This is a genomic window from Streptomyces sp. NPDC002055, from assembly GCF_040296705.1.
Classification (GTDB): domain Bacteria; phylum Actinomycetota; class Actinomycetes; order Streptomycetales; family Streptomycetaceae; genus Streptomyces.
The window spans coordinates 57,672-115,342 of record NZ_JBEOXS010000016.1 but is presented as its reverse complement, the minus strand read 5'-3'; the positions used below and the strand labels follow the sequence as shown (position 1 = coordinate 115,342).

At 72.3% G+C, this 57,671-nt stretch carries 40 protein-coding genes (2 of these 40 cut by a window edge); 22 read left to right on the top strand and 18 right to left on the bottom strand.

The genetic code is table 11. The features are described 5' to 3' along the window. On the bottom strand, nt 1–134 hold the 5' portion of the coding sequence (locus ABT112_RS12800; protein ID WP_351508637.1) for a TetR/AcrR family transcriptional regulator. It extends 439 nt beyond the left edge of the window; the window shows 134 of its 573 coding nt (coding positions 1–134); it begins with the start codon at nt 132–134; its stop codon lies beyond the left edge, outside the window. 243 nt (nt 135–377) lie between these two features. On the opposite strand from ABT112_RS12800, the gene ABT112_RS12795 reads away from it, so the two are divergent. Then, nucleotides 378–1,115: an SDR family oxidoreductase gene (locus ABT112_RS12795; protein ID WP_351508693.1), complete on the top strand. Its 738-nt coding sequence runs from the start codon at nt 378–380 to the stop codon at nt 1,113–1,115. A gap of 125 nt (nt 1,116–1,240) precedes the next feature. On the opposite strand, the gene ABT112_RS12790 is transcribed toward ABT112_RS12795, so the two are convergent. Both ABT112_RS12790 and ABT112_RS12785 read right to left on the bottom strand, forming a co-directional pair. Next, complete coding sequence (locus tag ABT112_RS12790; RefSeq protein WP_351508635.1) at nt 1,241–2,254, bottom strand: NADP-dependent oxidoreductase; 1,014 nt, start codon at nt 2,252–2,254, stop codon at nt 1,241–1,243. Between the two features lie 433 nt (nt 2,255–2,687). Beyond that, complete coding sequence (locus ABT112_RS12785; protein ID WP_351508633.1) at nt 2,688–2,873, bottom strand: hypothetical protein; 186 nt, start codon at nt 2,871–2,873, stop codon at nt 2,688–2,690. Nucleotides 2,874–3,096: 223 nt separating this feature from the next. Here ABT112_RS12785 and ABT112_RS12780 point away from each other — a divergent pair, with 223 nt between their 5' ends. From ABT112_RS12780 to ABT112_RS12760, 5 genes are all read left to right on the top strand, one after another. Continuing rightward, nucleotides 3,097–4,236 carry a glutathione-independent formaldehyde dehydrogenase gene (locus ABT112_RS12780; protein ID WP_351508632.1) on the top strand — a complete coding sequence of 380 codons (1,140 nt, stop codon included), beginning with the start codon at nt 3,097–3,099 and terminating at the stop codon, nt 4,234–4,236. 384 nt (nt 4,237–4,620) lie between these two features. After that, the gene (locus ABT112_RS12775) at nt 4,621–4,830 is read left to right on the top strand and encodes a DUF5988 family protein (RefSeq protein ID WP_351508631.1); all 210 of its coding nucleotides are present in this window, start codon (nt 4,621–4,623) and stop codon (nt 4,828–4,830) included. A 290-nt stretch (nt 4,831–5,120) separates the two neighbouring features. After that, nucleotides 5,121–6,467, top strand: coding sequence for a beta-ketoacyl synthase N-terminal-like domain-containing protein (locus tag ABT112_RS12770; RefSeq protein ID WP_351508629.1), 1,347 nt, complete (start codon nt 5,121–5,123; stop codon nt 6,465–6,467). A gap of 101 nt (nt 6,468–6,568) precedes the next feature. Next, on the top strand, nt 6,569–13,099 hold the full coding sequence (locus tag ABT112_RS12765) for an SDR family NAD(P)-dependent oxidoreductase (protein ID WP_351508627.1): 6,531 nt from the start codon (nt 6,569–6,571) through the stop codon (nt 13,097–13,099). Between the two features lie 939 nt (nt 13,100–14,038). Next, complete coding sequence (locus ABT112_RS12760) at nt 14,039–14,590, top strand: IPT/TIG domain-containing protein (RefSeq protein WP_351508625.1); 552 nt, start codon at nt 14,039–14,041, stop codon at nt 14,588–14,590. A gap of 225 nt (nt 14,591–14,815) precedes the next feature. On the opposite strand, the gene ABT112_RS12755 is transcribed toward ABT112_RS12760, so the two are convergent. The 4 genes from ABT112_RS12755 to ABT112_RS12740 all read right to left on the bottom strand — a co-directional run bounded on the left by ABT112_RS12755 (nt 14,816) and on the right by ABT112_RS12740 (nt 20,393). After that, a complete protein-coding gene (locus tag ABT112_RS12755) occupies nt 14,816–15,640 on the bottom strand; it encodes an SAM-dependent methyltransferase (protein ID WP_351508623.1) in 825 nt (274 codons plus the stop codon). A gap of 147 nt (nt 15,641–15,787) precedes the next feature. Then, the gene (locus ABT112_RS12750; RefSeq protein ID WP_351508621.1) at nt 15,788–16,810 is read right to left on the bottom strand and encodes a tetratricopeptide repeat protein; all 1,023 of its coding nucleotides are present in this window, start codon (nt 16,808–16,810) and stop codon (nt 15,788–15,790) included. 191 nt (nt 16,811–17,001) lie between these two features. Then, complete coding sequence (locus ABT112_RS12745; protein WP_351508618.1) at nt 17,002–19,353, bottom strand: collagenase; 2,352 nt, start codon at nt 19,351–19,353, stop codon at nt 17,002–17,004. 278 nt (nt 19,354–19,631) lie between these two features. Next, on the bottom strand, nt 19,632–20,393 hold the full coding sequence (locus tag ABT112_RS12740; protein WP_351508616.1) for a GntR family transcriptional regulator: 762 nt from the start codon (nt 20,391–20,393) through the stop codon (nt 19,632–19,634). A gap of 373 nt (nt 20,394–20,766) precedes the next feature. On the opposite strand from ABT112_RS12740, the gene ABT112_RS12735 reads away from it, so the two are divergent. The 4 genes from ABT112_RS12735 to ABT112_RS12720 all read left to right on the top strand — a co-directional run bounded on the left by ABT112_RS12735 (nt 20,767) and on the right by ABT112_RS12720 (nt 25,310). Further along, nucleotides 20,767–22,086 carry an ABC transporter substrate-binding protein gene (locus tag ABT112_RS12735; protein WP_351508614.1) on the top strand — a complete coding sequence of 440 codons (1,320 nt, stop codon included), beginning with the start codon at nt 20,767–20,769 and terminating at the stop codon, nt 22,084–22,086. Between the two features lie 190 nt (nt 22,087–22,276). Further along, the gene (locus ABT112_RS12730) at nt 22,277–23,209 is read left to right on the top strand and encodes a carbohydrate ABC transporter permease (protein ID WP_351508612.1); all 933 of its coding nucleotides are present in this window, start codon (nt 22,277–22,279) and stop codon (nt 23,207–23,209) included. Continuing rightward, a complete protein-coding gene (locus ABT112_RS12725; RefSeq protein ID WP_351508610.1) occupies nt 23,209–24,042 on the top strand; it encodes a carbohydrate ABC transporter permease in 834 nt (277 codons plus the stop codon). Before ABT112_RS12730 ends, ABT112_RS12725 begins: the two co-directional genes overlap by 1 nt. 71 nt (nt 24,043–24,113) lie before the next feature. After that, the gene (locus tag ABT112_RS12720; protein ID WP_351508608.1) at nt 24,114–25,310 is read left to right on the top strand and encodes an ABC transporter ATP-binding protein; all 1,197 of its coding nucleotides are present in this window, start codon (nt 24,114–24,116) and stop codon (nt 25,308–25,310) included. On the opposite strand, the gene ABT112_RS12715 is transcribed toward ABT112_RS12720, so the two are convergent. After that, nucleotides 25,279–26,136: an alpha/beta fold hydrolase gene (locus ABT112_RS12715; RefSeq protein WP_351508606.1), complete on the bottom strand. Its 858-nt coding sequence runs from the start codon at nt 26,134–26,136 to the stop codon at nt 25,279–25,281. The two genes, ABT112_RS12720 and ABT112_RS12715, sit on opposite strands and share 32 nt — an antisense overlap. Nucleotides 26,137–26,569: 433 nt before the next feature. Between ABT112_RS12715 and ABT112_RS12710 the strand changes: the two genes are divergently transcribed. Then, the gene (locus ABT112_RS12710) at nt 26,570–27,649 is read left to right on the top strand and encodes an SCO0930 family lipoprotein (protein ID WP_351508603.1); all 1,080 of its coding nucleotides are present in this window, start codon (nt 26,570–26,572) and stop codon (nt 27,647–27,649) included. A 304-nt stretch (nt 27,650–27,953) separates the two neighbouring features. On the opposite strand, the gene ABT112_RS12705 is transcribed toward ABT112_RS12710, so the two are convergent. Then, nucleotides 27,954–28,445, bottom strand: a complete 492-nt coding sequence (locus ABT112_RS12705) for an Asp23/Gls24 family envelope stress response protein (RefSeq protein ID WP_351508602.1) — start codon at nt 28,443–28,445, stop codon at nt 27,954–27,956. A 282-nt stretch (nt 28,446–28,727) separates the two neighbouring features. Here ABT112_RS12705 and ABT112_RS12700 point away from each other — a divergent pair, with 282 nt between their 5' ends. Continuing rightward, nucleotides 28,728–30,056 carry a PP2C family protein-serine/threonine phosphatase gene (locus tag ABT112_RS12700; protein WP_351508599.1) on the top strand — a complete coding sequence of 443 codons (1,329 nt, stop codon included), beginning with the start codon at nt 28,728–28,730 and terminating at the stop codon, nt 30,054–30,056. Nucleotides 30,057–30,152: 96 nt separating this feature from the next. Here ABT112_RS12700 and ABT112_RS12695 read toward each other — a convergent pair whose 3' ends face one another. The 3 genes from ABT112_RS12695 to ABT112_RS12685 all read right to left on the bottom strand — a co-directional run bounded on the left by ABT112_RS12695 (nt 30,153) and on the right by ABT112_RS12685 (nt 36,082). Next, on the bottom strand, nt 30,153–30,983 hold the full coding sequence (locus ABT112_RS12695) for an RNA polymerase sigma factor SigF (RefSeq protein ID WP_351508691.1): 831 nt from the start codon (nt 30,981–30,983) through the stop codon (nt 30,153–30,155). 192 nt (nt 30,984–31,175) lie between these two features. Further along, on the bottom strand, nt 31,176–31,925 hold the full coding sequence (locus ABT112_RS12690; protein ID WP_351508597.1) for a response regulator: 750 nt from the start codon (nt 31,923–31,925) through the stop codon (nt 31,176–31,178). After that, on the bottom strand, nt 31,922–36,082 hold the full coding sequence (locus tag ABT112_RS12685; RefSeq protein ID WP_502975322.1) for a HAMP domain-containing protein: 4,161 nt from the start codon (nt 36,080–36,082) through the stop codon (nt 31,922–31,924). Before ABT112_RS12685 ends, ABT112_RS12690 begins: the two co-directional genes overlap by 4 nt. Before the next feature lie 241 nt (nt 36,083–36,323). Between ABT112_RS12685 and ABT112_RS12680 the strand changes: the two genes are divergently transcribed. Then, nucleotides 36,324–38,381: a SpoIIE family protein phosphatase gene (locus ABT112_RS12680; RefSeq protein ID WP_351508593.1), complete on the top strand. Its 2,058-nt coding sequence runs from the start codon at nt 36,324–36,326 to the stop codon at nt 38,379–38,381. 202 nt (nt 38,382–38,583) lie between these two features. Here ABT112_RS12680 and ABT112_RS12675 read toward each other — a convergent pair whose 3' ends face one another. After that, nucleotides 38,584–39,801 carry an MFS transporter gene (locus ABT112_RS12675; RefSeq protein ID WP_351508689.1) on the bottom strand — a complete coding sequence of 406 codons (1,218 nt, stop codon included), beginning with the start codon at nt 39,799–39,801 and terminating at the stop codon, nt 38,584–38,586. 336 nt (nt 39,802–40,137) lie between these two features. Here ABT112_RS12675 and ABT112_RS12670 point away from each other — a divergent pair, with 336 nt between their 5' ends. Beyond that, nucleotides 40,138–40,884: an AraC family transcriptional regulator gene (locus tag ABT112_RS12670; protein WP_351508591.1), complete on the top strand. Its 747-nt coding sequence runs from the start codon at nt 40,138–40,140 to the stop codon at nt 40,882–40,884. A gap of 97 nt (nt 40,885–40,981) precedes the next feature. Here the strand turns inward: ABT112_RS12670 and ABT112_RS12665 are convergent, their stop codons facing one another. Then, entirely contained in the window at nt 40,982–41,212 is a 231-nt protein-coding gene (locus ABT112_RS12665) for a hypothetical protein (protein ID WP_351508589.1), read from the bottom strand. Nucleotides 41,213–41,326: 114 nt separating this feature from the next. Here ABT112_RS12665 and ABT112_RS12660 point away from each other — a divergent pair, with 114 nt between their 5' ends. Then, nucleotides 41,327–42,160 (top strand): alpha/beta fold hydrolase, encoded by an 834-nt coding sequence (locus ABT112_RS12660; RefSeq protein ID WP_351508587.1) that lies wholly within the window; start codon nt 41,327–41,329, stop codon nt 42,158–42,160. A 328-nt stretch (nt 42,161–42,488) separates the two neighbouring features. Here the strand turns inward: ABT112_RS12660 and ABT112_RS12655 are convergent, their stop codons facing one another. Beyond that, a complete protein-coding gene (locus ABT112_RS12655) occupies nt 42,489–43,319 on the bottom strand; it encodes a nucleotidyltransferase domain-containing protein (RefSeq protein ID WP_351508585.1) in 831 nt (276 codons plus the stop codon). Between the two features lie 340 nt (nt 43,320–43,659). On the opposite strand from ABT112_RS12655, the gene ABT112_RS12645 reads away from it, so the two are divergent. Further along, nucleotides 43,660–45,663, top strand: a complete 2,004-nt coding sequence (locus ABT112_RS12645; protein WP_351508583.1) for a glycoside hydrolase — start codon at nt 43,660–43,662, stop codon at nt 45,661–45,663. 120 nt (nt 45,664–45,783) lie between these two features. Here the strand turns inward: ABT112_RS12645 and ABT112_RS12640 are convergent, their stop codons facing one another. Continuing rightward, nucleotides 45,784–47,076: a PAS domain-containing protein gene (locus ABT112_RS12640; RefSeq protein ID WP_351508582.1), complete on the bottom strand. Its 1,293-nt coding sequence runs from the start codon at nt 47,074–47,076 to the stop codon at nt 45,784–45,786. A 342-nt stretch (nt 47,077–47,418) separates the two neighbouring features. On the opposite strand from ABT112_RS12640, the gene ABT112_RS12635 reads away from it, so the two are divergent. From ABT112_RS12635 to ABT112_RS12625, 3 genes are read left to right on the top strand one after another with little or no spacing between them, the layout of a single operon-like run. After that, a complete protein-coding gene (locus tag ABT112_RS12635; protein ID WP_351508579.1) occupies nt 47,419–48,807 on the top strand; it encodes an ATP-grasp domain-containing protein in 1,389 nt (462 codons plus the stop codon). Beyond that, the gene (locus ABT112_RS12630) at nt 48,804–50,816 is read left to right on the top strand and encodes a PEP/pyruvate-binding domain-containing protein (RefSeq protein WP_351508577.1); all 2,013 of its coding nucleotides are present in this window, start codon (nt 48,804–48,806) and stop codon (nt 50,814–50,816) included. The genes ABT112_RS12635 and ABT112_RS12630 overlap by 4 nt, the downstream gene beginning before the upstream one ends. Before the next feature lie 8 nt (nt 50,817–50,824). Beyond that, on the top strand, nt 50,825–52,141 hold the full coding sequence (locus tag ABT112_RS12625; protein ID WP_351508576.1) for an MFS transporter: 1,317 nt from the start codon (nt 50,825–50,827) through the stop codon (nt 52,139–52,141). Between the two features lie 174 nt (nt 52,142–52,315). Here the strand turns inward: ABT112_RS12625 and ABT112_RS12620 are convergent, their stop codons facing one another. Next, nucleotides 52,316–53,023 carry a DUF305 domain-containing protein gene (locus tag ABT112_RS12620; RefSeq protein WP_351508687.1) on the bottom strand — a complete coding sequence of 236 codons (708 nt, stop codon included), beginning with the start codon at nt 53,021–53,023 and terminating at the stop codon, nt 52,316–52,318. 213 nt (nt 53,024–53,236) lie between these two features. After that, nucleotides 53,237–53,884 (bottom strand): DUF6153 family protein, encoded by a 648-nt coding sequence (locus ABT112_RS12615; protein WP_351508573.1) that lies wholly within the window; start codon nt 53,882–53,884, stop codon nt 53,237–53,239. A gap of 503 nt (nt 53,885–54,387) precedes the next feature. Here ABT112_RS12615 and ABT112_RS12610 point away from each other — a divergent pair. From ABT112_RS12610 to ABT112_RS12600, 3 genes are all read left to right on the top strand, one after another. After that, a complete protein-coding gene (locus tag ABT112_RS12610) occupies nt 54,388–54,837 on the top strand; it encodes an ANTAR domain-containing response regulator (RefSeq protein WP_351508571.1) in 450 nt (149 codons plus the stop codon). Between the two features lie 397 nt (nt 54,838–55,234). After that, on the top strand, nt 55,235–55,450 hold the full coding sequence (locus ABT112_RS12605; protein WP_351508569.1) for a DUF6480 family protein: 216 nt from the start codon (nt 55,235–55,237) through the stop codon (nt 55,448–55,450). A 577-nt stretch (nt 55,451–56,027) separates the two neighbouring features. After that, on the top strand, nt 56,028–57,671 hold the 5' portion of the coding sequence (locus ABT112_RS12600; RefSeq protein WP_351508566.1) for a family 2 encapsulin nanocompartment cargo protein terpene cyclase. 594 nt of this gene lie beyond the right edge of the window; the window shows 1,644 of its 2,238 coding nt (coding positions 1–1,644); its start codon is at nt 56,028–56,030; the stop codon falls past the right edge of the window.

The window sequence follows — 57,671 nt, the reverse complement described above, 5'->3', positions numbered from 1 at the left end:
CCCGCCTCCTGGGCGATGCGCTCCATCTGCGTGTCCAGCCCCTGCGTCGTGAACACGCGCACCGCGGCGGTGAGGATCTTCTCCCTGTTGCGCCGTGCGTCGGCCCGCAACGGTCGGTGCGCTCCGTCGGTCATCAGTGCTCGTCACCCCTGGTCATCAGTGCTCGCCATCCCCACTCAGGCACCCTTCAACATGCCGCACTCAGACGCCACTTGCTGAACGGAGGCGCCCCCACTTAACCTGAGAGACAAGTGGGGACTCCCCCGCTTTCACTGTAGGTCAACGCACTGCACGTGAACGCACTGCAGGTCAACGGACTGACCGCGTGCGCACCCACCGAAGGAAGCCGCACCCACCGAAGGAAGCTGAAGCTGATCATGTCGGGTATCCAGGGCAAGGTCGTTGCGATCACGGGTGCCAGCAGCGGCATCGGCGAGGCGACCGCGATCCACCTCGCCGAAAGGGGCGCCCGGCTCGTACTCGGTGCCCGCAGGAAGGACCGGCTGAACGCGGTCGTGGAGAGCATCACGGCCAAGGGCGGCACCGCCACCGGCGTCATCGTCGACGTCACGCGCCGTGAGGACCTCCAACGTCTGACGGACGCGGCCGTCGACCGGTTCGGCCGGCTCGATGTCCTCGTCTCCAATGCGGGCACGATGGCCGTCTCGCCCTTCGACGACCTGCGCCAGGACGACTGGGACGCCATGGTCTCCACCCACATCACCGGCCTGCTCAACGGCATCGGGGCGGCGCTGCCCGTCTTCCGCCGGCAGCGCTCCGGCCAGTTCGTCAACGTCGGGTCCACCGCGGCCCACGTCGTCAAGTCCCCCCAGGGCGTCTACGCGGCCACCAAGACGGCGGTGAAGGTGCTCACCGAGGGGCTGCGCCAGGAATCGGGCCCCGACCTGCGGGTGACCCTGGTCTCGCCCGGCTTCACCCATACCGAGGGCGTGGGCAAGGGAGCCGGCCCCGAGGTCGCGGCCGCGATGATCCGGCAGCGCGACGAGATCGCCATGCCGCCCTCCGCCGTCGCCTCCGCCATCGGCTATGCGATCGAGCAGCCCGAGGGCGTCGACGTCAGCGAGATCGTCGTCCGGCCTACCCTCCAGGCCTGACAACGCCGCGGGAGCCGGAGGCGCGCCACGCCCGCCCTGCCGGGCGAACGATCGCCACGGGCGCTCCCCCGGCCCGGCCTGACCGGTTCTCACCGGTCATCGCCGTGCCCATACCGCCCAGGGCCTCACTCGTCCGCGATGGTCAGCACGAGCTTGCCGGTGTTCTCGCCGCGGAACAGCCGGAGCAGCGTCTCGGGGAAGTCGGCCACGGTGCCCTCGACGACGTCCTGCACCGAGGTGAGCCGGCCCTCGGCCTGCCACTCGGCCAGCTGGGCCGCGGCCTCGGCGTACCGGTCGAGGTAGTCGAAGACCACCATGCCGGTCATGGAGGCGCGGTTGACCAGCAGCGACAGGTAGTTGGCCGGTCCCTTCGCCCCGTCGACGCTGTTGTACTGGGAGATCGCGCCGCAGATGACGATCCGGGCGCCGCGCGCCAGCCGGGTCAGCACGGCGTCGAGGATGTCGCCGCCGACGTTGTCGAAGTAGACGTCGACGCCCTCGGGGGCGTGTTCGCGCAGCGCCTGCTTCACGTCCTGGTTCCGGTAGTCGATGGCGGCGTCGAAGCCGAGCTCGTCCACGAGCATCCGGCACTTGCGCTCGCCGCCGGCGATGCCGACGACCCGGCAGCCGAGGATCTTGGCGATCTGCCCCACCACGCTGCCGACCGCGCCGGCCGCACCGGAGACCACGACGGTCTGCCCCGGCTCGGGGCGGCCGATGTCGATCAGGCCGAAGTACGCCGTCATCCCGGTCACCCCCAGGGTCCCCAAGTACCGCGGGAGCGGGGCGAGTCCGGGGTCGGCCTTGGTGACGCCGCGGCCGTCCGACACGCAGTACTCCTGGACGCCGAAGGCGCCCGACACGTAGTCGCCCTCGGCGAACTTCGGGTGCCGCGAGGACATGACCCGGCCCACCGCGGCGGCCCGCATGACCTCACCGATGCCCACCGGAGGGATGTAGGACTTGCCCTCGTTCATCCAGCCGCGCATGGCCGGGTCGAGCGATATGTGGATCACACGCACCAGCAGCTCCCCCTCGCCGGGTTCACCGACGGGCGCCTCGGCGTGCTCCCAGTCGCCGGACCCGGGCAGGCCCACGGGTCGTGCGGCGAGTCGGATCTGCTGCTGGGTGCGGGACATGTGAACGGCTCCTCAGGGTGGCTACCGAAAGATGGCTACGGACGAGGTGGCTACGGGCAAGGTGGCTACGGCGAGGTGGCTACGGCGAGGTGGCTACCGACCGGTCGGTATGACAGGGGGAGGGTAGCTCCGGATCTGCGGCGGGAGCAAGGGCGGAGACGGGCGCCCGAGGGATGGCTGCCCCAGTGGCGGGCGGCCTCGGTGGCGGGCGGCCCTCAGTGGTGGGCGTGGACGACGGCGTGGCCGCGGCCGCGGGCGATCCGGAGCGCCTGCTTCAGGGAGACTCCGGCGCCGAGCATGCCGCGGGTGCGCCGATCTGCTGCCACCGGGGACAACGGGGTACCCCGAGGGGGTATTCCGCTGGAACGGTATACCCGGGAGCGGGACATCCGGGAGCGGGACGCCCGAGAGCGGGACGTCCGGTCGCCCGGAGTCAGCCGTCGGCGCCCTCGGTGATCCCCTCACTGAACTCCCACCAGGCCAGCGGCAGCCAGTCGCCGTCGATGAAGGCGTCCACGGACGCCCCGCGGCCGTTGATGGCCACCTCGGTGCCGGGCGGATATGTGGTGCCGGACAGGCCGGGCACGGGGACGAGCAGTGTCCCGAGGCGTTGCGCCACGCTTCCCGCCCTCCTTTCTCAGGCTATGCGGAACCGGACATTTAGAGCCAGATTAGCGGGGTTGTCTCAAACCACCCAGAGGAGGAGCATGAGAAATAGGTCACGTGAGGCGAATACGCCCGTGACCGCATCGCGTCCGGACGCGTTCGAGGCCGCATTCCGACGAGAGCGTATTCGCCTCCCGGCAGCAGAACATTCCTCGCCGATCGGAGGTGGACCGGACATGAAGGCCGTCGTCTACAAGGGACCGTTCGAAGTGGCGGTCGAAGAGGTCACGAAGCCGAAGGTGCAGCACCCCAACGATGTGATCGTACGGGTCACCTCCACCGCGATATGCGGCTCCGACCTGCACATGTACGAGGGGCGCACCGCGGCGGAGCCCGGGATCGTCTTCGGCCACGAGAACATGGGCATCGTCGAGGACACGGGCGAAGGGGTCACCTCGCTGAAGCGCGGGGACCGCGTCGTCATGCCGTTCAACGTCGCCTGCGGATTCTGCAAGAACTGCGTCGCCGACTTCACGGGATTCTGCCTGACGGTGAACCCCGGATTCGCCGGGGGCGCCTACGGCTATGTGGCCATGGGGCCGTGGACCGGAGGCCAGGCCGAATACCTGCGGGTCCCGTACGCCGACTTCAACTGCCTGAAACTCCCCGAAGGAAAGGAGCACGAGAGCGACTTCATCCTGCTCGCCGACATCTTCCCCACCGGATACCACGGCTGCGAACTCGCGCAGGTCACGCCGGGCGACAGCGTCGCCGTCTACGGCGGCGGGCCGGTCGGCCTGATGGCGGCCTACTCCGCCCTGCTGCGCGGCGCCAAGAAGGTGTTCGTGGTGGACCGGGTGCTCGAACGCCTGCAGAAGGCCCAGGAGATCGGCGCCGTCCCGATCAACTTCGCCGAGGGCAACCCGGTGGAGCAGATCAAGGAACAGACCGACGGCGAGGGCACCGACAAGGGCGTCGATGCCGTCGGCTACCAGGCGCACACTCCCTCCGCGGACCGCGAGGAGCCGGCGACGGTGCTCAACTCGCTGGTCGGGACCGTCCGGCCCACCGGCATGCTCGGCATCCCCGGCCTCTACGTCCCGGCGGACCCCGGCGGGCCCGACGAGAACTCCCAGCGCGGCATGCTGCTCGTCTCCATCGGCAAGCTCTTCGAGAAGGGCCTGCGACTGGGCACCGGACAGTGCAATGTGAAGCGCTACAACCGGCAGCTGCGCGACATGATCATCGAAGGCCGCGCCCGGCCCAGCTTCGTGGTCTCCCACGAACTCCCCCTGGACCAGGCCCCGTCGGCGTACGACAAGTTCGACAAGCGCGTCGAGGGCTACACCAAGGTGGTGCTGCACCCGCAGTCCTGACCCCTGCCCGTCCCCGCTCGGAGTCCCGGCCGCGCGGCCGGGGCTCCGGCACATACGGGGGCGCGGTGCGACTTCCGCTTCCGGTGCCGCCGGAGGCCGCCGCTTTCCTGCCTCATGGATCCCCGCCAGGAAATGACAATAGTACTATTCCATGAAGGCAGCGGAATCCCGGGGTTGTGCGCCGGGAGTACTGGCGGGGCATCAGAAACGAGGCGCCCACTCCCCTCCTGAACGCGCATCAGAATGCGCTTGATTTCGCTCCCATTCGCCCCGCCCGCACCTACCCGACGCGATTTTTCGCGGGTATACCTTAACTGATGCAGCGGCAGCTTCGACGGCCCTGCGAGCATTCCCCCCTTCCCGATGCGCTGGGAGGCGAGTGCCATGCCCAAGCAGGTTCTTGTGCTCCTCCGGGGCGGCCCGAGCGATATTCCCGAGATCTGGGAACTACCGCCCGGTGGAACCGATGGGCAGGTGAAGATTCCCCGTGGCAGCGGTTACGAGCATTTCGAATTCGCCCAGGAATACGCCAGGATCGGCGATGAGTTGATGCCCGTGTACCGCTGGTGCTATCGCACCTTCATCGCGGAGTAGGGCTGTTCGCACCCGTCTTCCCTGCCGGACGGTCCCAGCCAGCCGCGCCGGAACAACCGGCGACCGAGGCTCGTCCGGCCCGTCGCTCCTTCTCGCCCGGTGCCCACGGAGCACCCCGGCCGGTGACGCCGCAGTCCCCGGACCGGACCCTGATCCGCCGGCACCGGGACCAACCGTGGTTTTCAGCGTCGCCCCCTCACCGACAGCACCCGCCGGCGCGGCGGGCGCTTCGGCGACCGACTTTCCGGAGGAATCACCATGTCGACCCTGCTCCGTCACGGATGTGCCTCATGAGCGGCGCCGCGTCCCCGACCGGCGGCCGGAACGCCCGGGACGCCGTCGTCACCGGCCTCGGCTTCTGTCTGCCCGGCGGCAGCAGACCCGTCTTCAGCGCCGTCGACCTGTGGGACGTCGCCTCCCAGGGGCGCTCCTGCCTCGCCCGGGACAGCGTCTACTACGGCTCCGTCGGCCTCACCCCCGCGATGTTCGACGAACGGCTCCCGGACGTGCCGGGGTTCTTCTCCCGGCACTTCACCAACGCGCACCGGTTCGGCCTGGTCTCCCTGGTCGAGGCCTGCGCCGACGCCCAACTCGACTTTCGTGCGGGCGACTTGACCGAGGCGGCCATGCTCGCCGGGCGCGGCGGGGTGGACGCCAACATCGACAGCTATCTCTCGGTGCTGGAGGCCGACCCCGACACCACGCCGCCCGAGGACGCCATGGAGCTGTTCGTGGCCGCCGAGCAGGCGGTGACGCCCTCCGACGTGGCGCTCGTCCAGGGGGCGCTGACCCGCTCCACCGGGCCCTGCTTCACGGTGTCCTGCGGCTGCGCCTCGTCCGCCGTGCAGATCGGCAACGCCCGCCGCATGATCGCCGCCGGTGACATCGACATCGCGGTGGTGACCGGGGCGGACGTCTTCAGCGTCACCCTGATCAAGAACATCCAGCGGCTGCTCAGCGGGGCGCAGCGCACCTACGAGGCGATCCGGTCGGACGGCATGCCGGAGCTGCTGCCGTCCTTCGAACGGCTGATGCGGCCCTACGACCGGCGCGCGGACTGCGTCAACCACGGCGAGGGGTCGGCGACGGTGATCCTGGAGAGCCGGGAGCACGCCCACCGCCGCGGCGCCTACACCTACGGCCAGGTCCTCGCCCAGGCCACCACCCGGGACGGGCTCGCCAACCCGCTGGCGAGCGACGAGAGCGGATCGCAGCTGGTGGCGGCCGTCCGCAAGTGCCTCGGCGACCGGTGGGACATCGGACAGGTGCCGTATGTGCACGGCGGCAGCGACGGCAACGTCGTGGTCACCACGTTCGAGGCGAACGCGATCAGGGAGCTCTACGGCCCGGCCGCCGCCGATCTGCTGATGACCTCCCAGGAGGGCTGCTTCGGCCACAACGGGGCGCCGGCCGGCTGCCTCGGCGTGGCGCTGACGCTGCTGATGATGGAGCGCGGCCAGGTCTGCCCCACGGCCAACTGCGAACAGCCGGCCGAGAACCTCACCTTCGACCCCGTCCCCGGCGTCCGGACCCGGCCGCTCGACTTCGACTACTCGCTGAGCCTCAACTACCAGGTCGGGGGCGTGAAGAGCGCGATCCTCCTGGGGAGCAACGACGCCGTACAGCGCGGCCGATGACGCCGACGGCGCAAGAGCACGACCGCCCCGCCCGGTGGCTCCGGGCCGCGTCCTCCTGCACCGCCCCCTCGCAGCCGCCCGACCATCGAGAAGGAGGACCCGTGGAACAGCGTGAGAACGGATCGAGTCAGGAGGACCGGAGCATCGCGGTCGTCGGGATGGGGTGCCGGCTCCCCGGTGACGTCGACGCGCCCGACGCGCTCTGGCGGCTGCTGGTGGAGGGGCGGGACGTCGTCGGCGAACCCCCGCCGGAACGCGCCGAGTTGCGCGCTCCGGACACCCCTCCGCCCGGCCGGCCCGGCACCCCGGTGCCGCGCCGGGGCGGCTATCTGCGCGACGTCTCCGGCTTCGACGCGGACTTCTTCGGCGTGTCCGGCCGGGAGGCCGACGTGCTCGACCCGCAGCACCGGCTGCTCCTCGAAGTGGCCTGGGAGGCCCTGGAACACGCCGGGATGCCGCCGGACCGGCTCGGCGGCACCCCGACCGGGGTGTACGTGGGTCTCAGCTACAACGACTACATGGAGCGCCTGGCCGGCGGGCCGCAGGAGCTGGAGGGGTCGATCCTCACCAACGGGCACTGCGTCGCCTCCGGCCGGATCTCCTATCTGCTGGGCCTCCAGGGCCCTTGCGTCGCCCTGGACACCGCGTGCTCCTCGTCGCTGGTCGCGCTGCACCTGGCGTACCAGGCGCTGCGCACCGGCGAGTGCGACACGGCGCTGGCCGGCGGGGTCACCATGATGCTCCGCTCCCGGATCACCCAGTCGTTCGTCAGGATGGGAATGCTCTCCCCGACCGGGCGTTGCCGTACCTTCGACGCCGCCGCGGACGGGTTCGTCCGCGGCGAGGGCTGCGGAGTGGTGGTGCTCAGACGTCTCTCCGAGGCCGTTCGGGACGGTGACCGGATCCTCGCCGTGGTGCGCGGTTCGGCGGTGAACCAGGACGGCCGGTCCGACGGTCTCGCGGCGCCCTCGGCCGCCGCCCAGCAGGCGCTGTTCCGGGAGGCCCTGGCCGGTGCCGGGGTCGACCCGCGCGACGTGGGCATGATCGAGGCGCACGGCACGGGGACCCCCGTCGGGGACCCGATCGAGTTCGCGAGCCTGGCCGCGGTCTACGGCCCGGGCGGGAACCGGTGTGCCCTGGGGTCGGTGAAGACCAACCTGGGGCATCTGGAACCCGCGGCCGGTATCACCGGGCTCATCAAGGCCGTGCTCTGTCTGCGGAACGCTCTGATCCCGCCCAACCTGCACTTCTCGCGGTGGAATCCGGCGATCGACCCGGCGGGCACCCGGTTCTTCGTCCCGGGTGAGCCGACTCCCTGGCCGGCTCCGGACACCGCTCCGCGGCTGGCGGCCGTCTCCTCGTTCGGCTTCTCGGGGACCAACGCCCATGTGGTGCTGGAACAGGCGCCCGAGCCGCGGTCCCGGGCGCTGCTGCCGACGCCCCGGAGCGACGGGGCCGTGGGGGCCGAAGGCACTGGGGCGGAAGGCACTGGGGCCGAAGGTGCAGGGGCCGAAGGTGCTAGGGCCGAAGGTGCCGGGGCCGAAGGTGCCGGGGAGGACCCCGCGCCCGATGTCTTCCTGGTCGCCGCCGGGTCCCGGGACGTGCTGCCGGCCGCGGCGGAACGGCTCGCGGACTGGCTGGAGGGCGACGGCGCCGCGGTGCCGCTGCGGGACGTCGCCCACACCCTGGCCCTGCGCCGTTCCGCCGGGCGGGGCCGCCTCGGCGTGACGGCCGCCACGCGCCCCGAACTGACCGGCGCGCTGCGGGCGTTCGCCGCCGGCCAGGCCCGGCCGGGGGTGGTCTCCGGAGCCGTGGGCGCCGAGATATCCCGGCGGCCGGTGTGGGTGTTCTCCGGGCACGGCTCGCAGTGGGCCGGGATGGGACGCGGGCTGCTGGAGCACGAACCGGCGTTCGCCGCCGCGCTGGCCGAGGTGGACGCGCTGATCGCCGCCGAGGCCGGGTTCTCCGTCCTCGACCTGGTGCGCTCCGGCGCGGAGGTGACCGGGACCGGCCGGGTGCAGCCGGCGCTGTTCGCGCTCCAGTACGCGTTGGCCGCCACCTGGCGGGCCCACGGGGTCGAACCGGCCGCGGTGGTGGGGCACTCGATGGGTGAGGTCGCCGCCGCAGTGGTGGCGGGCGCCCTCTCCCCGGCCGACGGGGTCCGGGTGATCTGCCGCCGGTCCGCGCTGCTGACCCGCATCGCGGGGGCCGGCGCCATGGCCAATGTGCATCTGGACCGAGCCGCCGCGGAGGCGGAGCTCGAGGCCGAGGGGGCCGCGGCGGCCGTTTCGGTCGCCGTCGAGGCGGCCCCCGGACAGGTCGTCGTCGCGGGCGACAGCGCCGAGGTGGGCCGGCTGGTGGCGCTCTGGGACGCCCGGGGTGTCCCGGCGCGCCTGATCGCCGTCGACATCGCCTCGCACTCGCCGCAGGTGGAGCCCCTGCTCGACGAACTGGCCGCCGGGCTAGCGGAGTTGGATCCACAGCGGCCCGGCATACCGTTCTACTCCACCGTCCTGGACGAGCCGCGGCGGGTCCCGGACTTCGACGCCGCGTACTGGTGCGCCAACCTGCGCCGTCCGGTGCGGTTCGCCGCCGCGGTGCGCGCCGCCGCCGCCGACCGGCACACCGTGTACGTCGAGGTGTCCCCGCACCCGGTGGTCACCCGGGCCGTGTCGGAGAGCCTGACGGGCCTGGCGGGCGACCCCGTCGTGCTGCCCACGCTGCGCCGCGGCGAGGACGAGCGGTCCGTGCTGCGGGCCCAACTGGCCGCCCTGCACTGCGCGGGGGTGCCCGTCGACTGGTCGGTGCTGTACGGGGACGCCCGGCTCGCCGACGTTCCGCCCATCACCTTCGACCGGAAGCGCCACTGGGTGGACACCGTTCCGGCGGCGGGGAGCGGCACAGGGGTGAACGGCCCCACGCTGCCCGGGGTGCACGCCGAGGTGCCCGGCGACACCGTCCGCCACACCTGGCAGGGCGACGCCGGCACCGCCGCCCAGCCCTGGCTCGCCGACCACCGGGTGCACGGGGAGCCGGTGCTGCCGGGCGCCGCCTACTACGCCCTGGCGCTGACGGCCGCCTGCGAGGTGTTCGACGCCGCGCCGCACGAGGTCGAGGTGGCCGACGTCCGGTTCCGGGAGCTGCTGCGGCTGACCGAGCGCACCGAGGTCAGCACCACCGTGGTCGCCCGCGGCACCGACCACGCCGAGTGCGAGATCTTCGGCCGGGGCGAGGACGGCTGGGTCCGGCACGCCACCGCCACCCTGCGCCGGCTGAGCGACACGCCCCGGCCGCCGTCCGTGCCGGCGCCGACCCTCGCCTGGCGGCACCCCCTCGCCCTCGAACCGGACACCCTCTACACGAGCCTGCGCGCCCGCGGCCTCGAACACGGCCCCGGCTTCGCGATCCTGACGGACCTGCGCGGTTCCCGGCACGGCGACAGCTACTGGGCGCGGGTCCGGCTGCCGGACGCCGCGCTCGACGCCCACCACGGGCTGCGGATCCACCCGGTCCTGGTCGACGCCTGTGCCCAGCTCGCGGTGGCGGGCCTGATGGCGGAGGAGGGGCACGGCCTGGTGCTGCCGGTCGCGGTGCAGGCGGTCCGGCTCTTCGGCGACCCGGCGGACGCGGTGTACTGCCACGCTCGGATCTCGGAGTCGACCGCGGACAGCGTCGTCGGCCATGTGCGGCTGCTGGACGAGGCGGGCCGGCCGGTGATGGGCATCGTGGGCCTGAAGTTCGTCCGGCACGCCGGGCAGGACACCGCCGGGGTCGACCGGTGGTTCCTCGAAACCGGCTGGCAACCGGCCCCGCGTCCGGCGGCCGGGTCCGCCCCGGCGGCGGGCAGGTCCTCCCCGGCGGCTGGCAGGTCCTCCCCGGCGGAGCAGTGGCTCGTCCTCGGCGAGGCGGACGGCTCCGCCGACGAGCTGGCCGACGGACTGCGCGCGGCCGGGGCCACGGCCGACGTCCTGGACCTCCCACGGGCGGACGGCCCGCTGGAGGCCCTGCGGGACTCCCTCACCGAACGCTGGGACGGGCCGGCCGGCCGGCCGCGCGGCGTGGTGCTGCTGTGCGCCCCGCCCGGAGCGGACGACGACCCGACCGCCGACGCCCTGCGCCGCGCCCGGCGGCTGCTCGGCACCGCCCAGGCGATGGCCGCGGGCGGAGCCGAACCGCCGCGGCTGTACGCGGTCACCCGCGGCGCCCGGAGCACCGCCCCCGGCGAGCCGGTGGACCTCGCCCAGAGCGCCCTGCGCGGCGTGGTGCGCGTCCTCGCCTACGAACACCCCGAGCTGCGCGCCACCCTCGTCGACACCGGCCGGGACGCCGACGGCCTGCGGATGCTCGTCGAGGAACTGCTCGCCGCCGGGCCCGAGGACGAGGTGGCCCTGCGCGGGCCGTCCCGACAGGTGGCCCGGCTGGACTACGCGCCGCTGACCGACACCGAACGCAGCGCCGCCGCCGCCCGTCCGGTGCGCTACGGCGCCGACGGGTTCCGGCTGCGGGCGGGCCGCCTCGGCGACCTGGACCGGCTGGAACTCGCGGCGACCGGCCGCCGGGAACCCGGCCCCGGCGAAGTGGAACTGCGGGTGCGGGCGGCGGGGCTGAACTTCCGCGACGTGCTGACCGCCATGGGCCTGCTGCCCTCCGACGGCGATGTGCGGTACCGGATCGGCTTCGAGTGCGCGGGTGTGGTCACCGCCGTCGGAGCCGGGGTCGACCACCTGCGGGCCGGGGATCCGGTGCTGGCGGTGGACCTGCGGGGCGGTGCCTTCGGCTCGTTCCTCACCGTGCCCGCCGGCGCCGTCGCCCCGGTCCCGGCCCGGCTCGGCCCGGTCGCCGCCGCGGGCCTGCCGGTCGCGTTCCTCACCGCCTGGTACGCGCTGCGCCACGTGGGCCGGCTCGCCGCGGGCGAACGGGTCCTGATCCACTCCGCCACCGGCGGCACCGGGCTGGCCGCGATCGCGGTGGCCCGGCGGCTGGGCGCCGAGGTGCTGGCCACGGCTGGCAGCGAGGCGAAGCGGAACCATCTGCGGGAGCTGGGCATCCGGCACGTGATGGACTCCCGGTCGCTGGACTTCGCCGACCGGACCCGGGCCGCCACCGGGAGCGAAGGCGTCGACCTCGTCCTCAACTCGCTCTCCGGCGCGGCGATCGGGGCCGGGATGCGGACGCTCCGCCCGTTCGGCCGGTTCGTCGAGCTGGGGGTGCGGGACATCCTCGCCGACGCGCCGCTGGGGCTCGCCCCCTTCCGGGAGAACATCACGCTGAGCGCGGTGGACCTCATCGGCCTGCAGCGCAACCGGCCCGAGGTCTTCGCCACGGTCCTGCGGGAGGTCCTCGACGAGTTCGCCGACGGCCGGCTGATGCCGCTGCCCTGCCGGACCTTCCCGCTCTCCCGGGCCACCGACGCCTTCCGGCTCATGGCCGGGGCGGGCCACATCGGCAAAGTGGTGCTGACCGTGCCCGACGAGGGCACGACCACGGCCGTGCTGCCCGGGGGAGCTCCCTCGGTCCGGCCGGGCGGCGCGTATGTCGTGACCGGCGGACTGCGGGGCGTGGGCCTCGCCGCGGCCCGCTGGCTCGCGGACCGGGGGGCCGCCCATGTCGTCCTCAACGGCCGCAGCCGCCCCTCCCCCGCCGCCGAGCGGACGATCGAGGAACTGCGCGCCGCGGGCACCCGGGTCACCGTCGCCCTCGGCGACATCGCGGAGCCCGGCACCGCGGAACACCTGCTGAACGCCGCCGGTGTGGACGGCTCGACGGTCCGCGGGATCATCCACTCGGCCATGGTCCTCGACGACGCCGTCATCACCAATGTCACCGACGATCAGCTGGCCCGGGTCTGGCGGCCCAAGGTGACCGGGGCGTGGCGGCTGCACGAGGCCTGCGCCGGACAGTCCCTGGACTGGTTCGTGGTGTTCTCCTCGATGGCCTCGCTGCTGGGCAACCCCGGCCAGGGCGTCTACGCGGCGGCCAACTCCTGGCTGGACGGCTTCGCCGTCTGGCGCAGCGCGCAGGGTCTGCCCACCCTCGCCGTCAACTGGGGCCCGTGGGGGCAGACCGGGGTGGCGACCGACTTCGCCGACCGCGGCTACCGGACCATCCCCACGGAGGAGGGCTTCGAGGCCCTGGGCGCGCTGCTCGCGCACGGACGCGTCCAGACCGGAGTCATTCCCGGGGACCCGGACAGCTGGATCCTCCCGTCCGGACGGCACTCGTCGCTGTTCGGCTCGTTCGCCTCCGCCCCGGAGGAGGACGGGGCCCCCGGGGCGGGACGGGCGTCCGACGTGCCGACGGATCTGCGGTCCATCGCCACTGGGCTGGGCCGGCGGGCCGCCCTGGAGGCGTATCTCTCCGACCACATCCGGGCGGTGCTCCGGCTCGGGGGCACCACACTCGACCCGCAGACCCCGCTGAAGTCGCTGGGCTTCGACTCGCTGCTCGCCATGGAGCTGCGGGCCCGGCTGGAGTCCGGCCTCGGGGTCCGGCTGGCCGCCAACTTCGTCTGGAAGCACCCGACGCTGGCGGCGCTCGCCACGGGTCTGGCCCAGCACATGGGTCTGGAGCTGCAGAACGGCGAGGAAGGCTTCGCTGCGGGGGCCGGGCCGTCCGGTGGAACGGAGGCGTAGGCCGCTCCGACACATCCTGCCCCGCGCGTGCCTGTTCTCCGGCTCGGTCCGGACAGGCCGGGACCGCTCCCGATGAGGTGAGCGGCCCGGAGGACAGGCCTCGAACGCCGGGCCGTCCGGTTGGGTCGCCGGGCGGCCCGGTCCGCGCTGTCCGGGCGGGCCGGGCTGTGGTGTCCGGAGGGGCGGGCTGTGGTGTTCGGAGGGGCGGGGATTGCTGGTCCGGCCGGGCTCTGCCGGTCGGGCGGACAGATTCATGGGGTCCGGCCGGCCGTTTCCTGGTGTTCGGGCGGCCCCGGCGGTGAGGACGGCCCCTTTCCCCGCCACCTCAGGAAATTCGGTGAATTCCGAACCACTTACCACCCATAGTGCGGGGCCACACCATCGTCCGGGATCCCCCTAGCGCTTCGACGCCGGGCATGTCGCCTGCTGACAGAATGCGCCGGGCGGCCGAAGCGCTGGTCGACGCATCCGGGCCCGCGCCTCACACAGGAAAGATCGCTCCAGCCCTCCTGCGCAATTCCCGACCCTTCGCGTGAACGCACCTCGGGCCTCATCCCAGGTCCAGCTCCCTCGAAGGCCACTACCACCGCCCACGGACGAGCTCCCGGGAGCCGGCGACAGGCGACCCCTCAAGGCCTCAGCTCAACCTGCCCGCAGCAGATTTCCAACAGTTGACAATTCACCGAACAGCATTGATGGAAACGTCAACGGTGTGCGCCAGCGTGGGAACCCAATCCCCCGCCGCTTGTTGGATTTTCGTATTCACCACTTCATGCCACAGCAGGCACGAGATACGCCTTCCGACCTTCTAACATATCCGATTCTCTTGATGGGAGAGGGAATTACCCGCCAATTCTCGCGGGCCTGTCGGACTTCATCCGGACACCGACCCCCCGCCGGACATCCCCCCGAGGACCGCGAGAGAAAGAAGGAACTTCCATGTCCAGTCAGGTCGGTTCACAGCACGACGCGGCGGCGGCACTCGCCGCCGCCCCGCCCATCGTCTTCGCGGTCCTCCTGCCGACCGGCCCGGCGTCGGGCGGCAACCTGGTGACGATCGTCGGATCCGGGTTCACCGGCGCCACCGCCGTCAAGTTCGGCGCCAACCCGGCGACCAGCTTCACCGTGGTCTCCGACAACGTGATCACGGCTGTCGCCCCGCCCGGGAGCGGCACCGTACAGGTCACCGTCACCACGGCCAACGGGACCAGCAACGGCTTCCCCTACCTGTACATCGGCGTTCCGGGGCCGGTGATCGTCACGGCTGTCCCGCCCACCGGCCCGGCGACCGGCGGCAACCTGGTGACGATCGTCGGGTCCGGATTCACCGGCGCCACCGCGGTGAACTTCGGCGCCACGCCGGCGACCAGCTTCACCGTGATCTCCGACAACCTGATCGTCGCGACCGCGCCCGCGGGGACCGGCACCGTGCCGATCACCGTGGTCACCCCGGCCGGGACGAGCACCAGCTTCTCCTACCTGTACGTGTAGGAGCCGGAGGTCGGCCCCTGTTCCGCTTCGTGGTGCTCCCGGCACAGGCCGGGGGCACCACGACGGCGGTTCCGGAGCAGAGCGGGCCCGCCCCGCACCCGGATTCCGTCACGGTCGCAGCAAACTGACGTGGCGTCATCATGACACTGGCCCTCCCGGCGGCCACGAAGCGTCCCGGCCGCCGGGAGGGGCACAGGGCACCGTCTCGCTCCGCCCCGGTGGGCCCTACGCCTTCTTCCGTGCGACGCCCGCCCAGTAGTACGCGGCGTTCAGGTCCTCCGGGGGCTCGCCCTCCGGGCGCCAGCCCATCACCGGAACCATGCCGGGATCGACCAGTTCCCAGTCCCCGAAGAACCGCTCGACCTGGCTCCGGTCCCGCGGTACCAGCGTCATCCGGCCCTGTTCGGCGGCCCGGACGACGTCCGCCATCGCCTCCGGGTTGAAGTCCTGGCTGGGGTGGGTGACGGCGACGTGGCTGCCGGCCGGGAGCGCGTCGAGGAGGGTGGTCACGGCGGCCCAGGGGTCCTCCCGGTCGCTGACCAGCATGAGCATCGCCACCAGCAGCAGCCCGACCGGCTGTTCGAGGTCGAGCGTGCCGGTGAGCGCCGGGGAGCGGAGGATCTCCTCGGGCCGGCGCAGATCGGCCTGGAGGTAGACGGTGCGGCCGCGGCCGTCGCCGTCGGTCAGGGAGTCGGCGTGGAACTCGGCGTGGGCCTGCACGATCGGGTCGTTGTCCACACAGACGACCCGGCTGTCCGGTGCGACGATCCCGGTGACCGAGTGGGTGTCACCGGCGGCGGGGACGCCGGTGCCGATGTCCAGGAACTGCCGTATTCCGGCCTCCCCGGCCATGTAGCGCACGGCGCGGCCGAGGAATCTGCGGTTCTCCATGGCCATCGTCCGGATGCTGGGAATGGCCTGTTCGAAGGCCTGGCCCAGGGCCCGGTCGGCGGCGAAGTTGCTGCTGCCGCCGAGCCAGTAGTCGTACATCCGGGCGGAGTGCGGGAGACGGGTGTCGATCTGCGACGGCGCGGGCTGATCATTCGTCATGACCTCAATGTGCACGATCCCGCCGGTGACTGCCACCGGCCCGGCACACCCGGTCACCATCGGTCCTCCGCGTCGGGCCCGTATCCGCGCGCTTCCGCACGAGGACCGGGCCCTGCCACGACGGAGCCGGGCCACGACGGAGCCGGGCTACGCCGCCCGCGCGCCGCCCGTCAGCTCGGCGCGGAACGACGCGACGCTGTCCCGGGCCTGTTCCAGGCCGATGCGCTCGAAGACGCGGCGGAGCTCGTCGAGGTCGGCCAGGGTCTCCCGGTCCGGACGGCCCAGCCGGGACCGGGACTTGACGAGGCCGAGCCGGGACAGCGCCTCGCCCCGCGGCTCCTCGATCTCCTCGAACTTCCGCAGCGCGTCGGCGTAGACCCGGCCCGCCTCCTCGTACCGCCCGTCGCGGAAGAGCACGTTGCCCCGCATCTTGCGGTTGTAGGCCAGGGCGCTGGAGAGGTCCATGGTGCGGCAGATCTGCTCCGCCTCGGACAACAGCTCCAGCGCCCGCTCCGGCCGGCCCTGGAGCGAGAGCACATCGGCTATGCCCCGCAGGGCCCAGGCGCGGCCGCGGAAGTCGTCGGCGTTGCCCGCGACTTCGGCTCCTTCCTCGAACATGGCGAGCGCCGTGTCGTAGGAGCCGGTGTTGCGGTGCATCTGGGCGATGCCCGAGAGCGCCCACACCATGTGCCGGGCCTCGCCGTGCTCCCGGGCCTCCGCGAGCAGGCGTTCGTGCAGGTCGCGGACGGCCTCGTAGTCGCCCTGGATGCGGCCGGTCTCGGCGAGGCCGGCGACGGAGTAGCCGAGCGCCAGCCGGTCCCCGCCCTGTTCCGCCAGTTCGACGGCGGCGGCCAGCCAGCGGCGGGCGAGCGGCAGCCTGCCGCACTGCCGGGCGAGGGTGCCGCCGCTCCACAGAGCCCAGGCCATCGCTCCCCGGTCCCCGGCCCGCCGGGCGGCCCGGTAGCTCTCCCGCCAGGCACGTTCGGCGTCCTCGACCCGGCCGAGCCGGCGGTTCGCCTCGGCCACGGCGAGTCCGGCCCGCGCGAACTCCAGGACCGACTGCCGCTGTTCCTCACTCGCCTTGGCCAGAACCTCCTCGTAGGAGGAGTTCACGGAGAGGGAGGAGCCGAGGGCTCCCTGGTATTCGGGGGCGAACGCCTTGCCGTACATGATCCCTGTCTTCCCTATCGATGTGCCTTCCCACAGAAAACTATGAGATCGGGGATCTTCATCGAATCAGCCCCCACGCTGGTTGTGACGTCAGCCCCTGGTCTGACAACCACCCTCCGGAGATCATCTCGGAGATGTACGCACGACGGCCGCTCCCCTCGGGGAAGCGGCCGTCCTCGCAGGTCACGGCGTTACGGGCGGAGGGGTCCGGTGCAGGAGTAGTCCGCCGTCGCGGCGGTCCGGTCGGCCCAGACCGTGGCCTTGTCGTACTGGCAGACCATGTCGGCCAGGTTGTTCATCGCCGGTGCGGCCCGTTCCAGGATGAAGTAGTCGACGGTCGCCGCCATCGCCTTGCTGACGGCGCCGGGCGAACTGCCGTCGTCGAGCCGGGCGGTGATCCGGCCGGTGCAGGTGAAGCGGGGGAGGTCGGCCCGGGCACTCTGCTTGCACGCCGGGGTCTGCTGGGTCGCCTCGCGCAGGCTGTTCTCCACGGCCTTCGGCTGGGTGGCGTACAGCTTCCGCAGCGGGGTGTACTCGGTGCGGGGCACGAACAGGTCGTCGTACTCGGCGATCCGCTCGTCCAGATAGCGGTCGTAGGCCTTCTGGAGCTCGGCGTCACCGCTGAGCCGGTTGCGGAACGCGTCGAAGCCGGCCACGTCGTCGGAGCGCAGATGGCCGTACATCTCGGTGAGCAGCTCCGGCCAGTGGCGGCCGAGCATCGCGAAGAACGAGCCGGCGTAGCTGTAGAAGCGGAAGCCGTCCCGGGCGTACTCGGCGTGCAGCAGCTGACGGACGGTCATCCGGGGGCCGCCGTTCTGGGTGTCGCGCATGACGGAGCCGATCAGGTCCTTGCGCTGCTTGACCCCGTCCTCGCGGGTGGCCCCGGCCAGGTACTCGGCCATGCCCTCGTCGAACGCGGTGGTGCGGTCGCCCTCGTACCACGGCCCCTCGCCGAAGAAGCCCGGCACGGCGAAGCGGCCGTTGAGGTAGTGGGTGTACTCGTGCCGGAAGAGCTCCTCGAGGGTGAGCCGGGAGTCCTGCGGGACGCGCCGCTGATAGGTGTAGAAGGTGGCCCCGTTCTCGATGTAGACGCCGCCGTTGTCGGTGCCCATGTCGTAGAGGTACGGGTGGAACGTCTCGTAGTCGGCGCGCGAGGCGTAGAGCCGGATGCCGAGCTTGCTGTTGGGGTCCGCGGCGAGCGGCTCGTGCGCGCCGAGGATCCGGAAGAACTGGGCCTTGACCTGCACGGAGGCGTAGTAGAGCTGTTCCACCGTGGGGTTGTCGAGGGCGGTGCGGGTCTCGATGCCGCCGTCCTCGTAGCGGTAGGCGCGCGGGAAGACCTCGGCCTCGACGTCGGAGCGGCAGGCCCGGTGCGGGGCGCACAGCCGGTGGTGCTCCAGCCAGGAGGCGAGGGCGAGCCAGGGCGCGGAGAGCCGCTGGAAGCGCTCGGTGACGACGGGGAACAACTGCTGGAGGTCGCGGAGCAGTTCCTGCTGGACGGGGGCGAGGGTGCTCAGCCGTCCGTACTCGCTGAGCCCGTCGCGGATCAGCCAGCTGTGCTCGGCGGCCAGATGGGTGTAGCCGCTGAACGCCCGGAGCGCCGCCCGGTAGCCGGCGTCGGCGGCGACGGCCGCCTCGAAGGCGTCGTCGGAGGTGGTGAGGCCGCGGAAGTTGAGGATCAGGGCGTCGAGGGCGGCGGTGCGGCGGACCTGGCTCCGCCACTGATCGGTGCTGCCGTCGACGGCGCGCAGCAGCTTCTCCAGCAGCCCGAGGAAGTGCTGCCGCACCCCCTCGGTGTCCAGCACGATCATGAATTCGTGCAGGGTGCCGCCGGCGAGCGCGGTGTCGTCGAAGGCGTGGGGGTTGGCCGTGAACGCGTCGGCGGCGCCACGGACGGCGGCGGCGAAGGCCGCGCCCCCGAGGTCGATGTCGTCCCGGTACCAGTCGTGGTAGACGGCGGCGTGCAGGAACCACCACAGCTCGTACAGGTGCCCGGAGTTGCTGCCGTCGTTCTGCGGGGAGACGGCGGCGATGCGGGACAGGACGGCCCGGGCGTGCTGCGGGGTGAGTACCCGGGCCAGGTCGGCGTCGTAGGTCCACACCAGATTCCGCAGGCAGTTCTCCACGGTGACGTCGGGCGCGGTGAGGAAGTCCGCCAGTCCGGACGGGCTCAGGCGTCCCACGTCGGCGCGGGTGCAGGGCACGGCGGCCCCGGTCCCGGTCCCGGGCCGGCCCGGGACGACGGTCCGTACGGCGCCCTGCGGCGCCTCGGTGAGCCGGGTGCCCTCCGGGGTGAGCGGGGCGGGGACGGTGGCGGGCGTGACGGCCGGGGCCTTGGCGAGCCGGACGGCGTGGTCGCGGTCGTGCGGGGCGGGCGCCGGACGGTCCGCGCCGGGCGCGGGTGCGCCGGGCGCGGGTGCGCCGGCCGGGCGCGGTGCGGCGGGGGCCGCCTGGGCGACGGGCGAGAGGCAGAGGCCGGCCAGCAGGGCGAACACCGGCCCGGCGGTCAGAGCTCGACGGTGGGGACGTCTGAGCGTGGGCATGGGTGGGGTCCTCTCAACGGAGGGGTGCGGCCGGGGCCGCGCCGTCGAGAGTAGGGTGTGACATTTTACTGACGGAGAGAAGGGAAGAACCGGCCAAGAAATGACAGAGCGTCAACGGTGCCGGGGTGCCATCCGCACGCCGGCCACGCCAGGCACTGTCTGCGCTGTCCCCCTGCCGTGCCCCCGGTGCGGCACGAGGTCAACGTCACCGCGTGTGACGGCTGTTCACCCGTGGGGTGCACCACCGGCCGGGAGCCGAACCGGGGCCACCGCCCGCCTCACCGCCGCGCCCCACCGCCGGAGCCACGGCCGCCGTCCACGTCGACGCTCCCCTCGGCACCGCCCTCCACGTCACCGTCGGCCGCCCGACCCTCGGCCCACAGCGTGCGGACGTGCCCCAGATGGGCCCCCATGCACGCCTCGGCGCCCTCGGCGTCCCCCGCGAGCAGCAGGTCCAGCAGCCGCTCGTGCTCCTCCGCCGAGGCGACGAGAACGCCGCGTTCCGCGAGGCCGGTCAGCCCGTAGAGGCGGGAGCGCTTGCGCAGGTCGCCGACGACTTCCACCAGCCGTTCGTTTCCGGCCAGGGTGAGCAGCGACAGATGGAAGCGCCGGTCGTGCTCCAGATAGCCGATCAGATCGCCCGCGCGCGCCGCCTCGACGATCCGCGCGGCGACCGGGCGCAGCGCCTCCAGTTCGGCTCGCGGGGCGGCGCGGGCGATCCGGCCCATCAGCGGGACCTCGATGAGGCGCCGGATCTCGGTGTACTCGTCGAGGTCGCGTTCGGAGACCGCGGTGATCCGGAAGCCCTTGTTGCGGACGGGCTCGACCATGCCCTCCTTGGCGAGGTCCAGCATGGCCTCTCTGACCGGGGTCGGAGAGACCCCGAACTGCCCGGCGAGCGCGGGAGCGGAGTAGACCAGTCCGGGGCGGAGTTCACCGGCTATGAGTGCGGCCCGCAGCGCGTGGGCCACATGGTCCCGGATGTTGCGCCGCTCGGGCACGAGGGGCAGCTTCAGCGGGGAACCGTGGTCGGCGGTCATGGGCGCTTCTCCTCGATCGGCGACGGCGTGACGGTGACGGGACCGGCCGGGCGGAGCGACCTGCGCCCAAGATATCGGCGGGCCGGGCCGGCGCGCTCGGCAGCCCCGAAGCCGGTGCCCCCGACAGCCCCTACCACCGGATTTCTTGACGGCTCATCATCACGCAGGGGCTCGACACGCATCGCTTCCCCGGGCCCGCACCCACCGCAGCGCGCACAGGAGCCCTCACCTGGAGAAAACAACCGAGAAAACCACCTCTGCCCCTTTCATGGCGCTTGATATCGATTTACCCCCGCTCTAAGGTCCCTGTGAAGGAGAACCGCACAGGGTGACGCCCGTGGTGCCACCGGCCCCGGAATGAGGTGCAGGACGCATGGACGGACGGGGCGGCCCCGGCGCGGGACACCGGCCCGGGCGCCGTGCGCGAGCCCGGCGCCCGCGGACGCTGCGCGCCCTCGCCGTGGCCCCGCTGCTGGCGGCTTCGCTGCTCACCGCCTGCGGAGGCGAGCAGACCGCCGGCCGTCCCACCCTCAACTGGTACAACTTCCCCGACGACTCGGGGGCCCTGCAGAAAGCGGCCGACACCTGCAGCAAGGCGTCGGGCGGCCGCTACACCATCAGCTACCACAAGCTGCCCCGCACGGCGGACGGCCAGCGGCAGCAGCTGGTGCGCAGGCTCGCCGCCCAGGACAGCTCGCTCGACATCCTGGGGCTCGACGTGACGTGGTCCCCCGAGTTCGCCGAGGCCGGCTGGATCCGGCCGTGGACCGGGGCGGCCCGGCGGGAGGCCGTCGCCGACACGCTGCGGGTCCCGCTGCGCACGGCGACCTGGCAGGGCAAGCTGTACGCCGCCCCGTACAACACCAACACCCAGCTGCTCTGGTACCGCGACGACCTCGTCCCGAAGCCGCCCAGGACGTGGGCGGAGATGCTGGACATCGCCCGGCGGCTGGCCGCCGAGGGCAAGCCGCACTACGTGGAGATCCAGGGGGCCCAGTACGAGGGGCTCACCGTCTGGTTCAACTCCCTGGTGACGAGCGCCGGGGGCAGCATCCTCACGCCGGACGCGACCGCGCCCTCCCTCGGCCCACCCGCGGTACGGGCCGCGCAGATCATGCACGACCTGGCGACGTCCCCGGCGGCCGATCCGTCGCTGTCCAACCAGATGGAGGACGAGAACCGGCTGGCCATGGAGTCCGGCACGGCGGCCTTCGAGATCAACTACCCGTTCGTCTATCCGTCGATGAAGACCAACAACCCGCGGCTGTTCCGGCACTTCCGCTGGGCCCCCTATCCGCGGGTCGACGCCGATCGGCCGTCCCACGCGACGATCGGCGGCATCGACCTGGCGGTCGCGCGGTACTCACGCCACCCCGACGAGGCCTTCGAGGCCGCTCTCTGCCTGCGCAACCGGGAGAACCAGCTGGCCGCGGCCCTGCAGGGCGGCCTGCCGCCGACCCTGCGGAGCCTGTACTCCGACCCGGCGCTGCGGAAGAGCTATCCGTTCTCGGGGGTGGTGCTCGACGCGCTGGAGACGGCGAGCATCCGGCCGCAGACCCCCGCCTACCAGAACGTGTCGATCGCGATCTCCCACGCGCTCTCTCCCCCGTCCGGGATCGCGCCGGTGAGCTCCGTCTCCGAGGCCTCGGAGCAGATCCGGCAGGCGCTGCGGTCCGAGGGGCTGGTCCCGTGAGCCGTCCGCACGCCCGTCCCGGGGCGGAGTCCGTGGCCGAGTGGGCGACCGAGCGCCTTTCCGTACCCGTGGCCGCACCCGATCCCGTGCCCGGTGCCATGCCCCATCCCATGCCCCATCCCGTGCCCGATCCCGTGCCCGATCCCGTGCCCGATCCCGTGCCCGATCCCGTGCCCGCAGGGAGTACACGATGAGCCGTCAGGAGGTACCGGCCGGTGGCGCGCCCGCGGCTGCGGACCGGGCGCCGTCGACCGGGGCCCGGCAGGAGCGGCGGCTCGGCTGGCTGTTGTGCGCTCCGGCCGTCGTGGTGATGCTCGCGGTGACGGCCTACCCCATCGGGTACGCCGTGTATCTGTCCCTCCAGCGCTACGACCTGCGCTTCCCCGCGCGGGCTGAGTTCATCGGCCTCCGCAACTACGGCGCCGTGCTCAGCTCGCCGTTCTGGTGGACGGCGTTCTGGGTGACCGTGCTGATCACCGCGGTCTCGGTGGCGATCGAACTCGCCTTGGGCATGTGCCTCGCCCTGGTGATGCACCGCACCCTCTTCGGCCGCGGCACGGTCCGCACGGCGATCCTGGTCCCGTACGGGATCGTGACGGTGGTCGGGGCGTTCTCCTGGCAGTACGCCTGGACCCCGGATCTCGGGTATCTGGCGGGGCTGCTGCCCCCGGGGAGTGCGCCGCTGACCGAGCAGTGGCCTGCCATCGGGCTGATCATCCTGGCCGAGGTGTGGAAGACCACGCCGTTCATGGCGCTGCTGCTGCTCGCGGGGCTGGCCCTGGTGCCGGAGGAGACGCTGCGCGCCTCCATGGTGGACGGCGCCCACGCCGGACAGCGGTTCTTCCTGGTCATCCTGCCGCTGATGAAGCCGGCGATCCTGGTGGCGCTGCTGTTCCGCACCCTGGACGCGTTCCGGGTGTTCGACAACATCTATGTGCTGACCGCGGGCGCCCATGACACGGGGTCGGTGTCGATCCTGGGCTACGACAACCTGTTCACCGCGCTGAACCTGGGCATCGGATCGGCGATCTCGGTGCTGATCTTCATCTGCGTCGCGATCATCGCCTTCGTCTTCATCAAGCTCTTCGGCACGGCAGCACCCGGTTCGGAGGTGAGACGCTGATGGCGGAGGCAGGCAAGCGGCACGCCCTCGGCTGGACCGTCGTCAATGTGGTGGTGGTGCTCTACGCGCTGTTCCCGGTGTGGTGGATCGCCGCCCTGTCGTTCAAGGACCCCAGCACGCTCACGGACGGCGACTTCGTCCCGTCCCGGTGGACGCTGGAGAACTACCGGGGCATCTTCGAGACCTCCGAGTTCACCCGGGCGCTGATCAACTCGATCGGGATCGCGCTCATCGCGACGCTGATCGCCGTCGTGCTCGGCACCATGGCCGCCTACGCGGTGGCGCGGCTGCGCTTCCCGGGCAAGCGGCTGCTCATCGGCATGTCGCTGCTGATCGCCATGTTCCCGCCGATCTCGCTGGTGTCGCCGCTGTTCAACATCGAGCGGGTGCTGGGGCTGTTCGACACCTGGCCGGGGCTGATCATCCCGTACATGACGTTCTCGCTGCCGCTGGCGATCTACACGCTGTCGGCGTTCTTCCGGGAGATCCCCTGGGATCTGGAGAAGGCCGCCAAGGTGGACGGTGCCACGGCCGCTCAGGCCTTCCGGCTGGTGATCGTGCCGCTGGCGGCGCCGGGCGTCTTCACCACGGCCATCCTGGTCTTCATCTTCTGCTGGAACGACTTCCTGTTCGCGATCTCGCTGACCTCGACCACGGCGGCCCGGACCGTGCCCGCCGCCATCGCGTTCTTCACCGGGAGCTCGCAGTTCCAGCAGCCGACCGGCTCGATCGCCGCGGCCGCCGTGGTGATCACCATCCCCATCATCATTTTCGTACTGTTGTTCCAGCGGCGGATCGTCGCCGGACTGACCTCCGGGGCGGTCAAGGGCTGACCGGCCACCCGGGGATCCCCCGGCCCGGGGCCGACGGCGGCCCGCCGACCAGAGGACGAGGAAGAGCGACCATGGCCGAGATCATTCTCGAGGGCATCACCAAGCGGTACCCGGACGGCGCGGTCGCCGTGAAGGACATCGACCTCGCGATCGCCGACGGCGAGTTCGTGATCCTGGTCGGCCCCTCCGGCTGCGGGAAGTCCACCACGCTGAACATGATCGCGGGCCTGGAGGACATCACCGAGGGCACCCTCCGCATCGGGGACCAGGTCGTCAACGACCGGGCGCCCAAGGACCGCGACATCGCGATGGTGTTCCAGAGCTATGCCCTGTACCCGCACATGAGCGTCCGGGACAACATGGGCTTCGCGCTGCGGCTGGCCAAGGCCGACAAGGCGACCATCCGCACCAAGGTGGAGGAGGCCGCCCGGATCCTCGATCTGACCGAGCACCTGGACCGCAAGCCCGCGAACCTGTCCGGAGGACAGCGGCAGCGGGTGGCGATGGGCCGGGCGATCGTCCGGGACCCCAAGGCCTTCCTCATGGACGAGCCGCTGTCCAACCTGGACGCCAAGCTCCGGGTCCAGATGCGCACCCAGATCTCCCGGCTGCAGCAGCGGCTGGGCACCACCACGGTCTACGTCACCCACGACCAGACGGAGGCCATGACCCTCGGCGACCGGGTCGTGGTGCTGCGGGGCGGGGTCGTGCAGCAGGTCGGCACGCCCCAGCACCTCTACGACGAGCCCCGCAACCTGTTCGTGGCGGGTTTCATCGGCTCCCCCGCGATGAACTTCCTCCACGCGACGCTGGAGAACGGCACCCTGCGCACCTCGCTGGGCACCATGCCGCTCGACGACCGCACCCGGCAGGCCCTGGAGCGACGACACGCACCGCGCGACCTCATCATCGGCTTCCGGCCGGAGGACTTCGAGGACGCGTCGCTGGTCGACCCGGGGCGCACCGGCTCCGCGTTCACCTTCACCGTCACCGTGGACGTGCTGGAGTCGGTGGGTTCGGACGTCTACGTCTACTTCACCGAGGAGACGGGAGCGCCCGTCAGCGCCGAACTGGAGGAGCTCGCGGCCGACTCCGGCCTGCGGGAGGCCGGATCGCACGGCGGCCAGATCGTCACCCGGCTCGACGCGACCACCCGGGCACGGGAGGGCCATCCCGTCGAGCTGACGCTCGACGTGGCCCGGGGTCACATCTTCGACCCGGGCACCGGCACCAACCTCACCCACCCCGAGCACGTCGACCGCGACTGACCGGCCCGATGAAGTCCTCGATCGCCCGGACGAACGCGTCGGGCCGGTCCTCGGGGATGAGGGTGCGGCTGTCCTCGACCTCCGCCAGGCGCGCGTCCGGCAGCAGTTCCACGAACCGGCGCCCGTGGGCGGGCGGCATCACCCGGTCCTCCGCCGCCCAGAGGACCAGCGTGGGCCGGTCGAAGGTGCGCAGCCCCTCGGCCGCGTCCAGCATGTCGTCCGGCCGGGCCGAACGGAGATACGCCGTCAGGTCCCGCCGGACCGCACGGGAGGTGATCAGCGGGCGGAACCACTGCTCGGTGATCTCGTCGGGGACGGGCCGCTTCGTCATCCACCCCAGCACGGTCGGGCCGCGGCGCAGCGCGGGCACCCGCAGCGCCTGCGCCACCGGGTAGAGACCTCCCGGGAGCTTCCCGGCCAGCGAGACGGCCTTGCCGGGCAGCCCCGGCGGGAAGTTCTCGAAGGCCTCGCAGGAGGAGATGACCAGCCGCGCGATCCGGTCCCGGCTGCGGGCCGCGGCGAACAGGAACAGACCGGAGTCATTGCCGACCAGCGTCACATCGCGCAGGTCGAGCCGCTCCAGTAACTCCGACTGGAGCCGTCCGATGCCCCGGGGCGACAGATCGGCCCCCGGGCGCATCGGCGTGCGGTGACCGCCGAGGGGCAGCACGGGCACGACGACGCGGTGCCGGCGGCTCAGCTCCGGGACGACCTTCCGGTAGAGCGAACCGTCCATGCCGAGGCCGTGGATCAGGACCACGACAGGGCCGTCCCCTCCCGTGTCCTCGTACTCCACGGTTCCGGCGCTGAGTTCGATGCTGGGCATGACGCTCCTCCTGGGCGCACGGGCGGCCTCCTGGGCGCACGGATGAGGTCATGACCTGTCGTCCCCTGTTCGGCAGGTCATGGGCATCCGATGCCGACGGCGGGTGCGCCCCGCTCCCCCGCGGTCGTCACGTCACGGCGCAGGACGGCTCTCCCCTCGGCCGTGGGGCACGCGAGGAATCCATACGCTGACGTACGGTTGACCATACGCCACCGTATGGCCCCGTACAAGGCCGGCTCCAGAACAAGACCGGACACGGGCCGTCGGCGGCGGCCGGTGGGACCGCCTGTTCGCACGGCGTCCCGGCCTCCGCCCGGCGCGCTCCGCCGAAAACTCCTCGCCGTTCGTTGAACACCCTCCGCGGCGCCTGCGTACCTAGACCCGAGCGCCGCGTGGAGATGCCCGGTGAGACAAGCGAACGTGAGGATTGGTTATGGGGAAGTGGCGAACTGTGTCGCTCGCCGGTGTGGCTGCGAGCATGCTCCTGGTCTCGGCGTGCGGTTCGGAGGCGAAGCCGGCCAATACCGACCTGGTCCAGCCGGCGGCCGGTTCGGCCGCTCCGAACGCCGGAACCGGCGAGGCGGGCAACGCCCCCGCGGGCAACACCCCCGCGGGCTCCAAGAAGGAGGAGGGCGGGGCCGAGGCCGCGGGCGAGCTCGCGGTGCGGGCCGACGCCACGCTGGGTCCGATCGTGACGGACGGCGAGGGCCGGACGCTCTACCGCTTCGACAAGGACACCCCCGACCCCGCCAAGTCCAACTGCGACGGTGACTGCGCCAAGACGTGGCCGCCCGTCCCGGCGGCCGACGCCAAGGCGTCCTCCGGCCTCAACCCCGACCTCGTCGGTTCGGTCACCCGCTCGGACGGCACCGAGCAGCTCACCGTCGGCGGCTGGCCGATGTACCGCTACGCCAAGGACGCCAAGGCCGGTGACACCAAGGGGCAGAACGTCGGCGGCACCTGGTTCGCCTCCGCTCCCGACGGTGCGAAGTCCGGCAAGGAGCGCCCGAAGCTCGGCGTGCTGAAGAGCCCCGAGCTGGGCGAGGTGCTGACGGACAAGAACGGCAAGACGCTCTACCTCTTCACCAAGGACACCCCGTGGCCGATGAAGACGGCCTGCGACGACAAGTGCCTGGAGAAGTGGACCCCGTCGGAGCCGGTCAGCGCGGCGGACGCCAAGGCCGCGGGCATCGACCCGAAGCTGCTCTTCACCTTCACCACCCCGAACGGCACCAAGCAGGAAGCCATCAACTGCTGGCCCGCGTACACCTTCAAGGGTGACAAGGAGCCCGGCCAGACCAACGGCCAGGGCGTGGGCGGCACCTGGTTCGCCATCAAGAAGGACGCCGAGAACGACCGCGGCAAGACCATCCCCGCGGCCAAGGGCAAGGCGGGCGGCGGCGCCGAGAAGGAGGGCTCGTCCTACAGCGGCGGCGCCGCGGACAGCGGCTCCTCGGCGGACAGCGGCTCCACCGACACCTACGGCTCGACCGGTGGCGGCTACGGCTACTGACCTCCGCCCCCGGCCCCGGCCCCGGCCCCGGAGTGGCGGTCCGTCCGTAGCGGACTGAAGGAGCCTGAGACGGCGGGGTGACAGGCCCCGCCGGAGCGGAACACCCACGATCCCGTCACCGGTGCGCACCGGTGACGGGATCGTGCTGTGCGGCCGCGCCCCGTGCCGACGGGGTCCGGTCCGCGCCGACCGGGTCCGGTCCACCCCGCGGGCGGGGCCGCGATCCGAACGAGGCGCGGCGTGAGTGCGTGCAGGGCGCCGCGGAGCGGACGGGAGTTCGACGACAGGGCCGCGACGACAGGGCCTAACGGACCCTGGCGCCCTCGGACTCCTCGTTCTCCTCGCCGGGCAGATGCACATCGTCGACGGCCACGTTCACCTCGACGACCTCGAAGCCCGTCATCCGTTCCACCGCCTCGACGACGCTCTCCCGCACCTCGCCGGCGACATCGGTGATCTCGGCGCCGTACTCGACGACCACATCGAGGTCGAGTGCGGCCTGCCGCTCACCGACCTCGGCCTTGACCCCGCGGGCGACGCTCGGCCGCATCCCGGGAGTGCGCTCGCGGACCGCGCCGAGGGTGCGGGCCATGCCGGCTCCGAGGTCGTGGATGCCGGGTACGTCCCGGGCGGCCATCGCGGCGATCTTCTCCACGACGCCGTCCGCGATGGACGTGCTGCCGCGTTCCGTGGGTGCCGCCGGCTTTGCCGTCGCGGACGGCGCCCCGGCCTTCGTGGAGACACCGGCCCCACGGGAAGCGTTCTTCTCCGTTGCTGTGCTGAGCTGCTCCGCCATGGCGAGCCACTCCTCTCCAGAGGTCCTGGACGATCCGTGCGGCGGCGCGCGTTTCCCGCGCATCCCGGCCCCTTCGTCCAGCGTAGGTGCGGCTGTGGCCCCCGGCGCGGTGGACCGGGGACGCCGTGGCCGGGGCCGCTGCCGAGCCACCGGTGGTCCCCGCGCACGGACCGGGAGCGGACAAGTCTGGACGTTCTGCGCATGGTCCGTAGGATGGGCTGTCCTCGCAGGTGGAAGCCTTCCTTCCGGGTTGGTGGGCCTGCCGGAGGGGAGGGCTGCACGATGGCTTCCAGCGGTGCGACGGCTACCAGCGACACGGCGCCCACGGACCGGCCCGGGGAACGGGCGCGGCTGGCGGCGGTGCGCCGCTACGCGATCCTCGACACCCCCGCCGACGGGGCCTTCGACCGGGTGGCCGGTCTCGCCGCGCGGATCTTCGATGTCCCGATGGCGTCCGTGACGATCGTCGACCGGGACCGGATCTGGTTCAAGGCCCAGCAGGGGCTCCCCCCGGGGATCTCGGAGATCGTCCGGGAAGCGGGACTGTGCGCCTCCGCGATCCTGGACGGCCGGCCGTACGTGGTGACCGACGCGCGCCGCGACCCGCGGACGGCGAGGCATGCACTGGTGCGCGGCGAGCCGGGGGTGCGCTTCTACGCGGCCGCCCCGATCACCAGCTCCGGGGGCCACCGGCTCGGCACCGTCAACATCATGGACACCCGCCCGCGCCGGATCGGCGACCGCGAGCTGGCGACGCTGGCGGATCTCGCCGCCGTCGTCATGGACGAGCTGGAGCTGCGGCTGTCGGCCATGCGTACGCTGCGGGTCGAGCGGGACATGCGGATCAGGGTGGAGACCGAACGGGCCCGCCTGGCCCACCTGGCATCCGTGCTCCAACGCACCCTGCTGCCGCCCGCCCTGCCCCGCGTACCGGGCCTGGACGTGGCCGCGCACTACGAGATCGCCTCGGCCGACCAGGTGGGAGGCGACTTCTACGACCTGTTCCCGCTGGGCGGACGGCGCTGGGGGTTCTTCCTCGGCGACGTCTGCGGCAAGGGGCCGGAAGCCGCCGCGCTGACCTCACTGGCCCGCTACACCCTCAGGTCGGCCGCCGTGCACAACCCCGACCCGGTGGCGGTGCTGCGGATCCTCAACACCGTGCTGCTGCACGAGCAGCAGGGCGACGACCCCCGCTACTGCACCGTGCTGTTCGGGCTGCTCGCACCGGACGGCGACGGGTTCGCCGTCACCCTGGCCGGCGGCGGCCATCCGCCCGCGCTGCTGCTGCGCAGGGAGGGGACGGTGGAGCCGCTGCACCCGCCGGGCGGGCAGCTGATCGGCGTGCTGCCCGATCCGCACATGGCCCGGATCACCGTCCGGATGCGGCCCGGGGACGGGCTGCTGCTGCACAGCGACGGCCTGACGGAGGCCCGTACACCGGGCGGCGGCATGCTCGGGGAGGAGGGGCTGCGGAAGCATCTGGCCGGCTCCCGACCGGCGGCGGCCGGAGCGGACGGCGTCCTGACCGACCTGCGGAAGCTGCTGGTGGGCCTGGACGCCCGGCTGTGGGACGACACGGCGCTGCTGGCCCTGGTCGTGCCGCGGGCCTGAAACGCCGCCGCACCCGGTGCCCGTGGGCACCGGGTGCGGTGGGTGCGCGGTCCACCGTCGCGACCGGGGGGTTCAGCGCTGGGGCGGACCGGCGGTTCAGCGCTGGGTCAGCAGCCCGCTGCGCAGGTTGCCGAGCATCCGGGTGAGCAGCCGGGACACATGCATCTGGGAGACCCCGAGCTCGGCGCCGATCTCCGCCTGGGTCATCTCCGCGCCGAACCGCATCTGCAGGATGCGGCGGTCGCGCTCCCCGAGCTGCTCGACGAGCGGCTTGAGCGCCTGGAGGTTCTCCACCCCTTCCAGGGCCGGGTCGAGTTCGCCGATGCGCTCCGCGAAGGTCGCGCTCCCGCTCTCGGTGCTCTCGTCCACCGGCACGTCCAGCGATCCGGCCGTGTAGCCGTTGCTGGCGACGAGCCCCTCGACGACCTCTTCCTCGCTGAGCCCGAGGTGCTCGGCGAGCTCGGTGGTCGTCGGGGAGCGGTTCATGCGCTGGGACAGCTCGTCGTTCGCCTTGGCGAGGTCGATGCGCAGCTCCTGAAGGCGCCGCGGCACGTGGACCGACCAGCTGGTGTCACGGAAGAACCGCTTGATCTCGCCGATGATGTACGGCACGGCGAAGGTGGTGAACTCGACCTCGCGGGACAGGTCGAACCGGTCGATCGCCTTGATCAGACCGATGGTGCCGACCTGGACGATGTCCTCCATGTCGTCCGCGCGGTTGCGGAACCGGGCGGCGGCGTAGCGGACGAGGGAGAGGTTCAGCTCGATGAGGGTGTTGCGCGCGTACTGGTGGTCGTGGGTGCCCTCCTCCAGCACCGCCAGCTGGTCGAAGAAGAGCTTCGACAGCTCGCGGGCGTCCCGGGGGGCCACCTTGGTCGCGTCCTCGACCCAGGGGAGTTCTGCCGTCCGGGTGTCGCTCTCCTGCATGGGCTCACTCGTCGTGCGATGAGCCGGTGCCGTGGATACCGTGGCGCTCACGTGGTCCTCCCCTTCTTCCGCGTTGTGCGGCGCCTACCCCGGTTCACCGGGACCACACCTACCGATTTCGGTGAACCGGCGAGAGCGTCGCGCGGCGTGTCCTGCGGCGCGGCGCGCAGCGGGGCCGGGACGGCGGTCCGGCTATCCGTCGTCGCCCACGCGCAGCCGGCCCACGACGCGTTCCAAATCGGCGATGCGGTCGGCGAGTCCGGCCGTGCCGCCCGTGCCCCCGGTCCCGCGCCCCGAGCTCTCCGCGTCGCGCAGCAGGAGCTCGATCTGGGCGAGCTGCGCGGCGACGTCACCCAGCCGCGGCTCTCCGCCCGGGGCCGTCTCCCCGCCGGTGCCCTGGGCCGGCCGGTCCCAGTCGGCTCCGGCGGCCTCGGCCGCGTCGGCGGTGTCGGCGGTGTCGGCTGTCTCGGCGGCGGGCCGGCCGGATCTGCCGTCGGCGACCAGCAGCCGCCGCAACTGCTCGGCCTGGGCGGCGAGCTGGCGGTTCTTGCGGTACAGCTCCAGGAAGACATTGACCTTGGTGCGCAGCAGCCACGGGTCGAAGGGTTTGGTCAGGAAGTCCGCCGCGCCGATCGCGTAGCCCCGGTAGGCGTAGTCCGTGCCGGCGTCGGTGCCGGTCAGCAGGATGACCGGGACGTCCTTGGTCTGGTCGAGGCGTTTGATGTTGGCCGCGGTCTCGAAGCCGTCCATGCCCGGCATGAGGACGTCGAGCAGGACGACGGCGAACTCCTCGCGGAGCATGGCCTTCAGGGCCTCTTCTCCGGACCGGGCACGCACCACGTGCAGGTCGAGGGAGCCCAGCACCGCTTCCAGGGCGACCAGGTTCTCCTCGATGTCGTCCACGATCAGGATGCTCGACTTCTCGGGTCCGGGGGTGCTCATGTCCGCTGCCTCGGGGGATCCTCGTCGCCCCGTTCGGCGCCGGCCGGGGCGGCGCCGTCCCGCCCGGGCACCGCGCCGTCCTGCTCGGGCACCAGGGGGCCGTCCTCCGCGCCCTGCGGGTCGAGCAGGTCGCAGATGACCGTGAGCAGCCGGTCGACGTCGACGGGCTTGGGGACGTAGTCGCGGGCTCCGCTGTCGATCGCCTTCTCGCGGTCGCCGGGCATGGCCTTGGCGGTGAGCGCGATGATGGGGAGGTCGGCGAAGCGCGGGGTGCGCCGGATGGCCTGGATCGTCTCGTATCCATCCATCTCGGGCATCATGATGTCCATCAGGACCAGGGACACCTCGGGCGACCGGTCCAGGACCTCCAGTCCCTCCCGGCCGTTCTCCGCGTACTTGACGGTGATGCCGACGCGGCCGAGCACATGGGTGAGGGCGAAGACGTTCCGGATGTCGTCGTCGACGATGAGGATGCTGCGCCCGGCGAGGACCCGGCCGGGGCGGCCGCCCAGCCACTCCTTGAGCCGGGTGGTCTCCGGCCAGGTGTCGTCGCCGTCGTCGGCGGCGCGGGTCCGGCGGGCGGTGAGGCTCTCGGAGCTGCCGTACACCCCGCTCGGCGCGGCGTCGGCCGCGGTCGGCAACGGGCCGGTCCGCTTGGTCAGTCCGGCCGAGGGCGGGGCGGTGGAGGCCGCGGCGGGGAGCGTCCGCGGTTCGGCGGTGGTGGACACTCCGGAGTACCGCGACGGGACGTAGAGGGTGAACCGGGAGCCGACGCCCGGTTCGCTCTCGGCGACGATCCGGCCGCCGAGCAGCCCGGCGATCTCCCTGCTGATGGAGAGGCCGAGGCCGGTGCCGCCGTACTTGCGGTTGGTGGTGCCGTCCGACTGCTGGAAGGCGTCGAAGATCACCGAGAGTTTCTCGGAGGGGATGCCGATGCCGGTGTCCTTGACCGAGAACGCGATGACGGCCTCGGCGTTCTTCAGGCTCTCCTCGGGGAACTTGCTGCCCGGCACCCGCTCGACATTGAGCTCCACGCCGCCGGACGAGGTGAACTTGATCGCGTTCGACAGCAGGTTGCGCAGGATCTGCTGGAGGCGCTGCTCGTCGGAGAAGAGTTCGCGGGGCACGTCCTCGCCGACGGTGACCTCGAAGGCGAGACCGCGGTCGCCGGCGAGCGGCCGGAACGTGGCGTGCACGTAGTCGAGCAGTTTGATCAGCGGCAGCTTCTTCGGGTGCACGTCCATCCGGCCCGCCTCGATCTTCGACAGGTCCAGGATGTCGTTGATCAGCTGGAGCAGGTCGGAGCCGGAGCGGTGGATGGTGGCGGCGAAGTCCACCTCCTGCACGGAGAGCCGGCCGTCGGGGTTGTCGGCGAGCAGCCGGGCCAGGATGAGCAGCGAGTTGAGCGGTGTGCGCAGCTCGTGCGACATGTTGGCCAGGAATTCGGACTTGTACTGCGAGGAGGTGGCGAGCAGTGCGGCCTTCTCCTCCAGTTCGGCGTTGGAGCGCTGGAGTTCGTCGGAGCGCTGGCGCAGCTCGGAGGTCAGCCGCTGCGACTCGGACAGCAGGGCCTCGGTACGGGCGTTGGCGATGATGGTGTTGATCGAGACGCCGATGGTGTTCACGAACTGGTCGATGAAGGCGAGGTGCACCTCGTTGAAGCGGCTGAACGACGCCAGTTCGATCACCCCGAGCACCTGGTCCTCGAAGAGGATGGGCAGGATGACGATGCTGGCCGGGGGCGCGGAGCCGAGCCCGGACTCGATGGTGATGTAGTCGGGCGGCGCGGACTCGAACAGGATGCGCTTCTTCTCCACCGCGGCCTGTGCGATCAGGCCGCGGCCCCGGCTGGGGGCGCCGGAGCCCGGGAGCGGTCCGTGGTGGGTGTCGTGGCCGGCGCCGTACCCGGCGATGAACTCCAGGCCCTCCCCCGGTTCGGCCCCCGCTTTGGCCAGGAAGAACGCCCCGAACTGCGCGTTCACCAGCGGGGTGAGCTCGCGCAGGATCAGGTCGGCGACCTCGACGAGATCGCGGTGGCCCTGCATCAGGCCGGCGACCCGGGTGAGGTTGGACTCCAGCCAGTCCTTGGCGCGGGTGGTCTCGCGGAGGTTGGCCACCATGAGGTTGATGTTGTTCTTCAGCGCCGCGACCTCGCCCTGGGCCTCGACGGAGATGGACCGCGACATGTTGCCCTGGGTGACGGCGCTGGCGACCTCGGCGATCGCCCGCACCTGGGTGGTGAGGTTCAGCGCGAGGTCGTTGACGCTGGTGGTCAGCTGCTTCCAGGTGCCGTAGACGCCCTCGACCCGCGCCTGTCCTCCGAGCCGCCCCTCGGTGCCCACCTCGCGGGCCACCCGGGTCACCTCGGAGGAGAACGAGGAGAGGGTGTCGACCATCGTGTTGATGGTGGTCTTGAGCTCCAGGATCTCGCCGCGGGCGTCCACGTCGATCTTCTTCGACAGGTCGCCCTGGGCGACGGCGGTGGCGACCTGGGCGATGTTCCGCACCTGCGACGTCAGGTTGTACGCCATGAAGTTGACGTTCTCGGTGAGGTCCTTCCAGACCCCGGAGACGCCGTGGACCTGGGCCCGGCCGCCGAGCCGGCCCTCGGTGCCCACCTCGCGGGCCACCCGGGTCACCTCGTCGGCGAACGCGCGCAGCTGCTGGACCATGGTGTTCACGGTGTCCTTGAGCTCCGCGATCTCACCGCGGGCGTCCACGTCGATCTTCTTCGACAGGTCGCCGTTGGCGACCGCGGTGGTCACCTGGGCGATGTTGCGGACCTGCGAGGTGAGGTTCAGCGCCATGGAGTTGACGTTGTCGGTGAGGCCCTTCCACACTCCGGAGACGTCCCTGACCTGGGCCTGGCCGCCGAGGTTGCCCTCGGTGCCCACTTCCCGGGCCACCCGGGTCACCTCGTCGGCGAACGCCGACAGCTGGTCCACCATGGTGTTGATCGTCGACTTCAGCTCCAGGATCTCGCCCTTCGCCTCCACCGTGATCTTCTGCCCGAGGTCGCCCTCCGCGACGGCGGTGGCGACCAGGGCGATGTTCCGGACCTGAGAAGTCAGGTTGTCGGCCATGAAGTTGACGTTCTCGGTGAGGTCCTTCCAGACCCCCGAGACCCCCCGGACCTGCGCCCGGCCGCCGAGCCGGCCCTCGGTACCCACCTCACGGGCCACCCGGGTCACCTCGTCGGCGAACGCCGACAGCTGGTCCACCATCTTGTTGACGGTGTCCTTGAGCTGCAGGATCTCGCCGCGGGCGTCGACCGTGATCTTCTGGCTGAGGTCGCCGTTGGCGACCGCGGTGGTCACCTGGGCGATGTTGCGCACCTGCCAGGTCAGGTTGGACGCCATGAAGTTGACGTTGTCCGTGAGGTCCTTCCACACCCCGGAGACCCCCCGGACCTGCGCCCGGCCGCCGAGCTGGCCCTCGGTGCCCACTTCCCGGGCCACCCGGGTCACCTCGTCGGCGAAGGCCCGCAGCTGGTCGACCATCTTGTTCACGGTGAGCTTCAGCTCCAGCAGCTCCCCGGTGGCCTCGACGGTGACCTGCTGGGTGAGGTCGCCGGTGGCCACCGCGGTGGTGACGACGGCGATGTCGCGGACCTGGGCGGTGAGCCGGGCGGCCATGGTGTTGACCGCCTCGGTCACGTGGCGCCAGTCGCCGGAGAGCCCCTGCACCTTGGCCCGGCCGCCGAGCCGGCCCTCGGTGCCCACCTCGCGGGCCACCCGGGTCACCTCACCGGTGAACAGCGAGAGCTGGTCCACCATGCGGTTCACCCCGGCCCCCAGGCGCCTGAGGTCCCCGCGGAGCTCGCGGTTGCCGTCGTGCAGGTCCACGTGCTGGGTCAGGTCGCCGTCGGCGACCGCGTCCAGCACCCGGGTGGCCTTGCCGACCGGTACCACGAGGGCTTCCACAAGGGAGTTGGCCGCGTCCACATTGGTCGCCCACGCCCCCGGGCCGGGGCTCGCGGTGATCCGCTCGTCCAGCCGTCCCTGCCGCACCACTTCGCGGCGCACCCGCTGGAGCTCGGACGCGAGGTGCTCGTTGCGCGCGACGATCCGGTTGAAGAGACCGGCCATCTCGGCGAGGACGCCCTCGTCGGCGCTCCCGACACGCACGGTGAAGTCACCGTCGCACAGGGAGTTCATGGCGGCGAGCATCGGCCGTAGCTCACTCGCACGCACCCAGTGGCCGTCCGGAGCGGATCCGGACCGGCCGACACCTTCGGATTTTCCCTCGAATTCCGCGGATGACGAGGTGGAGACGGCGGAATCCGGCGAGGCAGAGTCACGTGCCATGACAGCCCATTCGCAGTCATCTATGTATCCGGGTATGTCATAGTATAGGACCCCTCAGGGGTCTCATCGCCCGATGTACCAGGGGGCCCATATGAGGCCGTTGTCCACCCCGCCTCACGAGTTCGTCTCCCGGACCAGCCTGGCGGCCAACCAGCTCGCGGCCTCCAGGGCGCGCGCCTTCGTCCGCGCCGTTCTCGCGGAGCGGCCGGTCCCGAGGCTGTCCGCGTCCCGCGCGATCACCGACCGCCTCGTGGACGACGCCGAGCTGCTCGTCAGTGAACTGGTCACCAATGCCGTGATGCACGCGGGCACCGACATCGACGTCGTGTGCTACCTGGAGACCGGCGACGGCCGGCCGGACGCCCCGGACAGCGACACGGCGGACAGCGACACGGCGGGCAGCGACAGGGCGGACAGCGGCACGGCGAGCAGTGGCGCCCCGGCACCGGGAGAGCTCCCGGCGGCGGGCGTGGAGGAGCCGGTCGGAGTCGTCGTCGAGGTGTCGGACCACCACCCCTCCAGCGTGGTCCGGGGCGGCCTGGACGCCCGGCGGGACGGCCGCGGGTTCGGCCTGCAGCTCGTGGGGGCGCTGGCCGAGTCCTGGGGCGTCACCTACCGGCACGACGAGAAGGCGGTGTGGTTCCGGCTCGAACCCGCGACGGACGACTCCCAGCTCACCGGGACCCCGGGCGGGCTCCGGCGGGAGCTGCGGCTGCCGGAGAATCCCGCCCCGGCGCCGCTGCGGGAGCTGGGTGGACACGGAGCGGAGCGTTCCGACCGCGGAGGGTCCTCGTTCCTCGCCGAGGCCGGTGAGCTCCTCGCCGGACAGCTCGACGAGGACATGGTGGCCGCCCTGGCCGGGCAGCTCCTGGTGCCCCGGCTCGCCGACTGGTGCGGGGTGTGGCTCAGCACCGAGGCGGGCGGCATGCGGCTGTCCCGGGTGTGGCACGCGGACGAGCGCCGGATCGACGCGCTGCGCGAGGACCTGGAGAAGGAACCGCCCCGGGGGCGGCTGCGCACCGCGGGGATGGCCTGGCCCTGGCCGGAGCACGCCGACGGGGCGGGCGGCTCCGCGCTCGCCTTCCCCCTCGTCGCCGGGGGCTCCTGCCTGGGCATGCTGATCATCGGCCGGGCGGACCGGCAGCACATGACCGACGGGGTGGTGCGCACCGTGGAGGACGTGGCGCGCCGGGTGGCCCAGGCCGTGGTGACCGCCCGCCAGTACGCCCGGCAGACCGCGATCAGCCGCGCGCTCCAGCGTCGGCAGCTGCCCATCTCACTCGCCCGGATCCCCGGCATCGACACGGCTCTGGTCTACGAGCCGCACGGCGAGGGGCTGACCGTGGGGGGCGACTTCTACGACCTGTTCCCGATGAGCGACGCCCGCTGGTCCTTCCTGCTCGGCGACGTCCAGGGCAAGGACCCGGAGGCGATGTCGGTCACCGGCCTCGCCCGGCATCTGGTGCGGCTGCTGGCCCGCGAGGGCCACGGCGTCGAGTCGGTGCTCGGCCGGCTGAACGTCGCCATGGCGGAGGAGAGCACCGAGGCGGTGGCGCTCGGCGGGGAGCACGCCCGGCCGCGCTTCCTGAGCCTGCTCTACGGGGAGCTGGCACCCGATCCCGCAGCGGGCGGCGCCCATGTCACCATCGCCAGCGCCGGGCACCCGCTTCCGCTGCGGCTGACCGTCGACGGCTCGGTGGAGCCGCCGGTGGGCCCGCAGATGCTGCTGGGGATCGACGAGGGGGCCGAGTTCCTCGCCAGTTCCTTCGACCTGGCTCCCGGGGAGACCCTGCTGTGCGTGACCGACGGCGTGACCGAACGCCGCAGCGGCGACTGGCAGTTGGACGACAACGACGGGCTGTCCGAGGTGCTGCGGGAGTGCGTCGGCCTGGGCGCGAAGGCCGTCGCGGAACGGGTGCGGCGGGCGGCCCACGACTTCGACACCGGCCCGGTCGAGGACGACCTCTCCGTGCTGGTGCTCCAGGCGGTGACGACCCCGGCCGGCCCGCCGGGGGTGCTGCACCGGCAGCGGCAGCGCCCCGGACCGTCACCCACGCCACCGCACCCGCCCGAGACGCCCCCAGCCCGGCCCAGCGGACAGCCGATGCCGGCGCCGCGGGGCGAACCGGGGGGCGTGCGGGGGACGTGAGGGGCGCGGAGGGGGTGCGGCGGGGCTGCGGCGGGGGCAGCCCCCCGCTGAGAGGTCAGCCCCGTTTCAGGGACGAGGGTTGGGCGGTGCGGCGGTGCGGCGGTTCCGGGTTCGGTGACGGGGGACGCCTCGTGGGAGGCGGCGTGGGAGGCGGCGCTTCGGCGGCGTCCGGCGGGCAGGCGAACCGGGCGGGTGCGCCCGGTCAGGACTCCGTGCCGGGGGACGCCGTCACGGGAGGCGTCGTCGCGGGAGGATTCGTCTCGGGCGTCGTCTCAGGCGGCGTCGTCTCATGAACCGCGTCTTCCAGCCCGGCGGGTTCGTCGAGCCCGTGCAGCATCAGCCGGCCCACGGCGGGCAGGACGATCAACGGGGCGAGGGCGGTTTGCAGCGTCGTGGCGTCGGCGAGGGCACCGATGAGCGGAGTGGCGATGCCCCCGATGCTGACCGTCAGGCCCAGGGTGACCCCGCTGGCGGTGCCGACGCGGCGCGGCAGGAAGTCCTGGCCGAGCGTGACGTGCAGGGAGAACGGCACGTACAGGGCGGCCGAGGTGAGCGCGACGAAGACGTAGAACAGCGGCCCCGGGACGAGGACGACTCCGGCCACGGCCACGACCGTCACGGTGTAGGACCGGCGCACGACGCAGACGCGCCCGTAGCGGCCGGCGAGCACCCCGCCGACCACGGTGCCGATCGCGCCGCCGAGGTAGAGCACGAACAGGGCGGCGGTTCCGGCGATGTCCCCGCCTCCGGTGCGCTGTTGGGCGTAGAGGGAGATGAAGGCGCTCAGTCCGACGAACACGATGGAGCGGCACACGACCGCCCCGGACAGCTTGAGGAAGGACCTCCAGTCGTCACGGCCGGCCGGACGGGCGGAGGCGGCGGCACCGTCCGTCCGGCCGTGGGCCTTGGCGGCCCGCAGTGCGGCCACGCAGAGCACGGCGCCCGCCAGGGCCGGAACCACCAGCAGCGGCGAGGCGTGCAGCCCGCCCGTCGCCATGACGGCGGAGACCAGCAGGGGGGCGGTGGCGAAGCCGAGGTTGCCACCGAGGGAGAACCAGCCCATCGCCGCGTGGCTGCCGCCGCTCACCGCACGGGCCACGCGGGCGGACTCGGGATGGTAGGCCGCGACGCCGATGCCGGAGACCGCGATGACCACCAGGGTCAGCAGGTACGAGCCGCTGAGGCCGCCGAGAGCGACTCCGAGACCACCCGTCAGGGTGCTCACGGGCAGCAGCCACGGCATCGGCCACTTGTCGGTCAGCGCGCCGAACAGCGGCTGCACCACCGAGGAGAGCAGCGAGGCCGCCAGAACGATGCCGGACGCAGCGGCGTAGGTGTAGGCCCGCTCCGCGACGAAGAACGGCACCAGGGCCGCCACGGCACCTTGGTAGACGTCCACACAGGCGTGTCCCAGCGACAGGAGCGTGACGGACGTTTTGTTGGAGGGTGTGGTGCGGGGGGCTGAGGTGTCGGGGGTTGTGGTGTCGGAGGTTGTGGTGTCGGCAGTTGAGGTGCGGCGGGCCGCGGTGTGGGCGGGGGTGGTGTCGGAGGCGGTGGTGTCGGATGCAGTGGTGTGTGACGCTCTGGCGTCGAACGCTGTGGTGTCGAACGCTGTGGTGTCGGCGGACGTGATGCCGGAGCGGTCGTCGGCTGCCGGGGCATCGGAAAACGGGTGGTCGGAAGCAGTGTGGTTCGTCGGCACTCATCGATCGTGGCAACGCCGCCACCCGTCTCGCTTCCGATAGAATGCCATCCCATGTCGAATATCCGCCACATGCCGGAGGCTCCGACCCGGGCACAGGCTCTGGACGCCGGAGAGCGGATCGACGCGCACCTCCACGACGACCACCAGATCATCTACGCGGGCTCCGGCGTGGTGGCCGTCAGCACCGATGCCGGCACCTGGTTCGCGCCCGGCAACCGGGCCATCTGGATCCCCGCCGGAACCGTGCACGCCCACCGTGCGTACGGCAACCTCCACCTGCACTTCGTCGGTCTGCCCGCCGACGACAACCCTCTGGGCCTGGACGTCCCCACCGTCCTCACGGTCGGCCCGCTGCTGCGCGAGCTGATCCGGGCCTACACGCTCGCCCCGCACGACACCGGTGCGGAACGCCGCCGGCTCCTGGCCGTTCTGCGCGACCAGTTGCGCGCCTCGCCCCAGCAGCCGGTGCAGCTGCCGACCCCGACCGACGCCCGACTGGCCGCGGTCTGCGCGGCCCTGCACGCCGACCCGGCGGACTCCCGCACGCTGGCGGCCCTCGGCACTGCCAACGGAGTCGGCCAACGCACCCTCAGCCGCCTCTTCCGCTCCGAACTGGGCATGACCTTCCCCCAGTGGCGCACCCAGTTGCGCCTCTACCATGCCCTGCGGATGCTGGCCGACGACATCCCGGTCACCACGGTCGCGCACCGCTGCGGCTGGTCCTCCGCCAGCGCGTTCATCGACGTCTTCCGCCGCGCCTTCGGCTACACACCGGGCACCCACAACCGCCATCCCTGACGGGGGCGCGGGCGAAGCCGACACTCTGCCCGGCGTCTTCACCGTCGTTCCGTGCGCCGGGAGGATGCGGCATGCGTAAGACAGGGCCGGGGCTCCGTCACTGGCATGCGCCCTTCTCCGTCTGAACCATCGTGGTCCTCCAGACGCCGTCGTCGGACCTGCTCAGTTCGGTCCGGTACTGGACGCAGGCATCGTCGGCGGGAGTGGCGGTGACCTCGCCGCCCCGGTGTGCCGGCCGCCCAGCGCCCGCCAGCGCCCGCATCTGCGGCGAGCAGGGCATCCGCTGGGAGGCCGGACCGCTCAGGCCGGCCGTCGCCTGATGTGGCACCGGGGGAATTCCCCGGCCGGGCACGGCGCTGCCGACCTGTGATGGAGTTGTCCGGACCACACCCGGCCTGGCTACCGCCTTGGGCCGGAGGCACCACCGAGAGGAACAGCCCCCGTGAGTGAATGGCAGCTGACCGAGACATTCCGGAGCACGTCCGGCGAAGTCCGCTGGGACAGTCTCGGAGAGCCTGGCCAGGATCCGGTCGTCCTCCTTCACGGCACCCCCTTCTCCTCGTATGTCTGGCGTGCCGTCGCCCGCTCACTCGCCCGCCGCCACCAGGTCTTCGTGTGGGACATGCCCGGCTACGGGGCGTCGGAGAAGTCCGCCGGCCAGGATGTCTCCCTGGCTGCCCAGGGCAGGGTCTTCACCGAGCTCCTGAACCACTGGAGCTTGGAGGAACCCCTGGTGGTAGCCCACGACTTCGGCGGTGCCGTCTCCCTGCGGGCCCATCTGCTGCACGGCGCCCGTTATCGCGCGCTCGCTCTGGTCGACCCGGTGGCCTTGGCGCCGTGGGGGTCGCCGTTCTTCCGGCTCGTCGGCGAGCACTCCGAGGTCTTCGAGCAGCTGCCGCCCGCGCTGCACCACGCCCTGGTGCGCGAGTACGTGAGTTCGGCGAGCAGCCCCGGCCTGCACCCCGCCGTCCTCGACCGGCTTGTCCGGCCCTGGACCGACGACCTCGGCCAGGCAGCCTTCTACCGGCAGATCGCCCAGGCCGACCAGCTCTACACCGATGAAGTACAGGACCGGTACGGCGAGATCGACATTCCGACGCTGGTGTGCTGGGGACAGGACGACACCTGGATTCCCCTGGCGAAGGGACGCGAGCTCGCCGCCCGCATCCCAGGCGCGCGACTCGAGCCGATCGCGGGGGCAGGTCATCTCGTCCAGGAAGACGCACCCGCCGAACTCACAGCCGCTCTCATCGCCTTCCTGCAACACACCCGCTGACACCCAACAATCCCGCGAACCGACGCGGTCAGAGCACTGGCCACTCCCGGGCCCACGGCCGCAGTTTCTCCGGGTTGCGGACCGCCCAGATCCGGGTGACACGCCCGTCGGAGACGTCGAACGGGGAAGTGCCGCTGCTTGCGCACCCACTCCGACGTATGACCGCATCCGCCTGGCGTTCCGCACCGCTCATGCCGTCAGGAGTGCTCAGAGGTGATCTCGATCGGCGCTCTGCAGGACCGGGGCTGCCCGGCTGAGGCTGCTGCCCGGCTGAGGCTTCTGCCCGGCTGGGGCCGTGGGACGGTCCGGTGGCCCCAGCCGGATGCGGTCAGCGAGAGTCGTTCAGCAGGCTGCTGATCCGTTCGTGAAGGCCGTGCGGGAGGTGGATGGTCCAGCGGTCAGCCGCCTCGGTGACCAGGTCCCGACTCCAGTGCCAGCTGTTGCGCGCCGCCCTGTGTACGTCGTGTTGACGGGCGACGGCCGTGGTGGAGGTGTACCGGTCGAGGTCGGCGGCGGGCAGGTCCTGTTCCACCGCGCGACTGGGGGTGAGCCAGTGGGCCGTGCTGTCCCGCAGGAGGCGGCAGAGCTGGAGTTGCTGGGGGGCGATGACGGTGTGGAGCAGGGCGTGGGCGCGGGCGACTTCGCCCCGCGCCAGGACGTGGGCGAGCATGAGCGTCCAGTTGGCCAGCTCGCCGGTGAGCTGCCGGGCCGTCGCGGCCGGCTCGGGCGGACGGAAGCCGGCCAGTTGCCGGGCTGCCGCGGTCAGTCGGCCGGTGCGGTCGAGCAGGACGGCGGCCTCGGGGCGGGGAAGGTGCACCATCCCTTGCCACGTGGGCACTTCGTCGATCCCGGCGCCCGCCTCGGTGAGGTGGAACTCGCCGCGCATGAGGTCGTCGAAGACCACTGCGAGGATGCCGTACATGTTGGTGTAGGCCAGCTCGAGTGGCGCAAGCTGCTCAAGAAATGCGGGGCCGTCGAAGTCGGCGAGGTGCTCGTCCCGGATGTAGAGATACGCCTCGATGTCGGAATGGGCGTCGGCCTCGCCCAGGGTCCACGACCCGTAGAGCAGTACGCCCTCCAGGCGGGAGTCGGCATGAGCGAGCTGCCGCAGACGCGTGATGCGGTCGTCCAGAGCGGGGCAGGCAGAGTGAACGGACATGGTGGGGTCGTTGTCTCCTGAGGTGAGCGTGTGGGCACGCTGACGGGGCCCGGCACCTGCCGGGCGGATGTCGGTGGACGGTGCGTCCGCTCAGGAGAAGTTGCCCATGTTCGGGAGTGTAGGGGACGTGCTCAGCCGCCGAGGCGGCGACAGCGGATCAGGGCGGCCGTGATGCCGGCGCATGCGAGGAAGCGTTCGGCCTTGAGCTCGTAGCGGCGGTGCAGGCGGCGGCATCCGGCCGGCCAGGCCAGGCCATGGCCCTCTCGAACGTCCCACGAGGGCGGGCCGGTCGAAGCGGTCTCTTAGAGGTTTCTTAAACCCCGTCGATATCCATGTCCCCATGCCTTCCACCACTGCACAGCACGGCCGTCCGCGCCGCCGGCGGGCCGTCCCGGCCGTTGCCGTCGTCACCGTTGTCGCGGCCACCGCCGCCTGCTGGACCGCCGCGGCGGGGCCCTCGGAATCGCCCCGCGTCCGGGTCCACGGCGACCTGGTCGACATCCCCGTCAAGGGCGGCACCGCCACCGTCGACACCACCACCCTGCGGGTCGACGCCCGCACCGACCGGGGGCGCCTGCGGCTGTCCGCGCCCTCCGCGACGGCACCCGGGGCCCCCGGCCGGGTCACCGCCACCGGCGCCGGCGCGCGCTGGACCTACCCGGAGAAGGGGCTCACCGTCACCGCCCGTCCGGAGCGCGGGCGGCTGCTGATGACGGTGCGCGCCGCCCGGGACACCGAGCTGAGCTGGCCCGTCACCGGCACCGACCGGTCGGTGTCCGCCGTGCAGTTCCCGCGCGGCGAGGGGCTGTCGGTGCCCGTGGCCGACCGGTTCTGGAACTCCGCCGCTTCCGAACTCCCGGGCAGCGAGGTGGAGATGGACTCGGGCCTGACCATGCCGCTGTGGGGCTACACGGCGGCGGGTGGGCAAGGGGTCAGCTATCTCACGCCCACCGACATCGGCACCACCCTGCGCTTCGTCTCCCGCGGCGGGCGGCTGCACACCACCAGCACGCACCACTTCTCCCGGGCCGCGGACACCCGCAGCTACACCGTGGCGCTCTCGCTGACCGACGGCTCCCCCGTCGCGCCCGCCGTGGACTACCGCAACTGGCTCTCCGAGCACGGGCAGCTCGGCAGTCTGCGTCGCAAGATCGACGAGAATCCGGCCGCCCGGAAGCTCCTCGGGGCCTTCTACTCCTATGGCTGGGGCGAGGCCCGGCGGAAGGCGGGCGTCGAGCGGCTGCGGGCGCTCGGGGTGTCCCGGATGTGGCTCGGCTACGACGCCGACCGCAGCCCGATGGACGCGGCCGCGGTGCGCGCCGCCCGCAAGGCGGGGTACCTGGTCGGGCCGTACGACTCGTTCGCCAACGGCCAGGACCCGAAGAGCTCCGATGCGCCCACCTCGGTCTGGCCGGGCCGGGTGTACCCGGACTTCTGTGTGACGAAGGCCGACGGAACGCCCCAGTCCGGCTTCCACGACCGCGGCTGCTACCTCAGCAGCCAGGCGTTCGAGCAGGCCGAGGGGGCGCGTCACTACCTCGCTGACCGCACCCGGTCGATGGTGGCGAACGGCTCGGACAGCTACTTCCTCGACGTCGACGCCGCCGGTGAGCTCTTCCGGGACCACAGCGCACGGCACCCGATGACCAAGGCGCAGGACCGCGCCAACCGGATCGCCCGGATGAAGCGGCTGTCGGACGGCCGGAAGCTGGTGCTCGGCTCGGAGAGCGCGGGTGCCTGGGCGAACGAGGTGCTGGCGTTCGACCACGGCAGCGGCACCCCTGTGTCCGACGGTCTGTGGGCGGTGCAGCGGGACAAGCAGAACTGGGGCGGCTACGTCCCGGCGAACGCCCCGGCCACGTTCTTCAAGCCCGCGAAGCTGCCCGCCGCGCTGGCCAAGGCCATGTACGACCCGGCGTACCGGGTCCCGCTGTACGAGACCGCGCTGCACAGCTCGGTGGTCAACGCCGAGCGCTGGGAGCTGTCGTTCGACAAGCTCCCGGAGCAGAAGAGCACCCGTGCCCTGCTGGCGATGCTCTACAACACCCCGCTCAACTTCGTGCTCGACGGACCGTCGCTGGAGCGGAACGGCAAGGAACTCGCGGCGCTGCAGAAGTACTTCGCCCCGCTGCACCGCGCCGCGGGTACCGAGCGGATGACGTCCTTCAGGTATCTGACGGACGATCACCGGGTGCAGCGCACGGTGTTCGGTGACGGCACGCTGACCGTGACCGCCAACTTCGGCACGAAGCAGCACGCCGGGCTGCCGGGCGGCTGTGTGGACGCCCGTCTGCGGGGCGACGACGCACCGCGGCGGCTCTGCCCGCGTGATGTGGTGAGCTGACGCCCTGCCCTTCGGGATCGGGCCCCGGGTGCATCGGACCTGGTCCAGGCCTTGGATCGGAAGCGGCGAGCCGCCGGGCGGGGACCGCACCCACGGTCCCCGCCCGGCGGCATCATGACGTCACGCGGTGCTCAGCCGGTGGTGCGCGGTGGCCGAACGCGGGGGCCACGCCTGGGGGTCGAGGATGCCCAGGACGTAGGCGCGGCCGACGAGGGCCGGCCGGGTGGGCGCGCCGAGCAGCCGGCGGAGGCGGCTGAGGTGGTAGTCGACGGTCTGCCGGGACAGATGGAGCGAGGTGGCGATCTCCGCGTTGCTCCGGCCCGCCGCGAGCAGCGACAGAATGCGGATCTGCGCCGGGGTGATCGCCGGCAGCGGCTGGTGCGGAAGGCTCTGGCTGGTCAGCACGGCCCACACGGTCCGCGCCCGGGAGAGGGAGCGGCCCACCGGCACCAGGTGCAGAGTCGCCCGCCACTGGTAGCCGCGCGCGTCCACGAAGTCGGCGCGGGTGCGTAAGCGGCGTCTGCGGCGGGCTATCAGATCGTCCCAGCGGCCGTGCAGGGAGGTCAGGTCGACGCCGGGCGCCAGGAACTGGTGGGCCGGCTTCCCGATGAGGTCGTGGGCGCTGACATGGAGCAGATCGGCGGCGGCGGCGCTCACCTGCCGGATGCGTCCGCCCGCGGAGAGCAGGGCGCACGGCAGCCCGCTCTGGTCGCGCAGCGCCTGGAGGTCGGCCTCGGCGGCGAGGCGGCCGTGCAGGGCCCGGGTGTAGTCGGTGATGTCCGCGTAGATCCCGGCCACGCACGCCCCCGAGGCCTCCTTGACCGGGAACCGGTGGCCCACCGCCTGGCCGGGGGTGCCGTCCGGGTGGTGGTAGGTGAGGCTGTGCCGGACCGGTTTGCCCGCGGACAGCACCTCGCGGTCCAGCGCGAGGAACAGGGCCGCGTCCTCCGGGGAATCGACGTCCGTGACGCTGCGGCCGACGATGGCGTCCGGTGTGGTGTCGTAGAGGTGCGCGTAGGCGTGGTTGACCCACAGGTAGCGGCCCTGCCGGTCGCGGATGAACGCGGCTGCGGGTGCGAACGCTGCGAACGCGTCGTACCGCCGGCGGTCGGCGACATGGGCGCTGATGTCGACCGCCAGCCCCCGGATGCCGGCCGCCCCGCCGTCCCGCCGCTCCGGGCCGGCGGTCACCTCGAAGATCCGGCCGCGGAACTGGGCCTGGAAGTGGGCGAATCCGTCCGTGGAGCGGGCCGCCCGACAGCACTCCTCGCGGACGGTGTCGAGGAACTGCTGGGTGACACCGGCGTCGTCGAACGCTCCGCCGCCGCTGCTGACGAGCCGCATCGACGCGTCGGTTTCCCACCAGGACACGGGCATGTGCGCAAGAAGCGAGCTGAGGCCCGTCTCGTCCAAGGAGTTCCTCCTTTTGTGTGATTTCACCGGTCGGATGCTACTGCGCGGCTCCTCCATGGCTTCCACGGCCCGTCGGCCGCCATGCCCGGCGGGGAGCCGCCACCGGCTACCGCACCGGGTGCGTTCCCTCTCGCGAACCCCGCCGCGCCGCCGGTGAGTTCCGGCGCCGCGCGGCCGCGGGAGGTCCGCCCACTCAGGCAAATGCCTGAGTGCGCGACCCGCTCTCCGGCATGTACCCACCGCTGTCGACTGATTCGCTTGAGTAGTCGGACTGCGAACGGGTCTTCGCCAGAAGGCCTTCGGTCCGTCGACGTACCTCCCGGTCGAAGGAGTCGGATCCTCATGAGCACGGTGCTGTTTGTCCACGCCAAGGGCGGACCTCCGCTGGAGTACGCGCTGTCCAAGGTCGCCGCGAAAGCACAGGTGCACCTGCTCGCGCTGAGCGAGCTCCCCGCTTCCTCCAGGGAGGCCTGCACCCGGATCTGCGCCTCCGTCAGCTCCTCCCCGCCGCAGGACGGGCAGCGGGACCTCGTCGCACTGATCGTGGACCGGGCGCGGGCCGTCGGAGCGGACGCGGTGACGACGTCCTCCGAGTACGCCGTGGTCGCGGTGGCCGACGCCTGCGAGGTGCTGGGCTTCGCCGGCCCGGGCACCTCCTGCGTCCTGGCCCGCGACAAGCGGCTGATGCGCACGGTGTGGCGGGACAAGGGGGTGTCGCAGCCCCGGTTCCGCGCCGTCGCCTCCGCGGCCGATCTGCACGAGGCCGCCGGGTCCCTGGACTTCCCGATGCTGCTCAAGGCGGCGTGGAGTGCCGGGTCGACCGCCCACCAGATCCTCCGGTCGCCGCAGGACGTGGATCCGGCCTGGTCCCACGCCCGCCGGGTGATGACCGAGTCCGAACAGCTGGGCTACGCCGAACTGCACGTGGCGAACGCCGGTGAGGACTACATCGTCGAGGAGATCGTGCAGGGCACCGCGGAGGACTGGTTCGACGAGCCGGGCTGGGGCGACTACGTCAGCGTCGAGGGCATCGTCGCCGACGGCGAGTACCACCCGGTGTGCCTGAGCGGGCGGATGCCGACGGTGGAGCCGTTCACCGAGCGGGCCTGCATCACCCCGGTGCCGCTGCCCCGCTCGGTGCAGGAGAAGATCGTCGGCCTGGCGCGGGCCGCGGTGGACGCGCTGGAGCTGCGGAACTGCGGCACCCACACCGAGATCAAGCTCGGCCCGGACGGGCGGATGTGGGTCATCGAGACGGCGGCCCGCTTCGGCGGCGCCATGACGGTGCCGCAGATCGAGGAGGTGTTCGGCGTCGACCTCATCGGGATGCTGGTCGACCACCTGCTGGGCCGGGAGGTCGCCTGGCCACCCGCCGTGCTCACCCCGGACGAGTCGCACCACGCCGCCGGTTCGCTGGTCGTCCTCGCCGTGGACTCCCAGGGCATGCCCTGGCCGGACCGGAGGGTGTGGGACTCCGGCCTGGACTGGCCGGCGCTGGTCAGCGAGGGCAGCCGGCTCTCGGTGGTGACCGAGAGCTCGCTGCCCGACGGCACCGTGGTGCCGGTGTACGACCCGGCCGCGGGCGCCAACACCATGGCCGCGCTGTGCCTGCTGGCGGCCGTCGATCCGGTCACCGTCATCCGGGACTTCGAGGCCCTGGTGGACGCTCTGCCCAAGGTGCTGCCCGCCGCCGGGGAGACCGCCGCGCGTGACGAGGAGGGCCGGCGATGACGAGCATGCGCACCTTCGCCGAACCGGCGGGCTCCGCCGGCGCGGACGGCACGGTCGTCGGCGAGAACCTCTCGCTGCCGCTGTTCCGCAGCCTGTCCGGGGTGCTGGCCGGACACCCGTATCTGAAGGTCGTGGTGGACCGGCAGGAGCAGACCTGGCACCTGCTCGACACCGCCGTCCACCCGTTCCACGTCAACTATGTGGCCACCCGGATCCTCGGCATCGATCTGGACGAACTGGACGCCCGGCTGGACGCGTTCAACGCCTCGGTCTACACCGATCCGCAGCGCCGGTTCCTGCTGGGCATCCTCTCCCTCCACACCGACGAGGACGCCGACGGGAACCAGCGGCCGTTCCTCGTCCTGGAGACGACCGAGGCCGACACCATGCACGGCGAGCTGCTGGAGGAGTTCTACACCTTCATCCGGGCCCGGCTCGACGGGCGTCTGCCGCTGCTCCTCAAGCCCGCCAACCACGGCCAGGAGCACGAGCTGGCCTCGGTCAGCGACGTTCTGGTGCCGCGGATCCTCAGCCACCAGCTGTTCGGCAACCGGCGCCGGACCGCGCTCAACACGGGTGAGGCCGTGGGCCGGCTGCGGTACTTCCGCAGCCCGGAGGAGTACCGGGAGGCCGTCGGCGAGCTGGGCTGGTCCGACATCGTGGCGATGGACTGCGTGCCCGACGACGTGCCGCGGGTCGCCGGCTTCATCAACGCGGCCCCGATCACCCCGCTCTCGCACACCAACGTCCTCGCGACCGGCTGGAGCATCCCCAACGCGATCGTCCGCGACCTGGACGGGCTCGTCGAACCGGACAAGCTGAACGGCGCCTGGGTGCGCTACACGGTGCGGGAGGACGAGATCTCCCTCGCCCCGCTCAGCAGCCCGCCCGATCTGGAGGTGCCCGCCTGGCACCAGCAGCGGGTCCCCCTGGAGCCGCCGCTGCTGGAGGACGCGCCGGCGCTGGCCCTGGACCGGCTGCGCCGCACCGACCAGGACCGGTACGGCACCAAGGCGGCCAACCTCGGCGAGCTGCACCACGTCCTCGACAGCCGCAGCGCCGACCTGACCGCCTTCTACGGCCGCGCCCGCCCGCCGCGCAGCGACCTGTACGGCCACCTGGCCGCCCGGCTGGGCACGACGGACCGGGACCCCGGGGCACTGCGGGAGGCCGCGGCGGCGTTCGTCGCGCGGACGGTGACGGCCCCGGAGGGGGTCGCCCTGCCGTTCTCGCTCCAGCACCGCTTCCTCATCTCCTCGCCGGTCATCCAGCAGGCCCTCGGCAAGCTCAAGATGGCACTGGAGCTCCAGGCCCTGGAGATGGTGGACCCGCTCTGTCTGCACCTCCAGCACCTGATCCGGGAGACGCCGCTGCCGGACGACGTCACCCGGCAGATCACCCAGGCGTTCCCCGACCACCTCGACCCGGAGCACCGGCTCGTCGTCCGGTCCTCCTCCAACGCCGAGGACCTGCCGGGCTTCTCCGCGGCCGGGGTCTACGAGTCCATCACCAAGGTCCACGGCACGGACGAACTGCTGGCCGCGGTGCGCGAGGTGTGGGCCTCGCTGCTGTCGCCGCGCAGTGTCCACCTGCGGCGGCAGGCCGGGATATCCCTGGACGACACCTACATGGGTGTCATCATCCAGAGCTACTCCCCGGCGGACCTCGGCGGCGTGCTGGTCACCTGCAACCCCACCAACCGGGACGACTTCCGCAACGTCTACGTCAACTGCACCCCCGGCTCGCCGGAGCAGGTCGTCGACGGCACGGCGCTGCCGCTGCAGTACCTGTACAACACGGTGGAGGGGGGCGGCCGGACGGTGGCGCTGGGCTCCTCCCGCGAGGACCTGCCGCGCCCGACCCGCGACGGGCTGGCCGATCTGGCGCTGGCCGGACGACTGTTGCAGTCCCACTTCGGGGGCGAGGACGGCGGACCGCTCGACATCGAGTGGCTGATGACGGCTCAGGAGGGCTTCCGTCTGGTCCAGATCCGCCCGTACGCGCTGTGAGCGGGCGGATGAATCCCGTACGCCGGATGTTCCGGCGGGCCGAGCCGCAGCGGTCCCTGCCGGCGCCGGCCCGCCGCGTCATCGCGCTCAACAACGGTTTCCAGCTGCTGTTCAACCTGCTGTGGTGGATGCCCGTCTTCTACGCCTACCAGCGGGAGGCGGGGCTCTCCGACGCCGAGATCTTCGGCATCCAGAGCATCTACTACGTGGCGTTCTGCCTGTTCGAGATCCCCACCGGGCTGGTCGCCGACCGGATCGGGGCCCGGAACTGCCTGCGGATCGGCGCCGTGGTGATGACCGCGGCCAATCTGACCCCGGTCCTCGCCCCGAGTTACGGCGGCTTCCTGGTGCACTTCCTGGCCATCGCGGCCGGCCGGTCGCTGACGTCGGGCGCCGCCAGCGCGTACCTCTACGACGCGCTGCACGCCCATGACGCCGGGGACCACTACGTGCGGGCGGAGGGCACCTCCCGGGCGCTCGGCCTGGCGGCGAAGGTGGTCTGCTGGCCGCTGGTCGGGCCGCTGATGGCGCTCGCCCAGCCCGCGCCGTACCTGCTCAGCGCGGGCAGCGCCGCCGCCTCCCTCGGGTGTGCGCTGGCGCTGCCCCGGCTCGCCCCGGGCCGGGAGCATCCACCGCGCGGGCAGGCGGGCGGCCGGTTCTGGCACGACGCCGGGCGGGCGCTGCGCAGTGTCGCCCGCTCGCCGTGGCTGGCCCTGCTGATGGTGCAGGGCGTGGCGGTGTTCACGCTGTCGCGGATCTGCCAGGTCAACCTCTTCCAGCCCATCCTGCTGGCCGAGCACATCCCGGAGGCCTCGCACGGCGGGGTGCTGGCGGCCATGACGGTCGCGGAGGCCATCGCGTCGGCCCGGCCGCAGTGGCTGGGGCGGCGGCTGCGGCCGGTCACCCTGGTGTCGCTGCTGAGCGTCGCCATGGCGGTGACGCTGGCGGCCATCGCCCTGGGCGGTGCGATGACGGTGATCGCGCTGCTCTGTCTGTTCGCCGCGGCCACGGGTTTCGCGTATCCGGTCCAGCGGAAGCTGATCAACGACGCGATCCCCCGGGACGCGCCACGCGCCACCCTGCTGTCCGTGGAGAGCATCGTCGACCGGGCCGTCTGCGCGATCGCGGCGGTGGCCGCCGGTGCGTATCTGGCGGCGGGCCGGCTGGACGCGCTGCTCTGGCACAGCGCGGTGGCCACCGTCCTGGTGATGGCCGGGGTCCATGTCGCGATGCGGCGGTCCCGGAAGCCGGGCCGGGAACCGGCCGCCGGTCCGCCGGCAGCCGAGAAGCTGCCGGCGGAGGCGGAACGGGGGGCGGGCCGCTGACCCGCCCCGCCGCCGGGCCGCGACGGCCGGTCCGCAGTGAGGGTTCGTGCACGGGGAGGGCCCGTTGAGGTCGCATGGTCCGGTGCGGTCCGGTGCGGTGCATCGCAGGGCGCCGGGCCGCGCGACCCGGGCGGGCATCGTGCACGAACCCCTGGGTCAGCTCCCGCCCCTGGGTCAGCTCCCGTCGAGGAGCCGCTGCATCCGCCGGATCTCGCCGTTCTGCGCGGTGATGATGTCCGCGGCCATGGCCTTGGCCGGGCCGTACGCGCCACGGGCGCGCTCGGTCCGCGCCATGGACACCGCGCCCTCGTGGTGCTCGGTCATCAGCCGCAGGAAGGCGGTGTCGAAGGCGCGGCCGGAGGCCTTCCGCAGCCGGGCCATGCCCGCGGCGTCCACCATGCCGCGCATGGACCGCGCGTGCTGTCGCGGGGAGTGCTCGCCGTGGGCGGAGGAGGCGCTCCGGTCTCCGGAATCGCCGGTGTCCGGGGCGGTTCCGTGGTGCATGGCGGGCATCTCCCCGGGGACGGGGACGCCCCAGGCGGTCAGCCAGCCCGCCAGCGTCCTGATCTCCGGGTCCTGTGCCGCCTCGACCTCCCGGGCCAGCTTCTCGACCTCGGGCGAGGCGGCGCGGGTGGCGGCGAGACCCGCCATCTCCACGGCCTGGCGGTGGTGCGGGACCATGCCCTTCGCGAAGGCGACGTCCGCCGCGTTGTGGCGGCCCGCCGGAGCCGAAGCACGCGGCGCGGACGCAGACTTCGGCTCGGACGCGTGGTGACCCGAGCCGGCGCCCGAACCCGAACAGGCCGTCAGGACGAGGGCGGCCACGGCGGCGAGGACGGCCGGCACGGCGGCGCGACGGGCGGGGGAACGGGTCGGCTTCACGCGGGTCGGCTTCACGCGGTTGGAGGTCAGGGGATTGGAGGTCAAGGGGTTCGGTGTCCCGGGGTTCGACGTCACACGGTTGGACGCCATGGGGCTGGACGTCATGAGGCTGGGCTTCAAGGGGAACTCCTGCGCTGGAGCGGGTGATCGGACATGCCGGACCGCGGCGCCGGCCGATGCCCGGGAGGGCGTACGGCGCCGTGGTGAGCGCCTCTAGATGCGCAGGAGCTGGAGTTCGGCGAGGGACGGCGGCGCCCGGCCGCCGTGCTGGGGCCTCTCGGGGCGGGAACGGCGGGCTTCGTCCGGGTGCGGCAGGGACACCGGATCGGGTCCCGGCGGCGCGAGCGCGGGCGGCCCGCCGAGGGAACCGGCCGCGCAGGTCGGATCGGCGTGGTGAGCCGGGGCCCCGCCGCCATGACCGTGGCAGTCCTCGCGCCCGGAGGCTTGGGCCCGGTGGCCACGGCTGTGGCGGGCGTCGTCCTGACGGGCGTTGTCCTGACGGGCGCCGTCCTCACGGGCGCCGTCCTGGCGGCCGTGGACGACGCTGCCGGAAGCGCTGTCGTCGGGGGCGTCGCCGTCGTGAACGTGGACGCCCCCGTGCCGGCCCCGGCAGTCGTCGTGCCGGGGCGCGTGGGAGGTCTCCGGAGTGGCGGAAGCTTCGGCGTGCTCGGCAGCGGGCCGGGTGGCGCGCTCGGCACCGGGCTGGACCCGCTGGTGGCTGTGGGCGTGCGCGGCGGGCACCGCCATGGCCACGGGCGCCAGGCCGTGCATCCCGAGAATCCCCACCCACAGGGCGAGAACGAGCAGGGCACGTGACCGCCACCCGGGCAGGCGCCTCGCGTACCGTCCCCGACCCGTCACGGCCCACATGCTACGGCGCACCGGGCCGCGGGCCTTCGGCGGGCCGGGAGGGGCGGCAGCGGGCCTGGCGCCGTCGCGCGGGGCGAGGAGGCCGACATTGTGGCGCGGGACGAAGGCGCCGGCCTCGTGCGCGCCCGGAGGCGTGCGGGGCGGAGACGGGCGGGCCCGGAAGCGGCCGGCTCCCCCGCCGTGTCCCACCGCCCAGCGCCGTCGGCCGCCCCGGAAGCCGCCCCACCGCCCCGGCCGTGCCCGACGCCGGATGAGGCGGGCTCCCGCGGCCCCCGCGGTCCGGAGGTGGCCGGGCCAGGCGATGGATGGGACCGTTGGGATACCGGCATGCAGCGCTGGCGGGTCCGGAGCTGAAGGGTCCGGAAGGGCACTGTGCGCAGTTCCGAGGCGGCAGGCGGGCTCCACCCCGCGGTGGAGTTCCCAGGCCCCGGACGGGGGCGGTCCGTACCCTCCGGCGGCTGTCGGGCGCAGTTCTGCTGGACGGAGAACCGCAGATGAAGCATCGTTCCGAGCCCACGGCACGCCCGGCCCGCGCGCACCGCACCCCGGGCTCCCTGCCGCTCACCCCCGCAGAGCCGTCCCCGGCAGCCGCGGGCCCCGGCACCACGACGCCCCCGCGGACGGAGGCTCCCGCGCGCCCGGCGTCCGAGGCGGCGGAATCGGAACGGATCCGCCAGGAGAACGCCCAGCTCAAGCAGGCGATCCAGGCCCGCCCGGTGATCGATCAGGCCCGCGGGGTACTCATGGCGACCTGCTCGTGCACGGCCGACGAAGCCTGGGCCGTACTGCGGGACACCTCCCAGCACACCAACATCAAGCTCCGGGACATCGCCCGTGCGGTCATCGGGGGCACCCAGGGGATCCCCCCGCCGGAGCCGGTGCGCACCGCCCTGCGCTTCGCGGTGCTGCGGGCCCGGGAACGGCGGGCGAAAGGCGGGACATAGGCCCGTTCCGGTCGCCCGTCCGATGGCCCAACTGCCGTCCGGACAGCCCGACTCCGCTGCCCGTCGGCCGCCCTCACCCGCAGGCGGAAGCCGTCCGCGCCGGCCGTTCCGGCATGATCCGGCATGATCCCACGGGTGGGACGCCGAGGCCGGCACCGCACCGTGTGCGCCGGACGCACAGGGCGGCGCCGGAACGGCTGCTTTCCTAACCGGCCGACGCCTACGACCCTGCCTCGAGCAGGCTCAGACAGGAACGCACGGTACGAGTGCCGCGGCGCCGCCCGGCCAAACCCGATCACCCGCGAACGGATCACACGCTCCGCTCCCCATGGCGCGCTCTGCCCTTTTTCTGACGGTATCGAGGTGTGAAATCGCGAAGACGGCTCACTCGACAGCCATGAACGACAACGAACCGGACCCCCGGGGTCCCCGAGTGGAGCCCGGAGGCGTCGCGCCCGGCGAGACACCGCCCGGCGAAGGCAACCTCTCGGGCACCGGCCCCCGCGAGACGTACAACCCGACCAGGGGCTGGGGCAAGGGACCGATCATCGTCGTGATGATCGTGGTCGTCCTCTTCGCCGTGTTCTACATCGTCGGCTACTTCACGCGGTGAGGACTGGACGCCGTTCGGAGCAGCCGACGGAGGCCCCGGCGAGCCCCGCCCCGTCTCCCTGAGGCCAGGGCTCCCGGACCTCCGGATCTCGATGCCTCTCCGCGCGGGGTCAGGTCCGTAGCACCCCGGCGCGTAGCACCCCGGCCCTTAGCACCCCGGGTGCACAGCGGGGCGTGGCGGAGCCATGGCGGCCGCCCGGCCGGGTGGCGGTGCACTCCCGAGCGTGACCGCGCATCGCCGGACGGGACGGCGCGGGCCGTACGGCACGCGCCCCGCGTACGCAGCGCAGCCGTCCGCACCGACACCCCCTTCCCGGCCTCCGGCTCCCCCATCGCCGCGCCCCGGCCCCTCCCCCACCCGACTTCCTCCGCTCATATGACTGTTGTGGTGGCCGGATGGTGGTGCGGGGGCCGGGGTAGTGCTCGACGCGCGGTCAGGGGACACGGCATCAGGGGGGAGCGCAGACACGCCGTGCGGACGGGGCCGGTGCGGATCCGCGCACCGCGCCGTCCGGCCGGGGCATCCACAGCGCCCGGGACCGCGCAGCACGTACCACGAACCAAGAAAGCCGGGCACCGTGACACAGCCTTTCGAACTGCCGGACTTCTACCTGCCGCATCCGGCGCGACTCAACCCGCACGTCGAGGAGGCGCGGACGCACTCCAAGGAGTGGGCCCGCCGGATGGGGATGGTGGAGGGGTCGGGCATCTGGGACGAGCACGACCTCGACTCCCACGACTACGCCCTGCTGTGCGCCTACACCCACCCGGACGCCGACGGCCCGGAACTCTCCCTGGTGACCGACTGGTACGTGTGGGTGTTCTTCTTCGACGACCACTTCCTGGAGGCCTTCAAGCGCACCCAGGACCGGGACGGCGGCAAGGAGTACCTCGACCGGCTCCCGCTGTTCATGCCGATGGACCTGACGGCCGGAACCCCCGAGCCGGTCAACCCCGTCGAGGCGGGGCTGGCGGACCTGTGGGCGCGGACCGTGCCCAGCATGTCCCAGGAGTGGCGGGCCCGGTTCGCCGAGAGCACCGAGAACCTCCTCAACGAGTCGCTCTGGGAACTCTCCAACATCAACGCGGACCGCATCCCCAACCCGGTCGAGTACATCGAGATGCGCCGCAAGGTCGGCGGGGCGCCCTGGTCGGCGGGGCTGGTGGAGCATGCGGTCGGGGCGGAGATCCCGGCGGTGATCGCCGAATCACGGCCGATGCGGGTGCTCAAGGACACCTTCTCCGACGGGGTGCATCTGCGGAACGACCTGTTCTCCTACCAGCGGGAGACCGAGGAGGAGGGCGAGCTCAGCAACGGTGTGCTGGTCCTGGAGACGTTCCTGGACTGCACCACCCAGCAGGCCGCGGACTCCGTCAACGACCTGCTCACCTCGCGGCTCCAGCAGTTCGAGAACACCGTGTTCACCGAGCTCGGCCCGCTCTTCGCCGAGCACGGACTGGACCCGACGTCCTGCGCCGACGTCATGGCGTACGTCAAGGGGCTCCAGGACTGGCAGTCGGGCGGCCACGAGTGGCACATGCGCTCCAGCCGCTACATGAACGGCGGCGGAGCCTCGGCGCCGGTCGCTCACCCGGCCCCGGGGCAACTCACCCTGACACCAACCGGCTTGGGCACGTCGGCCGCGGACATCACGTCGCTGCGCGGCCTCACCGGCGCCGACCGGTCCCGCAGCTTCACCCATGTCCCGTACCAGCGGGTGGGGCCGTCCCGGATCCCCGATCTCTACATGCCGTTCACCACGACGCTCAGCCCCCATCTGAGCAGCGCCCGCCGGGAGGTGGTCGCCTGGGCGGAGCGGATGGGCATGCTCCGGGCGCAGCCGGGGGTCCCCGGCTCCGGCATCTGGGACGAGCAGAAGCTCGCCGGCTTCGACTTCCCGCTCTGCGCCGCGGGGCTCCATCCGGACGCGGCCCCCGACGAGCTCGACCTGGAGTCGGAGTGGCTGACCTGGGGCACCTACGGGGACGACTACTTCCCGGTGGTCTTCGGCAGGACGCGTGACCTGGCCGGTGCGAAGGTGTGCAACGACCGGCTCTCGGCGTTCATGCCCCTGGACGGCTCCGCCGCCCCGGAACCGGCGAACGCCCTGGAACGGGGGCTGGCCGACCTGTGGTCCCGTACGGCGGGCCCGATGGATCCGGAGGGGCGCCGGACGTTCCGCACCTCGGTCGAGACCATGACCGCGAGCTGGCTGTGGGAG

Bases quoted from the DNA above. Each gene is read 5' to 3' on its own strand.
- ABT112_RS12740 (WP_351508616.1), bottom strand. From the start codon at position 20,393: ATGACCGCCGACCACGGTTCCCCGCTGAAGCTGCCCCTCGTGCCCGAG.
- ABT112_RS12795 (WP_351508693.1), top strand. From the start codon at position 378: ATGTCGGGTATCCAGGGCAAGGTCGTTGCGATCACGGGTGCCAGCAGC.
- ABT112_RS12700 (WP_351508599.1), top strand. From the start codon at position 28,728: ATGGCTTCCAGCGGTGCGACGGCTACCAGCGACACGGCGCCCACGGAC.
- ABT112_RS12735 (WP_351508614.1), top strand. From the start codon at position 20,767: ATGGACGGACGGGGCGGCCCCGGCGCGGGACACCGGCCCGGGCGCCGT.
- ABT112_RS12770 (WP_351508629.1), top strand. From the start codon at position 5,121: ATGAGCGGCGCCGCGTCCCCGACCGGCGGCCGGAACGCCCGGGACGCC.
- ABT112_RS12680 (WP_351508593.1), top strand. From the start codon at position 36,324: ATGAGGCCGTTGTCCACCCCGCCTCACGAGTTCGTCTCCCGGACCAGC.
- ABT112_RS12780 (WP_351508632.1), top strand. From the start codon at position 3,097: ATGAAGGCCGTCGTCTACAAGGGACCGTTCGAAGTGGCGGTCGAAGAG.
- ABT112_RS12635 (WP_351508579.1), top strand. From the start codon at position 47,419: ATGAGCACGGTGCTGTTTGTCCACGCCAAGGGCGGACCTCCGCTGGAG.
- ABT112_RS12655 (WP_351508585.1), bottom strand. From the start codon at position 43,319: ATGTCCGTTCACTCTGCCTGCCCCGCTCTGGACGACCGCATCACGCGT.
- ABT112_RS12630 (WP_351508577.1), top strand. From the start codon at position 48,804: ATGACGAGCATGCGCACCTTCGCCGAACCGGCGGGCTCCGCCGGCGCG.
- ABT112_RS12790 (WP_351508635.1), bottom strand. From the start codon at position 2,254: ATGTCCCGCACCCAGCAGCAGATCCGACTCGCCGCACGACCCGTGGGC.
- ABT112_RS12760 (WP_351508625.1), top strand. From the start codon at position 14,039: ATGTCCAGTCAGGTCGGTTCACAGCACGACGCGGCGGCGGCACTCGCC.
- ABT112_RS12730 (WP_351508612.1), top strand. From the start codon at position 22,277: ATGAGCCGTCAGGAGGTACCGGCCGGTGGCGCGCCCGCGGCTGCGGAC.
- ABT112_RS12710 (WP_351508603.1), top strand. From the start codon at position 26,570: ATGGGGAAGTGGCGAACTGTGTCGCTCGCCGGTGTGGCTGCGAGCATG.
- ABT112_RS12725 (WP_351508610.1), top strand. From the start codon at position 23,209: ATGGCGGAGGCAGGCAAGCGGCACGCCCTCGGCTGGACCGTCGTCAAT.
- ABT112_RS12705 (WP_351508602.1), bottom strand. From the start codon at position 28,445: ATGGCGGAGCAGCTCAGCACAGCAACGGAGAAGAACGCTTCCCGTGGG.
- ABT112_RS12670 (WP_351508591.1), top strand. From the start codon at position 40,138: ATGTCGAATATCCGCCACATGCCGGAGGCTCCGACCCGGGCACAGGCT.
- ABT112_RS12690 (WP_351508597.1), bottom strand. From the start codon at position 31,925: ATGAGCACCCCCGGACCCGAGAAGTCGAGCATCCTGATCGTGGACGAC.
- ABT112_RS12715 (WP_351508606.1), bottom strand. From the start codon at position 26,136: ATGCCCAGCATCGAACTCAGCGCCGGAACCGTGGAGTACGAGGACACG.
- ABT112_RS12645 (WP_351508583.1), top strand. From the start codon at position 43,660: ATGCCTTCCACCACTGCACAGCACGGCCGTCCGCGCCGCCGGCGGGCC.
- ABT112_RS12605 (WP_351508569.1), top strand. From the start codon at position 55,235: ATGAACGACAACGAACCGGACCCCCGGGGTCCCCGAGTGGAGCCCGGA.
- ABT112_RS12685 (WP_502975322.1), bottom strand. From the start codon at position 36,082: ATGAACTCCCTGTGCGACGGTGACTTCACCGTGCGTGTCGGGAGCGCC.
- ABT112_RS12720 (WP_351508608.1), top strand. From the start codon at position 24,114: ATGGCCGAGATCATTCTCGAGGGCATCACCAAGCGGTACCCGGACGGC.
- ABT112_RS12775 (WP_351508631.1), top strand. From the start codon at position 4,621: ATGCCCAAGCAGGTTCTTGTGCTCCTCCGGGGCGGCCCGAGCGATATT.
- ABT112_RS12745 (WP_351508618.1), bottom strand. From the start codon at position 19,353: ATGCCCACGCTCAGACGTCCCCACCGTCGAGCTCTGACCGCCGGGCCG.
- ABT112_RS12625 (WP_351508576.1), top strand. From the start codon at position 50,825: ATGAATCCCGTACGCCGGATGTTCCGGCGGGCCGAGCCGCAGCGGTCC.
- ABT112_RS12695 (WP_351508691.1), bottom strand. From the start codon at position 30,983: ATGCAGGAGAGCGACACCCGGACGGCAGAACTCCCCTGGGTCGAGGAC.
- ABT112_RS12755 (WP_351508623.1), bottom strand. From the start codon at position 15,640: ATGACGAATGATCAGCCCGCGCCGTCGCAGATCGACACCCGTCTCCCG.
- ABT112_RS12610 (WP_351508571.1), top strand. From the start codon at position 54,388: ATGAAGCATCGTTCCGAGCCCACGGCACGCCCGGCCCGCGCGCACCGC.
- ABT112_RS12750 (WP_351508621.1), bottom strand. From the start codon at position 16,810: ATGTACGGCAAGGCGTTCGCCCCCGAATACCAGGGAGCCCTCGGCTCC.